This window comes from Desulfovibrio legallii, from assembly GCF_004309735.1.
Taxonomy (GTDB): domain Bacteria; phylum Desulfobacterota; class Desulfovibrionia; order Desulfovibrionales; family Desulfovibrionaceae; genus Desulfovibrio; species Desulfovibrio legallii.
Genome location: NZ_SIXC01000001.1, coordinates 230,494 through 286,621 on the forward strand (window position 1 = coordinate 230,494; position 56,128 = coordinate 286,621).

The 56,128-nt window shown below is 62.6% G+C and carries 56 protein-coding genes and 1 pseudogene (2 of these 57 running past the window's edge); 43 read left to right on the forward strand and 14 right to left on the reverse strand.

Annotated elements, in window-relative coordinates; translation table 11 throughout:
- The 3 genes in view from EB812_RS00940 to hmcF are tightly spaced (at most 51 nt apart) and all read left to right on the forward strand, a layout consistent with a single transcriptional unit that may run on beyond the window.
- Positions 1–249, forward strand: the 3' portion of a protein-coding gene (locus tag EB812_RS00940; protein ID WP_118228915.1) for a cytochrome c3 family protein. It extends 156 nt beyond the left edge of the window; only the last 249 of its 405 coding nucleotides appear in the window; its start codon lies off the left edge, out of view; its stop codon occupies positions 247–249.
- A 51-nt stretch (positions 250–300) separates the two neighbouring features.
- Positions 301–981 carry a sulfate respiration complex protein HmcE gene (hmcE, locus tag EB812_RS00945; RefSeq protein WP_118228914.1) on the forward strand — a complete coding sequence of 227 codons (681 nt, stop codon included), beginning with the start codon at positions 301–303 and terminating at the stop codon, positions 979–981.
- Between the two features lie 42 nt (positions 982–1,023).
- The gene (gene hmcF / locus EB812_RS00950) at positions 1,024–2,418 is read left to right on the forward strand and encodes a sulfate respiration complex iron-sulfur protein HmcF (RefSeq protein ID WP_118228913.1); all 1,395 of its coding nucleotides are present in this window, start codon (positions 1,024–1,026) and stop codon (positions 2,416–2,418) included.
- Positions 2,419–2,618: 200 nt separating this feature from the next.
- Here hmcF and EB812_RS00955 read toward each other — a convergent pair whose 3' ends face one another.
- The gene (locus EB812_RS00955) at positions 2,619–2,966 is read right to left on the reverse strand and encodes a response regulator (RefSeq protein ID WP_130957711.1); all 348 of its coding nucleotides are present in this window, start codon (positions 2,964–2,966) and stop codon (positions 2,619–2,621) included.
- The gene (locus EB812_RS00960; RefSeq protein ID WP_130957712.1) at positions 2,890–3,432 is read right to left on the reverse strand and encodes an RrF2 family transcriptional regulator; all 543 of its coding nucleotides are present in this window, start codon (positions 3,430–3,432) and stop codon (positions 2,890–2,892) included. Before EB812_RS00960 ends, EB812_RS00955 begins: the two co-directional genes overlap by 77 nt.
- Positions 3,433–3,755: 323 nt before the next feature.
- On the opposite strand from EB812_RS00960, the gene EB812_RS00965 reads away from it, so the two are divergent.
- A complete protein-coding gene (locus EB812_RS00965; protein ID WP_130957713.1) occupies positions 3,756–4,202 on the forward strand; it encodes an RrF2 family transcriptional regulator in 447 nt (148 codons plus the stop codon).
- Between the two features lie 594 nt (positions 4,203–4,796).
- Here EB812_RS00965 and EB812_RS00970 read toward each other — a convergent pair.
- Genes EB812_RS00970 through EB812_RS00980 form a run of 3 tightly spaced genes read right to left on the reverse strand, consistent with a single transcriptional unit; the run spans position 4,797 to position 7,076 of the window.
- Positions 4,797–5,300, reverse strand: a complete 504-nt coding sequence (locus EB812_RS00970; RefSeq protein WP_118228909.1) for a threonine/serine exporter family protein — start codon at positions 5,298–5,300, stop codon at positions 4,797–4,799.
- Positions 5,297–6,193: a threonine/serine exporter family protein gene (locus EB812_RS00975; RefSeq protein ID WP_236031293.1), complete on the reverse strand. Its 897-nt coding sequence runs from the start codon at positions 6,191–6,193 to the stop codon at positions 5,297–5,299. Before EB812_RS00975 ends, EB812_RS00970 begins: the two co-directional genes overlap by 4 nt.
- Positions 6,183–7,076 carry a Rossmann-fold NAD(P)-binding domain-containing protein gene (locus EB812_RS00980; protein ID WP_118228907.1) on the reverse strand — a complete coding sequence of 298 codons (894 nt, stop codon included), beginning with the start codon at positions 7,074–7,076 and terminating at the stop codon, positions 6,183–6,185. Before EB812_RS00980 ends, EB812_RS00975 begins: the two co-directional genes overlap by 11 nt.
- 182 nt (positions 7,077–7,258) lie before the next feature.
- On the opposite strand from EB812_RS00980, the gene EB812_RS00985 reads away from it, so the two are divergent.
- The 7 genes from EB812_RS00985 to EB812_RS01015 all read left to right on the forward strand — a co-directional run bounded on the left by EB812_RS00985 (position 7,259) and on the right by EB812_RS01015 (position 13,880).
- Complete coding sequence (locus EB812_RS00985) at positions 7,259–7,912, forward strand: HAD family hydrolase (RefSeq protein ID WP_130957714.1); 654 nt, start codon at positions 7,259–7,261, stop codon at positions 7,910–7,912.
- A 12-nt stretch (positions 7,913–7,924) separates the two neighbouring features.
- Positions 7,925–8,620, forward strand: coding sequence for an ATP-binding protein (locus tag EB812_RS00990; protein WP_130957715.1), 696 nt, complete (start codon positions 7,925–7,927; stop codon positions 8,618–8,620).
- A gap of 170 nt (positions 8,621–8,790) precedes the next feature.
- Positions 8,791–9,732, forward strand: coding sequence for a homoserine O-acetyltransferase MetA (metA, locus tag EB812_RS00995; RefSeq protein ID WP_118228904.1), 942 nt, complete (start codon positions 8,791–8,793; stop codon positions 9,730–9,732).
- 22 nt (positions 9,733–9,754) lie between these two features.
- A complete protein-coding gene (locus EB812_RS01000) occupies positions 9,755–10,198 on the forward strand; it encodes an RrF2 family transcriptional regulator (protein WP_118228903.1) in 444 nt (147 codons plus the stop codon).
- Positions 10,182–11,018, forward strand: coding sequence for a Fe-S cluster assembly protein NifU (gene nifU / locus EB812_RS01005; RefSeq protein ID WP_118228902.1), 837 nt, complete (start codon positions 10,182–10,184; stop codon positions 11,016–11,018). The genes EB812_RS01000 and nifU overlap by 17 nt, the downstream gene beginning before the upstream one ends.
- Before the next feature lies 1 nt (position 11,019).
- Positions 11,020–12,174: a cysteine desulfurase NifS gene (gene nifS / locus EB812_RS01010; protein WP_118228901.1), complete on the forward strand. Its 1,155-nt coding sequence runs from the start codon at positions 11,020–11,022 to the stop codon at positions 12,172–12,174.
- Between the two features lie 689 nt (positions 12,175–12,863).
- Positions 12,864–13,880, forward strand: coding sequence for a bacteriohemerythrin (locus EB812_RS01015; RefSeq protein WP_118228900.1), 1,017 nt, complete (start codon positions 12,864–12,866; stop codon positions 13,878–13,880).
- A gap of 180 nt (positions 13,881–14,060) precedes the next feature.
- Here the strand turns inward: EB812_RS01015 and ilvA are convergent, their stop codons facing one another.
- Positions 14,061–15,599, reverse strand: coding sequence for a threonine ammonia-lyase, biosynthetic (gene ilvA, locus EB812_RS01020; protein ID WP_118228899.1), 1,539 nt, complete (start codon positions 15,597–15,599; stop codon positions 14,061–14,063).
- 199 nt (positions 15,600–15,798) lie between these two features.
- Between ilvA and EB812_RS01025 the strand changes: the two genes are divergently transcribed.
- The 14 genes from EB812_RS01025 (at position 15,799) to EB812_RS01090 (ending at position 32,179) form a co-directional block, all read left to right on the forward strand.
- The gene (locus EB812_RS01025; protein ID WP_118228898.1) at positions 15,799–17,004 is read left to right on the forward strand and encodes an argininosuccinate synthase; all 1,206 of its coding nucleotides are present in this window, start codon (positions 15,799–15,801) and stop codon (positions 17,002–17,004) included.
- Positions 17,005–17,016: 12 nt separating this feature from the next.
- The gene (argH, locus tag EB812_RS01030) at positions 17,017–18,417 is read left to right on the forward strand and encodes an argininosuccinate lyase (protein ID WP_130957716.1); all 1,401 of its coding nucleotides are present in this window, start codon (positions 17,017–17,019) and stop codon (positions 18,415–18,417) included.
- A 226-nt stretch (positions 18,418–18,643) separates the two neighbouring features.
- On the forward strand, positions 18,644–19,522 hold the full coding sequence (locus tag EB812_RS01035) for a hypothetical protein (protein ID WP_118228896.1): 879 nt from the start codon (positions 18,644–18,646) through the stop codon (positions 19,520–19,522).
- A gap of 27 nt (positions 19,523–19,549) precedes the next feature.
- Positions 19,550–21,604, forward strand: a complete 2,055-nt coding sequence (gene fusA, locus EB812_RS01040; RefSeq protein ID WP_242621146.1) for an elongation factor G — start codon at positions 19,550–19,552, stop codon at positions 21,602–21,604.
- A 7-nt stretch (positions 21,605–21,611) separates the two neighbouring features.
- Entirely contained in the window at positions 21,612–22,430 is an 819-nt protein-coding gene (gene rsmA, locus EB812_RS01045) for a 16S rRNA (adenine(1518)-N(6)/adenine(1519)-N(6))-dimethyltransferase RsmA (RefSeq protein WP_130957717.1), read from the forward strand.
- Between the two features lie 112 nt (positions 22,431–22,542).
- On the forward strand, positions 22,543–22,815 hold the full coding sequence (locus EB812_RS01050) for an HU family DNA-binding protein (RefSeq protein ID WP_130957738.1): 273 nt from the start codon (positions 22,543–22,545) through the stop codon (positions 22,813–22,815).
- A gap of 252 nt (positions 22,816–23,067) precedes the next feature.
- On the forward strand, positions 23,068–23,271 hold the full coding sequence (rpsU, locus tag EB812_RS01055; protein WP_092152961.1) for a 30S ribosomal protein S21: 204 nt from the start codon (positions 23,068–23,070) through the stop codon (positions 23,269–23,271).
- Positions 23,272–23,364: 93 nt separating this feature from the next.
- Positions 23,365–23,823 carry a GatB/YqeY domain-containing protein gene (locus EB812_RS01060; RefSeq protein ID WP_130957718.1) on the forward strand — a complete coding sequence of 153 codons (459 nt, stop codon included), beginning with the start codon at positions 23,365–23,367 and terminating at the stop codon, positions 23,821–23,823.
- A 231-nt stretch (positions 23,824–24,054) separates the two neighbouring features.
- Entirely contained in the window at positions 24,055–26,439 is a 2,385-nt protein-coding gene (locus EB812_RS01065) for an endonuclease MutS2 (protein ID WP_130957719.1), read from the forward strand.
- Positions 26,440–26,572: 133 nt separating this feature from the next.
- The gene (dnaG, locus tag EB812_RS01070; protein ID WP_130957720.1) at positions 26,573–28,300 is read left to right on the forward strand and encodes a DNA primase; all 1,728 of its coding nucleotides are present in this window, start codon (positions 26,573–26,575) and stop codon (positions 28,298–28,300) included.
- Positions 28,287–30,053, forward strand: a complete 1,767-nt coding sequence (rpoD, locus tag EB812_RS01075) for an RNA polymerase sigma factor RpoD (protein ID WP_118228891.1) — start codon at positions 28,287–28,289, stop codon at positions 30,051–30,053. Before dnaG ends, rpoD begins: the two co-directional genes overlap by 14 nt.
- 19 nt (positions 30,054–30,072) lie before the next feature.
- Complete coding sequence (locus EB812_RS01080; RefSeq protein ID WP_242621147.1) at positions 30,073–30,798, forward strand: thermonuclease family protein; 726 nt, start codon at positions 30,073–30,075, stop codon at positions 30,796–30,798.
- A gap of 113 nt (positions 30,799–30,911) precedes the next feature.
- Positions 30,912–31,676, forward strand: coding sequence for a 7-cyano-7-deazaguanine synthase QueC (gene queC, locus EB812_RS01085; protein ID WP_130957739.1), 765 nt, complete (start codon positions 30,912–30,914; stop codon positions 31,674–31,676).
- The gene (locus tag EB812_RS01090; protein ID WP_130957722.1) at positions 31,658–32,179 is read left to right on the forward strand and encodes a serine/threonine protein kinase; all 522 of its coding nucleotides are present in this window, start codon (positions 31,658–31,660) and stop codon (positions 32,177–32,179) included. The genes queC and EB812_RS01090 overlap by 19 nt, the downstream gene beginning before the upstream one ends.
- Before the next feature lie 51 nt (positions 32,180–32,230).
- Here the strand turns inward: EB812_RS01090 and EB812_RS01095 are convergent, their stop codons facing one another.
- The 6 genes from EB812_RS01095 to EB812_RS11770 form a co-directional block, all read right to left on the reverse strand.
- On the reverse strand, positions 32,231–33,670 hold the full coding sequence (locus tag EB812_RS01095; RefSeq protein ID WP_165450853.1) for a DUF4125 family protein: 1,440 nt from the start codon (positions 33,668–33,670) through the stop codon (positions 32,231–32,233).
- Between the two features lie 22 nt (positions 33,671–33,692).
- Positions 33,693–34,670 carry a DUF4037 domain-containing protein gene (locus EB812_RS01100; RefSeq protein ID WP_130957723.1) on the reverse strand — a complete coding sequence of 326 codons (978 nt, stop codon included), beginning with the start codon at positions 34,668–34,670 and terminating at the stop codon, positions 33,693–33,695.
- A gap of 2 nt (positions 34,671–34,672) precedes the next feature.
- The gene (locus EB812_RS01105) at positions 34,673–35,575 is read right to left on the reverse strand and encodes a MerR family transcriptional regulator (RefSeq protein WP_130957724.1); all 903 of its coding nucleotides are present in this window, start codon (positions 35,573–35,575) and stop codon (positions 34,673–34,675) included.
- Between the two features lie 152 nt (positions 35,576–35,727).
- The gene (locus EB812_RS01110) at positions 35,728–35,997 is read right to left on the reverse strand and encodes a hypothetical protein (RefSeq protein WP_118228885.1); all 270 of its coding nucleotides are present in this window, start codon (positions 35,995–35,997) and stop codon (positions 35,728–35,730) included.
- A gap of 3 nt (positions 35,998–36,000) precedes the next feature.
- Entirely contained in the window at positions 36,001–36,483 is a 483-nt protein-coding gene (locus tag EB812_RS11765) for a hypothetical protein (RefSeq protein ID WP_242621148.1), read from the reverse strand.
- On the reverse strand, positions 36,446–37,096 hold the full coding sequence (locus EB812_RS11770) for a hypothetical protein (protein ID WP_242621149.1): 651 nt from the start codon (positions 37,094–37,096) through the stop codon (positions 36,446–36,448). Before EB812_RS11770 ends, EB812_RS11765 begins: the two co-directional genes overlap by 38 nt.
- Before the next feature lie 385 nt (positions 37,097–37,481).
- On the opposite strand from EB812_RS11770, the gene EB812_RS11995 reads away from it, so the two are divergent.
- The 18 genes and pseudogenes from EB812_RS11995 (at position 37,482) to EB812_RS01205 (ending at position 53,402) form a co-directional block, all read left to right on the forward strand.
- Entirely contained in the window at positions 37,482–38,078 is a 597-nt protein-coding gene (locus tag EB812_RS11995; RefSeq protein ID WP_118228884.1) for a BMC domain-containing protein, read from the forward strand.
- A 15-nt stretch (positions 38,079–38,093) separates the two neighbouring features.
- A pseudogene (locus EB812_RS01125) lies at positions 38,094–39,590 on the forward strand (aldehyde dehydrogenase family protein); the annotation flags it as partial.
- Between the two features lie 22 nt (positions 39,591–39,612).
- Complete coding sequence (cutC, locus tag EB812_RS01130) at positions 39,613–42,162, forward strand: choline trimethylamine-lyase (RefSeq protein ID WP_118228882.1); 2,550 nt, start codon at positions 39,613–39,615, stop codon at positions 42,160–42,162.
- A gap of 92 nt (positions 42,163–42,254) precedes the next feature.
- Entirely contained in the window at positions 42,255–43,187 is a 933-nt protein-coding gene (gene cutD, locus EB812_RS01135) for a choline TMA-lyase-activating enzyme (protein WP_130957725.1), read from the forward strand.
- A gap of 23 nt (positions 43,188–43,210) precedes the next feature.
- Positions 43,211–43,798 (forward strand): BMC domain-containing protein, encoded by a 588-nt coding sequence (locus tag EB812_RS11945; RefSeq protein WP_130957726.1) that lies wholly within the window; start codon positions 43,211–43,213, stop codon positions 43,796–43,798.
- Positions 43,799–43,804: 6 nt separating this feature from the next.
- Positions 43,805–45,385, forward strand: a complete 1,581-nt coding sequence (locus EB812_RS01145; RefSeq protein ID WP_118228879.1) for an acetaldehyde dehydrogenase (acetylating) — start codon at positions 43,805–43,807, stop codon at positions 45,383–45,385.
- Positions 45,386–45,448: 63 nt separating this feature from the next.
- The gene (locus EB812_RS01150; RefSeq protein ID WP_118228878.1) at positions 45,449–45,736 is read left to right on the forward strand and encodes a BMC domain-containing protein; all 288 of its coding nucleotides are present in this window, start codon (positions 45,449–45,451) and stop codon (positions 45,734–45,736) included.
- A 66-nt stretch (positions 45,737–45,802) separates the two neighbouring features.
- The gene (locus EB812_RS01155; RefSeq protein WP_130957727.1) at positions 45,803–46,504 is read left to right on the forward strand and encodes a phosphate propanoyltransferase; all 702 of its coding nucleotides are present in this window, start codon (positions 45,803–45,805) and stop codon (positions 46,502–46,504) included.
- 2 nt (positions 46,505–46,506) lie between these two features.
- Complete coding sequence (eutJ, locus tag EB812_RS01160; protein ID WP_118228876.1) at positions 46,507–47,334, forward strand: ethanolamine utilization protein EutJ; 828 nt, start codon at positions 46,507–46,509, stop codon at positions 47,332–47,334.
- Between the two features lie 25 nt (positions 47,335–47,359).
- Positions 47,360–47,965 (forward strand): hypothetical protein, encoded by a 606-nt coding sequence (locus EB812_RS11615; RefSeq protein ID WP_165450854.1) that lies wholly within the window; start codon positions 47,360–47,362, stop codon positions 47,963–47,965.
- 8 nt (positions 47,966–47,973) lie between these two features.
- Positions 47,974–48,264 carry a EutN/CcmL family microcompartment protein gene (locus EB812_RS01170; protein WP_118228875.1) on the forward strand — a complete coding sequence of 97 codons (291 nt, stop codon included), beginning with the start codon at positions 47,974–47,976 and terminating at the stop codon, positions 48,262–48,264.
- 3 nt (positions 48,265–48,267) lie between these two features.
- Complete coding sequence (locus tag EB812_RS01175; RefSeq protein ID WP_118228874.1) at positions 48,268–48,840, forward strand: BMC domain-containing protein; 573 nt, start codon at positions 48,268–48,270, stop codon at positions 48,838–48,840.
- Between the two features lie 7 nt (positions 48,841–48,847).
- A complete protein-coding gene (locus tag EB812_RS01180; RefSeq protein WP_118228873.1) occupies positions 48,848–49,156 on the forward strand; it encodes a hypothetical protein in 309 nt (102 codons plus the stop codon).
- A 363-nt stretch (positions 49,157–49,519) separates the two neighbouring features.
- On the forward strand, positions 49,520–49,804 hold the full coding sequence (locus tag EB812_RS01185) for a BMC domain-containing protein (protein WP_092152868.1): 285 nt from the start codon (positions 49,520–49,522) through the stop codon (positions 49,802–49,804).
- Between the two features lie 178 nt (positions 49,805–49,982).
- On the forward strand, positions 49,983–51,089 hold the full coding sequence (locus EB812_RS01190; RefSeq protein ID WP_118228871.1) for a 1-propanol dehydrogenase PduQ: 1,107 nt from the start codon (positions 49,983–49,985) through the stop codon (positions 51,087–51,089).
- Positions 51,090–51,154: 65 nt separating this feature from the next.
- On the forward strand, positions 51,155–52,477 hold the full coding sequence (locus EB812_RS01195; RefSeq protein ID WP_130957728.1) for a 4Fe-4S dicluster domain-containing protein: 1,323 nt from the start codon (positions 51,155–51,157) through the stop codon (positions 52,475–52,477).
- 12 nt (positions 52,478–52,489) lie between these two features.
- Complete coding sequence (locus EB812_RS01200) at positions 52,490–53,041, forward strand: BMC domain-containing protein (protein ID WP_118228869.1); 552 nt, start codon at positions 52,490–52,492, stop codon at positions 53,039–53,041.
- Positions 53,042–53,054: 13 nt separating this feature from the next.
- The gene (locus EB812_RS01205; protein WP_118228868.1) at positions 53,055–53,402 is read left to right on the forward strand and encodes a BMC domain-containing protein; all 348 of its coding nucleotides are present in this window, start codon (positions 53,055–53,057) and stop codon (positions 53,400–53,402) included.
- Positions 53,403–53,553: 151 nt separating this feature from the next.
- On the opposite strand, the gene clpA is transcribed toward EB812_RS01205, so the two are convergent.
- On the reverse strand, positions 53,554–55,863 hold the full coding sequence (clpA, locus tag EB812_RS01210; protein WP_130957729.1) for an ATP-dependent Clp protease ATP-binding subunit ClpA: 2,310 nt from the start codon (positions 55,861–55,863) through the stop codon (positions 53,554–53,556).
- A 9-nt stretch (positions 55,864–55,872) separates the two neighbouring features.
- Positions 55,873–56,128: the 3' portion of an ATP-dependent Clp protease adapter ClpS gene (gene clpS / locus EB812_RS01215; RefSeq protein WP_118228866.1), read on the reverse strand. It continues 65 nt past the right edge of the window; the window shows 256 of its 321 coding nt (coding positions 66–321); its start codon lies off the right edge, out of view; its stop codon occupies positions 55,873–55,875.

Here is a 56,128-nt window from a genome sequence, read left to right on the forward strand (position 1 = left end):
AACCATGACGCTCACATGGCCTATGTGGAAGGCGTGGACGGCGACTGTTCCACCTGCCACAACATGACGGACGCCGGTCTTTCGGAATCCCTCAAGGACGTGACCGCCGTTCCTGCCGCCAAGCAGGTGGAGTACATGCACGCCACCTGTACCGCGTGCCATGTCAAGGCCGGCAAAGGCCCGCGCCTTGTGTCCTGTCGGACCTGCCATAGTGAAACCATCGCATCTGAACATGCCGGTAAACAATGATCGGCCGGTGGTGCGCCATTATTTGCAGTCTATGTGAGGAGGCAGAATCAGATGCTTGATTTCATTACCGGACCCCTTTTTGTTATTTCTCTTGCCGTGTTCTTTGTTGGTCTTCTGCTCCGCGCTATTTTTTATGTGCGCGGTCTGGACGCCAAGCTGGAACGGGTGGCCTACACTTACCATGCGGACCGCTCCATCCCTGGCGCGCTCACGTCCATCTTCAAATGGCTCATCCCCGGTGGCACCTGCGGTTGGCGCGCCCAGCCCGTGGCCACGTTGCTCTTTTTCCTCCTGCACTGCGGCGCGGTGCTTATTCCTTTGTTTTTGCTGGGCCATACGGTGCTGCTGGAATACTATACGGGCATCAGCCTGCCTGCCCTGCCCGGCGCCCTGGCGGACATTCTCTCCATCGCCGCAGTGGTCGGCCTGGTGCTGCTGGCCCTGCGTCGGCTGGCTGTTCCGGCCCTGCGCCAGCTCAACAGCGGCCAGGATTGGTTCATCCTGCTCCTGACCTTTCTGCCCTTCGCCACCGGGCTTATGGCCCGGCTCAACACTGCCTCCTATGAAAGCTGGATGATCGCGCACGTGCTTTGCGGCGAACTGTTCCTCATTCTGGCGCCCTTCACCAAGCTCTCGCACATCGTGCTCTTCTTCATGTCCCGCGCCCAGATCGGCATGGATTTCGCCATCAAGCGCGGCGGCGCCACCCGTGGCGGCGCGTTTCCCTGGTAGCCGGGCTCACCGGAATATTTTTTTGCCGGAAAGGAGCAAACAATGTCCCAGACCCTGTGCAACAACATCCCTGTCACCACCAAGGAAGGCATCCTTGATCTGCTGAAGGACAAGGGCGGCGCACAATATTACAGTCAGATGAAAGAAATGAAAGTGGACCAGGAAGCTCTGGCCCGCGATCTGGAAAAAACCTGTAAATCCCGCACGCGCACTTGGCTCAAAATCTGTGCCCACTGCGCTATGTGTGCGGACAGTTGCTTTTTTTACAAAACCAACAATAACGACCCCAAGCAGATTCCTTCGTATAAAATCCAATCCACCCTGGGCGAGATGCTGCGCCGCAAGGGCAAGGTGGATACGGAATTTATGATGCAGTGCATGGACACGGCCTGGGGCAAGTGCACTTGCTGCAACCGCTGCGCCCTGTACTGCCCCCACGGCATCGATACGGGCGTCATGTTCAGCTATCTGCGCGGCATTTTGTTCAAGCACGGCTTTGTACCGTGGGAAATGAAGATTGGTTCGGGCATGCACCGTGTCTACGGTGCGCAGATGGACGTGACCGAAGAAGACTGGCTGGAAACCTGCGAATGGATGGTGGAAGAAAACCAGGACGAATGGCCCGACCTGGAAATCCCCGTGGAAAAAGAAAGCCCGGACGTCATGTACATCCTCAACGCCCGTGAGGTGAAGCATTACCCGGAAGACATCGCCCAGGCGGCCATTCTTTTTCACGTTACCGGCACAGACTGGACCGTGCCCCGCGAAGGTTGGGAAAACACCTCGCTGACCATGTTCGCTGGCGACTGGGACGGCTGTGCCCAGAACGTCAAGCGCATCTAYGCCGCCATTGACCGCATTAAGCCCAAGATGGTGGTAGGCACCGAATGCGGGCACGCCCACCGCGGCACCGTGGTGGAAGGTCCCTACTGGGCCGGACAGGAAAGCGGCGATCCGCCGGTGCCCTTCCTGCACTATGTGGAGTGGGTGGCGCTGATGCTGCGCACAGGCAAGCTGAAAATCGATCCGGCCAAAAAAATTAAGGTTCCCTGCACGTTGCAGGATTCCTGCAACTATGTGCGCAACCACGGGCTCGGCAAAGCCACCCGTGAAATCATGGGCTATATTGCCGAAGATTTTCGCGAAATGTCGCCCCACGCCGACCACAACTTCTGCTGCGGCGGCGGCGGCGGCCTCAACGGCATCGGCCTCTACCGCAAGGAGCGCAACATCGGTCTGAAAAACAAGCTGGACCAGATCAGGGCCACTGGCGCGGAGCTGGTCATCACCCCTTGCCACAACTGTTGGGACGCCATCCGCGATATGATGGAAGTATATGAGGAGCACAACATCAAGTGGTCGTTCCTTAAGCCCCTACTGGTGGACATGATGGTGGTGCCGCCCCACATCAGGCACAATCCGCCCGAAGACGAATAGACGAAGTCCAGTCCCGCGGCGTCCGCCCCACAAAGGCCGAGAGCGGTTTTAGCCGGGGCGGAAGCGGACACAGGGCAAAAAAGGAAGACGCGGCCGGGTTTCCCGTCCTTTTGCGGGCCGTGCTTTTCCCAATGCCGCAATATCGCCGGGCCGGGCGACGACGATCCCCGTGCCCGGCCCGGCGACGAAAGCGGATCAGTTCAGGAGGCCAGCACAGCCTCCACGCTGCAGAGCAGATCCTCGCATGAACAGGATTTGCGCAGTACCGGAGCCTTGGTGCCGAGGCGCGGGCCCACATTGGTACAGACGATGGCGGGGATATGTCTGGTGCGGCTGTTTCGGCGCAAACGGCTGTACATAATGGTGCCGGACGTGCCCTCCAGATCCACATCAAAAATGATGCAGTCCGGGAGGTCTTGTTCCAAAAGGGCCAAGCACTGGTCGCAACTGCAGGCGGCGCTTACCCGATATTCATGCTGCAGGAGCGCCTGTGACAGCCTGCTTCGACTTGCGGCATCGCTGTCGACCAAGAGAATATGTTTTTGCATGCGGGCCTCCCGCCGGCGATTCCGGCGGCTTTCGGTTAGCTGTTTTTGCAGGGGGGCGCGAGGCGGAGTGCTGGGCCGCCCTGCCCTGCCGCACGGAACCAAGGGTCACCAGGGTAAGAGAATGCTGCAAAGAACGCGCGGCCTTGTCCCAGACGTCCAGAGCGGCTTTGCCCCGCGGTGCTTCGGGGGCAACGCCGGGCAGGGTTATGCCGCCTTCTACGGCGGCAATGATATCCGCCAGGGTAATGGCGTCGGGGCTGCGCGCCAGAATATGGCCGCCAGCTATGCCCCGAAGACTCTTCACTATTCCCTCGGCCTGCAACAAGCGCATAATTTTTTGCACAAATTTTTCCGAAATGCCGGTACAGGCCGCCAGCTCCGAAGCGGAAGCCGGGATGGCGTCACTTTGTTCAGAAAGGCACAACAGCAAGTGCAGGGCATGACAGGCCATAGTGGAAATGCGCATGATAATTCCTTGAATTTACTACTGTAATGTTATTGTTATCAATACTTGAGGTGTCTAATTTAGACTGTTTTACTCATCTTTACTTTATGGGCTGTGGGCCGTCAAGCCTTAAGGGCAACTTGCCGCCTTTTTCGGGACGGGCAAAAACCACAGAGTTGTGAATATTTTCTTAATTTCCGAAAATAAAAACTGGAGGGGATGCAAACCCGCCGTGTTTAAGCGTATACTGAGACGTCATGACCGTTTGCCCGGCACAGCCGACCCCGTGGTTACGGCAGAGCCGACCACCAGCTTTCAAAAAGCCCAATGGGGGGACAGATAGAATGAAACTCTCCGCAAAAACCCGCTATGCCGCCAGGATACTGCTGTACCTGGCCAAATACGGTATTGAGAGGCCCATTTCTTCCAGCAAGCTCGCCACACAAACGGGCATCAGCTCTCAATTTATCGAGCAGATTTTACGTCAGCTGCGCCTTGCGGGCATTACGGGCAGTATTCGAGGCGCGCGCGGGGGGCATGTGCTGTTGCGCAAGCCCGAAGACCTGACCTTCGGCTGCATAGTCAAGCTCATGGAGGGGGGTATTGAACTTTCCGGTTGTCTGGAAAAACCCGGCAACTGCGTGCGTTTTGACGGCTGCGAAGTACGCCGCGCCTGGGAAAATCTGCAGGCCACCCTGGACGGCGTTTTTGAATCCATCACCCTGCGTGACCTCATGCAGGACGACAGGATACTTTCCTCTGCCCCGCCGTCGGGAGGCCCGCTTAACTAGAGGGCGTTGCTCCGTTACAATGCCCTGGCGGTTGCGTAAGCAGACGCCCGCCACCGCCGTCTGCCTGCGGTGAAGGCGCAAGCGGATCTGACGCAGGAGCTTGGCCCGTCACGACGAAGGAAATACGGGCCAAGGCAGCAGCGCTAGCTGCGGATGAAGATAACGCCGGTATGTAGTTGCGTGGGTAAGCGCGGGAACAAGCGTATTTAAACTTTGAGAATACATCTTCCCAAAGGTATCTGCCCTGAAGAATGGCATTGTTAGTTGCCTGTTGGCAAATGCAGGAAAGGAATCCGCGGTGGCGCGTGATTGCGTAAATGAGCCGTGAGGAGAGCTGTGGCGAGGTCATCTGCGCCGCCAGAGCGCTTCAAGGGGAAAAAATCCAGGGTGGGTTGTCGTTGCCCCGCAGGCGGGTAAAGGTCTTTAGCGTTTTCTGAGCCCGATCTGGCGCTGCTGCGGCTGTTGCCGCCCGTAACGTTTTTTTGCCGCAACGGGCTAACTTCCTTCGCGCAATGGGCTAATCCACTTTTGCCTTTTCTACGGCGGGCGTCCGTTTCACAGCACCCCGCACAAGGCTTGCCGGATAAACCCGCGTCAGCCGCGTCGCAAAAGCCGCCGCCAGGCGCGCGGCAAGGGCGCGTCCCTGTGCAGCAACAGCAGGGGCAGCAACGCGCCGATGGCCAGGCCGCTCATGATAAAAAAGGCCGTGAGCCCGTTAAAGACTATGCTCACCAGCAGATCCTGCCGTTGGACGCCGCTGGCGCCAAGAAACTGCAGAATGGCCAAAATGGCCTTGTAGGCGAACATGCCCGGCACCATGGGCAGCAAGGCAGGGAAAACGAACATCTCCGCCGGGGTGTGCCAACGGTTGGCGCAGGGAATGCTGATCAGACCAATGCAGGCGGCGGCGCACAAAGAGGCGCTGCTGATGCCCATGACCGTGGCGTGCAGCAGCAGCGTGCGACAGATGTGCCCCAGAGCGGCCAGCAGCCCCGCCACCAGGGCAATGCGCAGCGTGGGCCGAGAGATGGCGGCAAAGCCCACGGCGGCCACTGCGGCGAAAAAGCCGTCGCCCAAATAGTAGAGCAAGGAGCTCACAGTGAATCCACCCCCAGCAGCAGCATGGTCAGGGCAAGGCCCAGAGCGATGCAGACAATAAGCGTGCTGGCCTGAACCAGGCGGGACACAGCCATAAGTACATGTCCGTCCAGGATATCCATCATGGCGTTGATCAGGGGGATGCCGGGGATGAGAAAGAGCACGCTGGCGGCCATGGCCGTCTGCGGCGTTGCGCCCCAGCCGAAGATGAGCCCCGGCGAGGCCAGCAGCGAGGCAGCAAAGGCGCAGCAAAAAAAGGTAATCTTGACGTCCATGCCCCAGTGCAGCAGCTTCTGGCGCAGATAAAAGCCCGCCAGAGTGGCGCCGAAGACCAAGCCCATGGCCACGGCGTCACCATCGAAAAGCCGGCAGAAAGCGGCATTGGCGCAGGCCACCAGAAAACGCAGCAATACGGGGTTGAGGGCCGGCAGGGCCAGAATGGCGTCAAACCGCCGCCGGGCTTCGTCCAGGCTCAGATTTTCATCGCCGATATTCCAGCTCAAAGCGTTCAGTGCCGCTACTCGCTGAAAATTGGGAGCGCCGGACACAATGGCGCACACGGCGGTGTGGCGTTCCTGAGGAATGCCGTCCGCCGCCGGTTTGACCACAGAAATCATGAAATGCCGGGAGAGCATGGCCAGCTCCACGGCAAAGCCGTAAGCCTTGGCAATGCGTGTCGCATTGCGATCCACCCGGCTGGTCTGCGCGCCGGCAGCCAGCTGCGTGGAGCAAAAGCCCTGTAAAAATTCAATAAGCTCGCGGGCTGTGGGCAAGACGCAGGCCGACTGCGCCCCGGCCTGTCTGTCGCAGGGCCCGCGGGAAAGGCCGTCTTCTCCGACGGCCTCCCGGCGGGCAGCGTTGCCGTTAAACGCGAGGCCCATCCTACAGCTCACGTTCGTTATCCAGAAAAACCCAATGCAGCATGCGCTTGTGCACCCGCAAGCGATATTCTGCCTGCTGCACCAACAAAGAGGCCTTGCCGGCAAGGATTTCGTCCGCCACGCCGATGGCCGACACGGGCGAGGCGCTCAACAGCAGCCGCACGTTGGGTTCGGCCAGGGACAAAAGCCCGGCGTCCACCCTCCAGCAGGCGCGTTCCTCGGCCGTGAGTCCGCTGCGGCAACCGGCAAACACATAGTTGGCGCCCTTGACGGCTTCTTTCGGGCTGTCCACAAAAGTGACGGATGAGCCCAGGCGCTCGACGGCCTCCTGCAGGGGGCGACGGTCCGCCTGGGTCGGCAGGGCCACACGCAGCCGGAACGGAAACCAGGCCGTGGCCTCCATCAGAGAATGCAACGTACCGTTGACGCAGCCGATCCAGGCGCAGTTTATGGTGTCCAGATAACGAGAACAGCGCAACATGCAGGAAATGTCCGCCAGGGTGTGGGCGGGGTGCGCGTCCGGGCTGCCGGCATTGATGACGGGAAAACGCGGTTCAGTGGATTTTGCGTCCCAGCCCCGCACGGGCAGGCCGTAGACGTACATGCAGTCCAGATAATAGCCGAAAATGGGCAAAAGCTGCTCGCGGTAGTCGTCCATTTCGGCCCGCCAGATGCCGCGGTTGCCCTCGTAGACCACGGAGCCGCCCATCTGCCGCACGGCGGCGGAGACGCAAAGACGTTCAGGCAGGGAATGCTGGGCAAAAACCAGCAGAGCCACGCGCTGGGTCATGAAATCCGTCTGCAGTTTGGGATCCGGCATGCCCAGGGCCTGCTGCACCAGAAGCCAGCAGGCCGTTTCGCCCAAATCTTTGATGGTCAGGATGTGTCGCGCCATACGGCCTCCATAAGAGTGGACTCCACAGAACCGTCGGGCCAGCGCGCCTTGTGCGCCCGATCAACCCCAATCCCGCAGAGGATTTCAGATTATCAAGGCCCTTTCCCCCTGTCCAGTATTGCCGGGCTTGTGGTATAGGGGGCTTTTCCGCTACACTTGAAGCATCTGCACAGGGAGCGAACATGAAAGTTTTTCTTTTTGACCTGGATGGCACCCTCCTCAACAGCCTGGAAGACATTGCCCTGGCCTGCAATACCGTGCTGCGCCGGCACGGCCTGCCGGAGCACCCCTTGCCGGCCTATCGACAAATGGTGGGGCGGGGTTTTGACTACCTGGTGCGTAGCGCCCTGCCCGCCGCCACTTTGGACCGGACCTCGCCGGAGGCCTTGCGGGCCCTGGTGGACGAGGCCCGCGCCTGGTACGGCGGCCATATGTGCGAACACACCCGACCTTACGACGGCCTTGACGCGGCATTGCAAAGCCTTTGCGATCAAGGCCGCGTGCTGGCCGTACTTTCCAACAAACCCGACGAACTTACCAAGGATCTGGTACGCCGCTATTTCCCCGCCGTTCCCTTTGCCCTTGTGCGCGGCGCGCGGGATGACGCGCCCCTCAAGCCGGACCCCGCCGTTCCGCGCGCAATGCTCGCCGCTCTCAACGTCCCGGCTGCGGACGCCTGCTATGTGGGCGACAGCGATGTGGACGTTTTTACCGCCCACAACGCCGGCATGACGGCCGTGGGCGCGGGCTGGGGCTTTCGCGGCGCGGCCGAGCTTGAAGCCGCCGGCGCGGAACATGTGCTGGCGGCCCCCTGCCGTCTGCCGGATCTGCCCTGATACGGAGCCCTCATGAAACGCCTGATCATTGAAGTTGATGAAGACAAGTGCAACGGCTGCGGCCAGTGCGTGCTGGACTGCGCAGAAGGCGCTCTGGCCATTGTGGACGGCAAGGCCAAACTGGTGAGCGACGTGTTTTGCGACGGTCTTGGGGCCTGTCTGAACTGTCCCCAGGGCGCGCTCAAACTCACTGAGCGCGAGGCCGCCCCTTTTGACGAAGTCGCAGCCCTGGCGGCCAAGGACGGATCTGCCGCCACTGCTCCACAGCGGCCCCCTGCCGTTGCCCCGCACAGAGGCTGTCCCGGCGCGGCCGCGCGTACCTTGCGCCCTCTGGCCGCCCCCGTCGCCGATGCCCCCGCAGAGCTGACCGCCCGGCTGCCTTCCTGGCCCATCCAGTTGCGGCTGGTGCAGCCCAGCGCCCCCTTTTTGCGCGGCGCCCATGTGCTGCTGGCGGCCCACTGTGCAGGCTTTGCCCTGCCCGGCCTGCACCAGGACTGGCTTACCGGACGCATACCCATCATTGCCTGCCCCAAGCTGGAAGACAACGCTCTGCTGCAGGAGCGCCTCACGGCCCTGCTGGCCGCCGGGGTTCAGAGCCTTACGGTGCTGCGCATGAGCGTGCCCTGCTGCGGCGGACTGGAGCGGCTGGCCCGCAACGCTGCGGCAGGCCTGAACCTGCCCGTAAGCTGCGCCGTGGTGCGCCTGTGAGCAGCGCGGCCAATGCGCCAGAGGCCCCACAACAGGATTCCTGTAAAAGAATCCGTGTACACATGCCTTGACAAAACATAGTAAAGAGCTATGTTTTTGACGCGGGGCATTGGGGGACAAAGCCGCTGCCCCCCTACTGCCCAAAACATTGAGGAAAGAACGAGGAGACCATGCCCATCAAGATCCCGGCGGACCTGCCGGCCTGCGCAGCCCTGGAGGGCGAGAATATCTTTGTGATGACGGAAGACCGCGCCGTGCAGCAGGACATCCGCCCTCTGGAGATCGTCATCGTCAACCTCATGCCCACCAAAATCGCCACAGAAACGCAGCTGCTGCGGCTTTTGGGCAACAGCCCCCTGCAGGTCAACATCACCTTGCTGCGTACTGAGGCGCACCAGTCCAAAAACACGCCGGTCCGGCATCTGGAGCGGTTTTACAAGACCTTTTCTGAGATCCGCCACGGCACCTTTGACGGCATGATCGTCACTGGCGCGCCTGTGGAGCACTTGCCTTTTGAGGATGTGGACTACTGGCATGAGCTGCTTGAAATAATGCACTACGCCCAGCACCACGTCTACTCCACCCTGTACATCTGCTGGGCAGCCCAGGCGGCGCTCTACCATTTTTATAATATTCCCAAGCACGTGCTGCCTGCCAAGATTTCCGGCATTTTTGAACATCAGGTGCTGCAGCCGGCCTGCCGGCTGTTCCGGGGCTTTGACGACACCTTTCTGGCGCCCCACTCCCGTCATACCGAAGTGCGTGAAGAAGACACACGCAAGGAACCGTGTCTGCGCGTTCTGGCCCGTTCGGACGAAGCCGGGCTCGCCCTGCTGGAAAATGTGGACCACTCCCAGGTATTCATGACCGGGCATCTGGAATACGACCGGGGCACCCTGGACCAGGAATACCAGCGCGATCTGGAGCGTGGACTGAACCCCGCGACGCCGCAGCACTACTACCCCGGCGACAACCCGCAGGCCATGCCGACCATGCACTGGCGGGCCCACGCCCACCTTTTTTACAGCAACTGGCTCAACTATTATGTGTATCAGGAAACGCCCTTCAGCCTTACGGCCATTGCCAAAAAACGCCAGACCCAGGGCGCCTGACCGCAAAAGTGCGAGGAAAGCTATGCGATTTTCCACCAGAACCCGCTATGGATTACGCTTTTTGCTGCGTCTGGCCGCCCAGCCCCAAGGCAGTCTGCTGCAACTGGGGCAGGTAGCCAAAGAAGAAAACATTTCGTCCGGCTATCTGGAGCAGATCGTCCGCGCGCTCAGGCCCATGGGCATTTTACGGGCCGTGCGGGGGTCCGGCGGCGGTTACGCTCTGGCCAAGCCCCCACAGGACATCAATATGGAAGAGGTTTTTCAGCACCTGGAGGGCGAAATTTCTCCGGTCCGCTGCCTGACCAAAGGACGCCACTGCCTGCGTGAAACCCGTTGCTCCACCAGGGGCTTCTGGAGTGAACTGGACGAGCACATCCGGGGCTTTTTGCGGCAGCGCAGCCTGCAGAACATCATCGATTCTGAGAAGCCTGTCGCTTCAGGAGGCAATTATGTGGAATTACACTGAGACCGTACACGACCACTTTCTCCATCCCCACAATGTGGGGCCCCTTAAAGACGCCAACGCCATCGGCGAGGTGGGCAGTCTGGCCTGCGGCGACGCCCTAAAACTCTATCTCAAGATCGACAAGGAAGGCGTCATCCGCGATGCCAGCTTTGAGACCTTTGGCTGCGCCAGTGCCATTGCCTCCAGCTCCGTGCTCACGGATATGGTCAAGGGCATGAGCGTGGAAGACGCCCTCAAGCTGACCAACAAGGATATCGTCAACGCCCTGGGCGGCCTGCCCCGGCAGAAGATGCACTGTTCCGTTATGGGCCAGGAAGCCCTGGAAGCCGCCATCCGCCAGTGGAAGGGCGAGCCCCCCATGCCCCACGCTCAGGAGGAAGGTAAGCTGGTCTGCAAATGCTTCGGCGTCACAGACGCCCAGATCATCCGCACCATCCGTGAAAACGGCCTCAAGACTGTGGAGGAAATCACCAACTACACCAAAGCCGGCGGCGCGTGTGGAGAGTGCCTGGACGAGATCGCCGAGATTCTCGCCACGGAACTCAAGCAAAAGCCCCTGGTGGAGCTTAAGCCCCGGCCACGCCTTACCAACGTGCAGCGCATGCAGAAGGTGCTGCAGACCATTGATGAAGAAATCCGGCCCCGCCTGAGCGTGGACGGCGGCGACATAGAGCTGGTGGACGTGGACGGCCCGCGGGTGGTGGTTTCCCTGCGTGGGCGCTGCTCCCAGTGCCGCGCCAGCGACGTCACCATCCGCGACCTGGTGCAAAAGGCCCTGCGCGAACACGTGGAGCCGGAAATCGTGGTGGAGGAGGCCTAACATGAAAACCATCTATCTGGACAACAACGCCACCACGGCCATCGCCCCGGAAGTGCGCGAGGCCATGTTGCCCTATCTGGGCGAGCTTTATGGCAACCCTTCCAGCATGCACACCTTCGGCGGCCAGGTGGCCGGCGCCGTGGATACGGCCCGCGCGCGTATGGCCGATCTGCTTGGCGCCAAGCCCGATGAAATCATCTTCACCTCCTGCGGGTCGGAAAGCGACAACGCCGCTATCTGGGCGGCCATCCAGACCCAGCCGGAAAAGCGCCATCTGGTTACCACCCGAGTGGAACACCCCGCCGTGCTCAACGTCATGCAGTACTGGGAACGTCAGGGCTACCACGTTACATACCTGAGCGTGGACGCCAAAGGCCGCCTGGACCTGGACGAATACGCAGCGGCCCTTACCCCGGATACGGCCCTCGTTTCCGTCATGTTCGCCAATAATGAGGTGGGCAATATCTACCCCGTGCAGCGGCTGGCGGAAATGGCCAAGGAACGCGGTCTGCTCTTCCACACCGACGCCGTGCAGGCTGTGGGCAAAACTCCCATAGACATGGCCCACCTGCCTGTGGATATGCTCTCCCTTTCCGGCCACAAGCTGCACGCGCCCAAAGGTATAGGCGTGCTCTACGTGCGCAAAGGCGTGCGCTTCCGTCCATTCCTGCGGGGCGGACATCAGGAAAACGGTCGCCGCGCCGGTACGGAAAACGTGCCCTACATAGTAGGTCTGGGCGTGGCCGCCCAACTGGCCGCTACGCACATGGAAGAAGAACGCGTAAGCGTGGCCCTTTTACGCGACAGGCTGGAGCAGGGTCTCCTTGCCGTCATCCCCGAATGCATGGTCAACGGCGATATAGCAAACCGCCTGCCCAATACCACCAACATCGCCTTCAAGAATGTGGAGGGCGAAGCCATCCTGCTTATGCTGGACAGGCTGGGCATCTGTGCAAGCTCTGGTTCTGCCTGCACTTCGGGCAGTCTGGAGCCTTCGCACGTGCTCCGGGCCATGGGCGTGCCCTTCAACTATGCCCACGGTTCGGTGCGGCTTTCCCTTTCGCGCTACACCACGCAGGACGAGGTGGACTTTGTGATCGCCCACTTCCCCGACGTCATCAAAACCCTGCGGGACATTTCTCCTTATAAGGACTGATTTCACCGCACCCCGGCAACAGCGGCGTTTGCATAAAGGCCCCTTCGGAGTAAAACCGGAGGGGCCTTTATGCAAACTGCCCGATGCAAGCAACTTGGTGGAAAGATTGCCGACATACGGGGCATAGGCCTTTTTAGAGCATTTAACACTTGAAATGCTCGCTTATGGCAGGCAAAAGCCTGCCTTCTCGCATTTTGTGGCAAGGATTTTCAAGAAAATCCTTGCAGAGCAATTAGCTCATTTCATTCGCTAACTGCTCTAGCTTCTGTGGAAGCGCACGCGCAGCTTCAGCCGTTGCGACGTCGGCGCCTGGCCCGTTATGACGCAGGAAATTACGGGCAAAGACAGCAAGCGCTAGTTATGGATGAGGACAACACCACTATTTATTTGCGCGATTAGGCGCCAGAACGAGCCTGCGGTGAACTTTAATAGATATTCTCTAAGGTAATCTGCTCCAGACGCCATGCTTGCTTCAGATACCAATTTGACGTATAAGAAATGCTGTTGATAAAGTCTCAACTCCGTGTCATAGAACATAACTATATTTTTATTTTCACAAAATTTGTGTATGCTATAGTTGCAAGTGTAACCTTGCGTTGCGCTACTGCTCCGCCACCGGGTTTGCGACCACAGGTCATCTCCGCGCAGACCCCGGCCTTTGCCGCGCCTCCGGCGCACAAGGATATGCCATGCCCGTTGCCGTGTTTTTGCTTTTTGCCGCGCCGTTTGTAGGGCTGAGCGCCCTGCTCCTTCCCCGTTCCTTTATTTTCGTGCCTCTTGTTCTGGCTGCCGTGCTCACCTGGGGTGGCCTGCTGCTCGTCTACCGCAGTTTGCTCACCCCCCTGCGGCGGTTGACGACCAGCGCGCGCGCTGCGGGCGACGCCCCTCTGAATGTTCAGGGGGCCTGCCCTCTTCTGCGGGAAGCCCTCACGGCCCTGCAGGAGCGCGAACACCACCGGCAAGAAGACTTTGCCCGGATGCTGCATGAGAAAGAAGAAAACTTTCAGGAAGCCGTGGAGTGGCACGAAAAATATTCGGTAGCCATCACGGGGCAGCGGATGGTCCGCGCCACCCTGGACAAAGTGGCGGACAAGCTGAAGAGCCTTGCCGCCCGCCTGCCGCAGGAGGCCGTACCGGAGGAGGACGCGCACACCCGCGCCTGTCGCGTCTTTGTGACGGAAGCCTTGGAGAACGCGCGGGGAGAGCTGGAATACTGCGCCAACTATCTGGATCAGATGAACGTTTTTTTGGGTGAAACGCCGACGGCGGGGGAAAAGGCCGAAACCGACGAACAGGATTTTTTTCAGTGGTCCGAAAGCTACACCACGGGCGTGCCCGTTATCGACGGCCAGCACAAGCTGTTGCTCTCCTACATCAATAAACTGGCCCGCAACGTCAGCCAGGGCAGCGACCCTGCCCTACTGCTGGAAATTTTGGACGCGCTGGCGGGCTATGCCTTCACCCATTTCAATACTGAGGAAATTTTCTTTGCCGCATCCGGCTACACTGAGGCCGGCAAGCATATCCGCAAGCACCGTGAATTTCGCCAGACTGTGGCTGAATTCCGTGAGGCTTTGGACGAAGGTAGGGCCCATATTGATATTAATCTATTGGAATTTTTGAAAGTTTGGCTCATAGAGCACATTCAGGGCATGGACACGGGCTATGCCCCATATGTGCGCAAACGCATGGATGAACATGCCTGACCGCCCAGCGATGCTTTCATGGCGGCAGCCCACCGCACGCACAAAAACCGGACGCGCTCCCCCTGCGCTACAGACCATCGGCGCAATTTCAAAATATCATTGCCCCGACCAGAGGATTGACCAGGACATCTTACGCGCGGCCCCAATTACAATTTTGAGGCCGCGCGTAAAAGAAAGCGGTTAATTTTCGTGCCAGCCCAAAAACATCCTGTAGGCCGGGTTGGCGGTTTCTTCCACATGGGGGTAGCCCATGCGCTCCACGCGGGCAAGAAAGTCCTCAAAGTCCGCCCGTTTTTCTTCAGGGGCCTCAAAGCCCACCAGCACGCGGCCAAAATCCGCGCCGTGGTAGCGGTACTGGAACAGGGTAATGCTGAAATCCACCCGCATGGCGTCCATAAAGTCCAGCAGCGCGCCGGGCCGTTCAGGGAAGGTAAAGCGCAGCAGGCGTTCGTGCAGCACCTGCGGGGCATTGCCGCCCACCAGGTGCCGCAGGTGCACCTTGGCCAGCTCATTGTCCGTAAGGTCCACGGCCTCAAAGCCCTGACCACGCAGTTCGCCAAGCACCTCGGCCACGTCTTCCCGCCCGTTGATCTTAATGCCCACCAGCACCCTGGCCCGCTCCGGGTCGGAATAGCGCGTGCAGAGTTCCGTGATGTTGCGGCTGCCGAAAGCGGCGCAAAGCTGTCGAAAGCTGCCCACGGCTTCGGGAATGTTGATGGCCAGCAAAGCCTCACGTTGCGCGCCGATTTCGGAGCGGTCCACCACATGGCTCAGGCGGTCGAAATTCATGTTGGCCCCGCTTACCACGGCCACCAGGGTGGCGTCGCGCAGGCCGCCGGCCTTGGCGTAGGCCCGCAGCCCAGCCAGAGAAAGCGCCCCGGCCGGTTCGGCCACCACGCGCGTATCTTCAAAAATATCCTTGATGGCGCCGCAAATGGCGTCCGTCTCCACGGTGATGATGTCGTCCAGCAGGTCGCGGCAGATGGCAAAGGTCTCTTCCCCCACCAGCTTCACGGCCACGCCGTCGGCAAACAGCCCCACTTCGGGCAGCTCCACTCTCTTGCCGGCCATGACCGAACGCCGCATGGCGTCAGAATCCACGGGCTCCACGCCGATGACGCGGATATCCGGCCGCAGGTTCTTGATGTAGGCCGCAATGCCTGCGGCCATGCCGCCGCCGCCAATGGGCACAAAGACCGCATGGATGGGCCCCGTGTGCTGGCGCAGAATCTCCATGGCAATGGTGCCCTGGCCCGCAATGACGTCCGGATCGTCAAAGGGCGGAATGTAAACGCAGCCCGTTTCCTGGATCAAGTCCAGCGTGTGCTGCCAGGCGTCGCTGAAGGATTCGCCCGAAAGCACCACCTGCCCGCCCAGACGCCGCACGGCCTCCACCTTGATGGCGGGCGTGGTCACGGGCATGACAATAGTGGCCTCGCAGCCCAGCCGCCGGGCCGCCAGGGCCACACCCTGGGCGTGGTTGCCGGCGGAGGCCGTAATCACCCCGCGCCGCAGCTCGTCCCGCGAAAGGTGGGCCATTTTGTTGTAGGCCCCCCGCAGCTTGAAAGAAAATACCGGCTGCAGGTCTTCGCGCTTGAGCAGCACTGTATTGCCCAAACGGCGCGAAAGGGTCACGGCCTCTTCCAGAGGCGTTTCCACCGCCACGTCATAAACGCGGCTCAATAAAATTTTGTGCAGATATTCGCTGTGCTTGTCCATGAAACGGTCCTTGCGGCTGTACGGCGCCGGTCAACAATCCGGAAGGCGGCTGCCCGGCAGCCGCCTCTGGCGCGCGTGAGTGTGACCTCAAGCTATATACCCCCCCGGCGCGGGGCTCAAGTGCCCAGAGTCCCGACACTTGCGCCGAGAGCTGTTTTGGGCAATACTTCCTTCCCGAATCTGTAAGGGGAGCCTGACCATGCAAAAAGTAAAAAAAGTCGTTCTTGCCTATTCCGGAGGTCTGGATACCTCCGTCATCCTCAAGTGGCTCATTGAAACCCACCACTGCGAAGTCATCGCTGTCACGGCCGACCTGGGCCAGCCCGAAGACCTCTCCGGCGTGGAGGCCAAGGCCCTCAAAACCGGCGCGTCCAAAGCCTATGTGCTGGACCTGCGCGAAGAAATGGCCAAAGATTTTGTCTTCCCCATGATGCGCGGCGCGGCCCGCTACGAAGGGCGCTACCTGCTCGGCACCTCCATTGCTCGTCCGCTCATCGCCAAGGCCCTGGTGGATGTGGCCCGCAAGGAAGGCGCGGACGCCGTGGCCCACGGCGCCACGGGCAAGGGCAACGACCAGGTCCGTTTTGAGCTGGCCGTCAGCGCCCTGGCCCCGGATATTCAGGTCATTGCTCCCTGGCGCGAATGGGAGCTCATGTCCCGCACGGCGCTCACCGCCTTTGCCGAAAAGCACGGCATCCCCATTTCCAGCGGGGCCAAACGCTACAGTATGGACGCCAACATGCTGCACACCAGCTTTGAAGGCAGTGAGCTGGAAAATCCCGGCAACGAACCGGACGCCTCCTGCCACGAACGCTGCGTGCCCGTAGAGCAGGCTCCGGATACGCCCGAAATTGTCAGTGTGGATTTTGAACGCGGCAACCCTGTGGCCGTTAACGGCGAACGACTCTCCCCGGCTGCGGTCATCCGCGTGCTGAGTGAAATGGCCGGTCGCAACGGCATCGGCCGCGACGACATGGTGGAAAACCGCTTTGTGGGCATGAAGTGCCGCGGCGTGTACGAAAACCCGGCGGGCACTCTGCTCTACAAGCTGCACCGCGACCTGGAAGGCATCTGCATGGACAGGGAGCTGCTGGGCATCCGCGATATGCTGGCCGTGCGCTACTCCCAGTGCGTGTACAACGGCTTTTGGTATTCGCCGGAGCGCGAAGCCATGCAGGTCTTTATGGACAAGGCGCAGGAAACGGTCACGGGCAGCGTGCGCGCCAAGCTCTACAAGGGCGGCGTCTGGCCCTTGGCCCGCACCTCCCCCCTTTCGCTCTTTTCCGAAGATCTGGCCACCTTTGAAGGCGGCGACTATGACCATAAGGACGCGGCGGGCTTCATCCGCCTCAACAGCCTGCGCCTGCGGCAGTTTGCCGCCGTGCAGCGCAAGCTGGGCGCATAGGCCGGGGGCGGCATGAGCACTAACCAGAGCTGGGGCGGACGCTTCTCCGAGGGACCGGCGGAAGCTGTGGCCCGCTATACAGATTCGCAGACCTTTGACCGCGCCCTCTACGCCCAGGATATCCGCGCCTCCCAAGCCCACGCCCGCATGCTGGGCCGCCAGGGCGTCATCACGCCCCAGGAGGCCCGCACCCTGGTGGAGGGCCTGGATAACGTACGCCGGGAGATTGAGGACGGCAGCTTTGTCTGGCGGCCGGAACTCGAAGACGTGCACATGAACATTGAGGCGCGGCTGACGGAACTTACCGGCGAGGTGGGCAAAAAACTGCACACCGGGCGCAGTCGTAACGATCAGGTGGGGCTGACGTTCCGCCTGTTTGTGGCGGAAAAGCTGCGCGGCTGGCAAGAGAGTGCCATGGCCCTCTGCAGTGTGCTGCTGGAAAGGGCCGCCGAGCAGCGCGCCGCCATTCTGCCCGGCTGCACCCATCTGCAGCCCGCGCAGCCCGTAAGCCTGGCCCACCACCTGCTGGCCTACGCCTGGATGTTCCGCCGCGATGTGGAACGCCTTGCCGATACCCTGGTCAGGGTGCGCGTGTCGCCCCTGGGCGCGGCTGCCCTGGCGGGCACCACCTATCCTCTGGACCCGGCCGGCGTGGCCGAGGAAGTGGGTTTTGCGGGCATCTACGGCAATTCCATGGACGCAGTTTCAGACCGGGACTTTGCCCTGGAGGCCCTCTTTGAYGGCTCCCTGATCATGATGCACCTCTCACGCCTGTGTGAGGAAATCATCCTTTGGGCCAACCCGGCTTTCGGCTTTGTGCGCCTGCCCGACGCCTACGCCACGGGTTCGTCCATCATGCCGCAAAAAAAGAATCCCGACGTAGCCGAGCTTATGCGCGGCAAGACCGGGCGCGTCTACGGGGCGCTGCTAGGTCTGCTTACGGTCATGAAGGGCCTGCCCCTGGCCTACAACCGTGACATGCAGGAAGACAAAGAGGGCTTTCTGGATGCCGACCGCACGGTGAAGACCTCCCTGCGCATCATGACCGGTCTGCTGGAAGAGCTGGTCTTCCGGCCGGAGCGCATGCGCGAAGCCTGCAAGCTGGGCTTCCTCAACGCCACGGAGCTGGCCGACTATCTGGTGGGCAAAGGCCTGCCCTTCCGCGAAGCCCACCACGTTACGGGGCAGGCTGTGGCCGCCGCTGAAAAGGCGGGCAAAGGCCTGGAAGACTTGACCCTGCCGGAACTGCAGGCTCTGGAACCGCGCATTGAAAACAGCGTCTACAACGTTCTGGCCTATACGGCGGCCGTGCGGCGGCGGGAAACCCCCGGCGGCACCGGCCCCCATTCGGTCAGCCGTCAGCTGGAGCAATTGAAAGACTGGCTGCACCACTTTCCCCTGGAAACACGCTGACAGGCCATTATTGTGAAGCGTCGCGCGCTGCCCGAAAAACCGTCGCCAGGCAACCGCCGACGGCTAGCACGCAGACAGAGCATTCCGGCCCGGCCCGCGTTTCCTGTGACGGGCCGGGCCGGGCTTTCTGCTACAGAATGGCGGTCCGTACGGCGCAAGGCCGCGGCTCCGCAGTCGTCCGCCATGCAACACCCTGTAACCCTTGGGGCCGCCCCGACTAAACGCCATGCCGCACACCACGCAAAGCCGCAATTTTCCTGAACAGGACGCCGTTGCCCGCTGGCCCCGGTGGGTCGCTGCGGCGCGGCTGGACGACGCGCTGAGCGCGGCGGCCTACGAAGCTGTTCCTGCTCCTTGCCGGGCCGCCGTCAAAACCGGCCTGGCCCTGGCCTGCGCCCATTTCGGCGAAGGCACGGAAAGCAGGGTCGAATCCGTACGCAACGCCCGGCTGGGCTTCTGGCGGCGGCGCATCAGCCACGCTGCGCCCTGGGCGGTTCTGGCTTTTACCCCGGACTACGCGGCGGCGGCCCGTCTGGCGGCGGCCTGCGTGCCCGCCCAGCTGGCTGGCGTGCCTTTGGTGGGAGCCGTCTGCGTGACGGACGCGCCGGAACAGTGCGCCCCACACCCAGCGGCCTTGGTCAGCCTGGAACTTTCCGGCGTGGAAGACGTCTTTGCTCTGGACCAGGCCGGGATCTGCCGTTTGCTGGAGGAATGCCAGCCCGGACCTGGCCGCCTTGTGCTCCTGCACCGTGGAGAGCTGGACGCCGTGGCCCGCGCGGCCGCCGCCTTGGGCCTGCCCTGCTGGCAGGAACGGCGCGACCCTCTGTTGGGCCTGCCGCAGCCCGACGCCTTTGATCTGGAACTGCTGGCCTTTGCCCAGGGATCGGCCCTGGAAGCCGCGCTGGAACCTGTGGACCGTCGGCCCCCCGACGCCCTGTACCTTTCTCCCGGCGCGGCCCGCAGCCACTGCCGGGAGCGGCGCGGCGGCCCCTTCCCCTGCAGCGGGGCCCCGGCCCTGACGCCCGGCTGTGAGGGCTTTTGGCTGCATCCTGGCCTTGATCCGGACTTTTTTCGCGTGCGCCGACAAGCCTTCGGCCTCCTGTAACCGCGCGGCGGCGCGCCCGGAGCTGTCATGTCCACCGCATCCTCTGCCATGACCCGAATCCGCAACATCGGCATTATTGCCCATATTGACGCGGGCAAAACCACACTCAGTGAGCGCATGCTGTTCTACAGCAGCAAAATTCACCGCATGGGCGAGGTGCACGACGGCGCGGCCACCATGGACTACCTGCCCGAAGAGCAGGAACGCGGCATTACCATCATGTCAGCCTGCACCACCTGCCATTGGCGGGAGGCCACCATCAATCTGGTGGATACCCCCGGCCATGTGGACTTTACCATTGAGGTGGAACGCGCCCTGCGCGTACTGGACGGTGCCGTGGGCGTGTTCTGCGCGGTTGGCGGCGTAGAGCCGCAGTCCGAAACGGTCTGGCGGCAGTCCGAGGCCTTTGGCGTGCCCAAGATCGCTTTTGTCAACAAGATGGATCGGCCCGGCGCGGATTTTGCGGCCGTGCTGGCGGCCATGCGCACGCGCCTGGGGGCCAATGCCGTGGCCGTTGCCGCGCCCCTGGGTCAGGGCGAAGACTTCCGCGCCGTGCTGGACCTGGTGCGGCAGGAGACCCTGACCTTCGCTCCGCAGGACCAGGGCCGCAGCGTGCAACGCCTGCCCTTTACACCCGAAGAGGCGGCCCTGGCCGCGCCCTGGCGCGACGCCCTGCTGGAAAAGCTGGCCGAAGCGGACGAGGCGTTTTTGGAGCCCTATCTGGAAGGCGTTTACAGCCAGGGGGACATTTTGACGGCTCTGCGCCGCGCCACCTTGGCCAGGACGCTCACGCCGGTGCTCTGCGGTTCGGCCCTGCGCAATATGGGCGTGCAGCCCGTGCTGGACGCCGTGTGCGACTTTTTGCCCTCTCCTCTGGACGTGCCCGCCCCCGTGGGCCGCGACGCAGCCGGACATGAAAGGCCCGTGCCGCCGGATCCGGATGCTCCGGCCGTGGCCCTGGTCTTTAAAGTGCTGCTGGAAAACGGCCGCAAACTGGCCTTTCTGCGCCTCTATGCCGGGCAGATCAAGGAAGGCGAAAGCCTGCGCAACGTCAACCGGGGCAAAGAAGACCGCCTGGGCCGCATTTATCGGCCCCACGCCGAACGGCGCGAACAGATCGCCGCGGCCTTTGCCGGCGAAATCGTGGCCGTGGTGGGGCTGCGTTCGGCCCATACGGGCGAAACGTACACAGGGCGCGGGCTGTGCCTTTCTCTGGAAAGCATCGAAGCCTACGCCCCGGTGCTTACCCGCGCTCTGGAGCCCCGCAACGCCGACGAAGGCAAAATTCTGGATGAGGCCCTGGCCCGCTACAGCGAAGAAGACCCCACCCTGCTGGTGCAGGCTGATGAAGAAAGCGGTGCACGCATGGTTTCCGGCATGGGCGAACTGCACCTGGATGTGCTGCTGGAGCGCATGCGGCGCGAATACGGCATCGGCCCCCGCGCGGGCAACCCGCAGGTAGTGCTGCGCGAAAGCGTGCGGGCCGCAGCCGATGCCGACGTGACCTTTGACCGCGAACTGGGCAAGGAGCGCCATCAAGGCCGGGTGGCCCTGCACGTGGCCCCCCGCCCGCGCGGCGCGGGCAACAGTGTGACGGTGGGCGACTTTCTGCCCGCCAAGGCCGAAGATGCCCGCAAAATTTTGCCCCCGGCCTTGCTGGATGCTGCTCTCGAAGGCGTGCGTGACGCCCTGCAAAGCGGAGAGTTGACCGGCTGCCCTGTGACGGACGTGGCTGTGACCGTGACCGGCGTTACCCGGCAGGAGGGCCTGACCACCGCCCCCGGCTGCCACATGGCTGCGGCGCAGGCCCTGCGCGAGGCCCTCGCGGCGGCCTCGCCTGTAGCGCTGGAACCCCTCATGCGCGTGGAGATCACCACGCCGGAAGATTTTCTGGGCGCTGCCATCAATCTGTTCACGAGTTGCGGCGGTAAGGTGGAGGAACTGGAAGACCACGGCGGGCGCAAACTTCTGCGCGGCACGGCCCCTTTGCGACGGCTTTTCGGCTTTTCCACTGCCCTGCGTTCCGCCACCCAGGGCCGGGCCGGGTTGGTGCTCAGCTTTGCCCGCTTTGACCTGCCCTGAGGCCCCCATGCGCCAACCACATCCTGCAGCGGCCCCCCGCGCCAAAAAAAGTCTTGGGCAACACTTCCTTAAAAATCCAGATATATGCGACCGTATCACCGCCCTGCTGGAGGCGACGGCCCAGGACAACATTCTGGAAATAGGGCCGGGGCCCGGCGCTCTGACCCGATCCCTGGAGGCCCTGCCCCACGCCCGTTTGTTGCTGCTGGAAAAAGACCGTTACTGGGCCGGGGAGCGCCAGCGTGCAGCCCAACTGGGCACCCAGGCCGTGCTTACGGACGCGCTGCGCTTTGCCTGGGCGCGCATCACCCCGGCCTTTCCCTGGAAACTGGCGGGCAACCTGCCTTATAATGTGGCCTCTCCACTGATCTGGGATTGTCTTTCGCAGGCCACGGGCTGCACGCGCGCCGTGTTCATGGTACAGAAAGAAGTAGGGCTGCGCCTGGCCGCCGCCCCCGGCAACGGTCAGTACGGGGCGCTTTCGGTCTGGGTGCAGAGCTACGCTGCCCCGCGCCTGGAATTTACGCTGGGGCCAGGGGCCTTTAATCCACCGCCCAAGGTGGATTCGGCCGTGCTTTCCTTTACGCCGCTGTCCCTGGCCTCACGGCCGGAGCACCCGCAGCTGCTGGCCCGCCTGTTGCGGATATGCTTCCAGCAGCGGCGCAAACAGCTGGGCGGGATTATCCGGCGCAGCGGAGAGCAGTCCCTGGCCCAAGCCCTGCACGAGGCAGAAATCGACCCTGGCTTGCGCCCCGAAGCCCTTGGCGTGGGCCAATGGCAGCGTCTGAGTGCTTTATGGGCCGCACAGCTTGACAAGCAGGCTTAAAAAGTTTTGAGTATGGACATAAATACCCGCGGTGCGCGCCGGGGAGCCGTTGCGGGCCCCGCCCAAGGCGGCATGAATGCGCAATGTGGGAAGTTTTCAGGAGGATATGCTGATGACAAAGGCTGATCTGGTTGAAAAAATCGCCGCTAAGGCCAACCTTACCAAGGCTGCCGCCGAACGCACCCTCAACGCTTTTCTGGCCTCGGTTGAAGACGCTCTTGTCAAAGACGCCAAGCTGACCCTCACGGGTTTCGGCACCTTTGCGGTGGAAACCCGCAAAGCCCGGCAGGGGCGCAATCCCCGTACCGGTGACACCCTGACTATCCCCGCCTGCAAGATTCTGAAGTTCCGTCCCGGGAAAATGCTCAAGGATTCCTTGAACTGATCCCGCGCCGTCGGTTCCTCGGCGGTCGTGTTCCATAGCGGCCAGCCAGGCCTGTGCCGTGTGTCCTGCGCCTCCCACGGGGCTGCAGCCCGGTTGCGGCGTTGCCATCAATCCAGAGTGCTGCCCCCCGCTCCTGCGGCTGACGATTTTTTGTGAAATACGCCTTGCCTTTTGCTTCCGGGCAGGCTATAAGCACCTTTCATATTTTGTGGGCGCTCCATGCGAGGCCCGCCGCCGAAGGGGGTGATTTCTTTGCCCGGAGTTTTTCTTAACGACGACGACTACAACTTCGATATTGCGCTGCGCCGCTTTAAGAAGCAGGTGGAAAAGGCCGGCATTCTTTCTGAAATGAAGAAGCGCCAGCACTACGAAAAGCCCAGCGTCATGCGCAAGAAGAAGAAGGCCGCCGCCCGGAAGCGGCTGATGAAAAAAATGCGCAAGATGAACATGGCCTAGCCTTCTGCGCGGGCCTTTGTGAGTTTGGCCGTGCGGGAGGCTTTCGAGCCTTCCGCACTTTCCGCGTTTTCACACTTTTACCCACCGCCTGCCATGACCACCCTCTTTGCTCAAATCGATCAAGACTATATCCGGGCGTATAAAGCCAAGGACAGCGTTCGCCTGAGCGTGTTGCGCCTGCTGAAAACCGCCGCCAAGAACCGGCTGGTAGAGCTGAAGCGCCCCGGCGGCGCTCTTACGGACGCCGAGATGCTGCAAGTCATCATCAAAGAGGGCAAACAGCGGCAGGATTCCATCGAACAGTACACCAAGGCCCAGCGTCCCGATCTGGCGGAAAAAGAAGCCGCCGAATGGGATATTCTTAAGGAATATCTGCCCCAGCCCTTGAGCGAGGACGAACTGCACGCCTTGGTGGACGTCACCATCGCCAAGGTTGGGGCCGCCTCTCCACGGGACATGGGGCGCGTCATGACGGCCATCATGGCCGAGTACGCGGGCCGTGTGGACGGCAAGATCCTTTCCGCAGCGGTCAAAGCGCGCCTGCAGGGCTGATCCTTGCGTCTTTTGCCGGTCTGACCCTGCGGATCAGCATTGCGGCGCACGTCGGCCGGGCACAGCGGCCTCGTTTGCGCTACGGCCAGGGCTCCCGCCAAAGAGCTCTCAGCGCCATTTTTTTGCGGCGGCCCTCCCTCAAGCGCGTTCCGCCGTTTTTCGCACAGTCGGATACGCGCTTTCACGGGCTTGCGCCCGTGCACCCCGGTCATTCTTTTTCGAGGCAGTCGCATGATCCATGCCCGCACGCTGCAGTCCCTTGAATTTTTTCGTATAACCGAACAACTGGCCACCCACTGCGTTTCCGATGTGGGCCGACAGCGGGCCCTGCAGGTAGCTCCCCTGCCCACGGCAGAAGAGGTTACCTTGGCCGCGCGCCTGTATGAGGAAGCTGCGGTCTGGGCGGCTACGCCTTTGCCGGGCGGCGCCGTTTTCAGCTTTGGCGCGTTTCCCGACGTAAGCGGTCTGCTGCACGGCGTGGCTGCAGCTCACGCCCATCAGCCCGATGTGGACGCCTTCTGGGCCCTGCGCCAGATGCTGCGCCTGGCGCGTGACGCCCACGCCGCCATTGTCACGCCTGAAGCCCAGGAGCGCTGGCCCCATTTGCTGGCCCTGGCCCAAACCGCGCCCCTGCCCGTGCAGCTTACTGCCGCCTTGCTGCGCTGCGTTTCAGACGATGGCCTGCTGCGCGACGAAAGTTCGCCGGAGCTCTACCGTCTGCGCACGGAGTTGCGCCGCCTGCACCAGAACTGCATGCGCAGGGTCAAGGATTACGCCCTGCAGTACAACATGCTGGCCTATCTGCAGGACGAGTTCATGACCCTTTCTTCAGACCGCTATGTGCTGCCCCTCAAGGCCAACTTCAAGGGCCGCATGCAGGGCATCATCCACGACTGGTCCCAGACGGGGGAAACCTGCTATTTCGAGCCCATGTTCCTGGTGGAAATCAACAACCGTCTGCAGGAACTCAAGCGCGAAGAACGCGAAGAAGAACGCAAGGTGCTGACCTATCTGCGCGACCTGCTGACGGCCGAGCTGCCGGGCGCGCGCGCCGCCCAGGATCTGCTGGCCCAGCTGGATCTGCTGCAGGCCAAGCGTTTGCTGGCGCAGCGCCTTGAGGCCCGCAGCCTGCCCCTGGTTCCGGTGGAGGAAGGCATTCAGCTGCTGGAAGCCCGCCATCCTCTGCTGGCCCTGCGCCAGGCCGAAGTGAGGCAAAGCGGAGGAAAGGGGGGCGGCGGCAAGATCGGCGAGGCCGTACGGCCGTTGGATATTGTGCTGCGCCCGGGCGAGCGCGCCTTGGTCATCACTGGCGGCAACGCGGGCGGCAAGACCGTATGCCTCAAGACCCTGGGGCTTATTGCGGCCATGGCCCTGAGCGGTCTGCCCGTGCCTGTGGGCAAAGGCTCGCAACTGCCCTGGTTCAGCCGGGTAGACGCCTTTATCGGCGACGAACAAAGCCTTGCGGACAATGTTTCCACCTTCACGGCGCAGATTGAGCATCTGGCCAAAGCCTGGAAGCATCTGGACGCCAGTGGTCTGGTGCTGCTGGACGAATTCGGCGCGGGCACGGACCCGGCCCAGGGCGCGGCTCTGGCCCAGGCGGTACTTGACGAATTGCTGGACAAACATACCTTTGTTCTGGCAGCTACGCATTTTCCCGCGCTCAAAAGCTACGCCCTGACCCGCGAAGGGGCTAGGGCCGCGTCCATGCTGTTTGACCCGCAGAGCAAAAAGCCTTTGTTCAAGCTGGCCTACGACCAGGTGGGGGCCAGTCAGGCCTTGGATGTGGCGCGCGAACACGGCCTGGCGGACAGCATCATTCGCCGGGCTGAGCATTATTTGCTGCAGGACGGCCAGGACGCTACGGCCCTGCTGACCCGGCTCAACGCTCTGGCGGCAGAGCGCGAAGGCGAAATCGTTGCCCTGCGCGCCGAGCAGGAAAAAATCCGTGCGCGGGCCCGGCAGGACCACGAACGTCAGGAGCGGGAACGTGCCGTCCTGCACGACGCGGTGCGGGCCAAGGCCGGTGAGCTCATGCGCGCCTGGAAGGAAGGCCGTGCTACCCACAAGCAGGCTCTGAAGGAAATGTCCCGCCTGCGCGCCGAACTGGCCCGTCCCGCCGTGGAGGAACCCTCGGTGCTGCCCGTGCCACAGGCGTTCACGCCGGGGCAGCAGGTGCTGCACGCCGTGTTCAACAAGCGTGGTGTGGTTACCGATGTGGACACGCGCCGCCAGCGGGTACGCCTGGACCTCAACGGGGTGAGCCTGTGGGCCGCCATGAAGGATGTGCGTCTGCCCGGCACGGCCCCGGCCCCCGCCCTGGACAGGCCCGCCGCAAACGTCAGCCGCACGCCGGTTTCCGGCGGTGAGCCCGCCTCCCTGAGCCTGGACGTGCGCGGGCAGCGGGCCGATGCGGCCCTGGCCGAGCTGGAGCGTTTTCTGGACAAGGCCCTGCTGGCGGGCTTTGCCGAGGTGGAAGTGGTGCACGGACGCGGCACGGGAGCATTGCGCCGTCAGGTGCACGAATTTTTGCGTGCGTTCCCGGCTGTGGCCGGGTTTGCCGTTGCGCCCGAAGACCGCGGAGGCGACGGCATGACCATTGTCCAACTGCGGTAATTCGCTGGTGAAGGCGGTGTGCCCGCCCTCGCAGTCGTCAGCGCGGGTTCAGGGCGCAACCGCGCCCGAACCCGCCGTCCCCAGGCCTCTCGATCACAGGCTGTTCAAACAACCCAGGTGGAACGTCGCCGTCATGCAAAGCAAAGACGCCATCCGCGTCATCAAAGAGCGCCTTAATATCGTGGACGTGGTGCGCCGCTATGTGGAGCTGAAGCGCAACGGTCCGCGCTGGATGGCCCCCTGCCCTTTTCATCAGGAAACCAAGCCTTCGTTTTCCGTCAACGAGGACCAGGGCCTGTTCTACTGTTTTGGCTGCCACGCTTCGGGCGACGTTTTCGATTTTTACGGCCGTATTAACGGACTGGACTTTAAAGAAACCCTTGAACAATTGGCGGCCGAGGTGGGCATTGCCCTGGAGCGCGGCCCGGCCGACCTGAAACGCCAGGGCGAAGAACGCCGCCGCCGTTCGGTGCGGCAGCAGATGCTGCGCATGTACGAGCTGGCGGCGGCGCATTTTGCCGCCGGGCTGCGCGCGCCTACGGCTGCGGACTGCCAGGCCTACGTGGCCCGGCGCGGCCTGAGCGCCGAGATTATGGAGCGTTTTGGCCTGGGCTGGGCCGCGCGCCAGTGGCAATCTCTGGCCGAGGTCCTGCGCCGCGCCGGTTTTGACGACCGCATGGCCGTGGAGGCCGGTCTGCTGGGCAGCTCGGACAGAGGGCGGGCCTACGACCGCTTCCGGGGCAGGCTCATCTTTCCCATCAAAAACCTCTCCAACCAAATCATCGCTTTCGGCGGGCGGATTATTGATGATGCGGACGAGGCCAAATACATCAACAGCGCCGACACGCCCCTGTACAAGAAAGGCGAGCACCTCTACGGCCTAGCTCAGGCCCGGCGGGGCATCGTCACCAAGGGCGAAGCCCTGCTCACCGAAGGCTACATGGACGTGCTGACCCTGCACCAGTTCGGCTACGACAATGCCGTGGGCGTCCTGGGCACGGCCCTCACGCCGGAGCAGATCAAGCGTCTTTCGGGTTTTACCTCGCGCATCACCTTGCTGTTTGACGGCGACCGCGCCGGGCGTAAGGCGGCCCTGCGCTCCTGCGAAATGCTCCTTACCAGGGGGCTTTCCTGCCAGGTGGTGCTGTTGCCCGAAAGCGAGGACATCGACAGCCTGCTGCGCGGCTCCGGCCCAGAGGCTTTTGAGCAACTGCGTGCCGCAGCCCCGGACGGGCTGCGCTTTTGCGTGGACGTGCTCAAAGCCCTGGCCCCGCGCGAAACCGTGGAGTGGGCCCGCAACTTCCTGCGCCAGGTGACCCTGCCGGAACTGCTCAGCCCCTACGTTTCGCGCCTGGCAGCCCAGCTGCAGCTTTCGGAAGCGGACCTGCGAGAAGGCCTCGCCCCTCCCCGACGCGACGGCGCAGCGCGGGAAGCCGCCGCCTCCGGGCCCAGCCGGCGCAGCATGCGCGACAGAGAAATTCTCATGTACGCCCTGCGCTATCCTCATCGCCTGACGGACCTGGCCGCTCTGGGCGCGGACCTGGCCCTGCAAAGTGCCCTGGGGCGGCAGTTGTGGGATAAAATCGAACGCCACGGGCCGGAGGACTTTGTCTACCAGCTGGACCAGAAGGAAAAACAATTCCTGTACCACTGTTGCGGGCCGGAGGCGGCCCCGCGCGACCAAGGCGACAGGGAGCTTGAAGCCCTGCGCCACTACATGAACGACTACTATGCCAAAGCCCAGCGCTCTTCCCTGACGGCGGCCCTGCAGGCCAATACCGGCACAGGTGACTTTGCGGCCGATTTGGCTTACCTTCGCGCACTTAAGGAAACTTTGGAGAAAGGCCATGAGCAATCTTAAAGATATCCAGCAAATACAGTCTCTTATTACCAAAGGCAAAGGTGCCGGCTTTCTGACTTTTGAAGAGGTCAACAAGGCCTTGCCCGTGGAAATGAACACACCGGAATATTTTGAAGAAATAATCGGCATTTTTGAGCAGCTGGAAATCGCCATCGTGGATACGGAAAAAGACGGCAAAAAAATTTCCGCCGCCGCTGAAAACGACGAAGAAATAGCCGAAGGCTCTCTGGACCTTTCCGAAGATGAGGAATCCGCCGACTATTCCTCGCGCAGCACAGACCCCGTGCGCATGTACCTGCGTGAGATGGGGGCCGTACCCCTGCTGGACCGCGATGGCGAGGTGGTTATCGCCAAAAAAATCGAAATGGGCGAACAGGACGTGCTTTACGCCCTGGTAGAAGTGCCCGTGGCCGTTGAGGAACTCATCAACGTGGGCGAAGACCTGCGCCAAAATCGCATCAAACTCAAGGATGTGGTTAAAACTATTGAAGAAGATGACCCCAGTGAAGACGAGATGAACCAGCGCTCACGGGTCATCCTGCTGTTGGACGAAATCAAACAGACCTACAAAAAAAAGCGCAAGATCTACAAAAAACTGGACAGCTGCGCTTGTATGGACCGCCGCGTGACGGCCATCCAGAAGGAAATCATCGGCTACAAGGAAGAAATTGTCACCCGTCTGCGCGACATCAAGCTGGAAAAAACCCTCATTGACCGCATTATCGAGACGGTGGAAGACTACGTGCGCCAGATGCACAACTGCCAGCGCGACCTTTCAGCCTACATCCTTGCCACAGGCCGCACCCAGGCGGAAATCCAGGCCCTGTTTGACGGCCTGGACAACCGCGAGGTCAACCCCGTGGACGCCGCCCGCGAACTCAAGCTCAGCGTGGACGAGCTCTTTTCCTTCAAGGAAATGATCATTGGCAAAATTGAAATCCTCAAGCGCCTGCAGGAAAAATGCTGCCACAACGTGACAGACCTGGAGGAAGTGCTCTGGCGCATCAAACGCGGCAACAACGCCGCCATGCGCGCCAAGCAGGAGCTTATCCGCTCCAACCTGCGCCTGGTGGTTTCCATCGCCAAAAAATACACTAACCGGGGCCTGCAGTTTCTGGACCTTATCCAGGAGGGCAACATCGGCCTCATGAAGGCCGTGGACAAGTTTGAATACCAGCGCGGGTACAAATTCTCCACCTACGCCACCTGGTGGATCCGCCAGGCCATCACCCGTGCCATAGCGGACCAGGCCCGCACCATCCGCATTCCCGTGCACATGATCGAAACCATCAACAAGCTCATCCGTACCTCCCGCTACTTGGTGCAGGAGCTGGGCCGTGACCCCACGCCGGAAGAAATCGCCGAGCGCATGGAATATCCGGTGGAAAAGGTCAAAAAAGTGCTCAAAATCGCCAAGGAGCCCATTTCGCTGGAAACGCCCATCGGCGACGAAGAAGATTCCAGCCTAGGCGACTTCATTGAGGATAAAAAGGCCGTGGCCCCGGCCGAGGAAGTCATCAATACCAAACTGTCCGAACAGCTGGCCGCCGTGCTGGCCGACCTGACCCCCCGCGAGGAACAGGTGCTGCGCAAACGCTTCGGCATCGCTGAAAAGAGCGACCATACCCTGGAAGAAGTGGGCAAGCTCTTCAACGTGACCCGCGAACGCATTCGCCAGATTGAGGCCAAGGCCCTGCGCAAGCTGCGCCACCCGGTGCGCAGCCAGCCCCTGCGCTCCTATTATGAGAACTGAGGCCAAAGGAGCGCCCGCCGTGCCGTGCCTTTGCCCGCGCCGCGCCATCCTCTGCGACACAAATCCGCGTCGCCTTGCGGCCTGGACTGCGCTTCTGCTCTGGGCCTGCGCCCTGGTTCTGGCGGCCCCCTGCATTGCTGCGGACAAGCCCCTGCCAAAGCCGCAGGCCACGGTGGCCCGTTGCTTTGACGGCGATACCCTCAAGCTCACAGACCGGCGCGTGCTGCGCCTGGCGGGCCTGGACGCCCCAGAGCTGTACGCCTCAAAAGGCGGCAAGCCTCAGTACTACGCCAGGGAGGCCCGTGACAGGCTCACGGATCTGGTCCGGGGGCAAACAGTGACCCTGCTGGCGGCCGGCGTGAAGCACAAGGACCCCCACGGCCGCTGGCTGGCCGAAGTGCTGCTGGCCAACGGTCAGTCCCTTAACGAGATCCTGGTGCGCGAAGGGGCGGCCTTTTTTTATCCCCACCGCGACCTGAGCCCACAGCTGCAGGAACGCCTGCACGCTGCGCAGCGGGAGGCCATTGCGCAAAAACGCGGCCTGTGGGCGCGGCTGTTGAGTCTGCCCGTGGCCCAGGCCACCTATCTGGGCAACAAGGAATCCCTGCGCTTCTTCCCCACGGACTGCGCCGCCGTGCAACATATCAAACCGCGTAACCGGGTCTATTTCGGCAACTTGATGGACGCGTTTATGGCGGGGTACGCCCCGGCGCGGGTCTGCCCTTTCTGGCCGCTTGTTCCATGAATGACATTATGAAAAATTCTATTGCTTTCACAACAACGGCCCCCGATCCCGCAGCGCTCCCGCAGCCTGCGACGCTGCCCGCGCCCGATGTGCTGCCCGATATGCTGCCCGATATGCTGGCTGACCAGCAGGCCCTGGTGGTCTTTTCCGGCGGACAGGATTCGGCCACCTGTCTGGCCTGGGCGCTCAGCCGCTTCGGCAGGGTGCAGACCCTGGGCTTTGACTACGGCCAGCGTCATGTCGTGGAGCTTTCCTGTCGACAGGCCTTGCGCGAGGGCCTGTCCGCCCTCAATCCGCAGTGGGCCGCGCGTCTGGGGCCGGACACGCTGCTCCGCCTGGATATCTTTCGCGACCTGGCCAATACGGCCCTCACGTCTGACGCCCCCATTGAGGAGCACGGCCCCGATGGCCTGCCCAACACCTTTGTGCCGGGGCGCAACCTCATCTTTATCCTGCACGCAGCGGCCTGGGCTTACTCCAGAGATATCCGCCACCTGGTGCTGGGCGTCTGCCAGAGCGACTACTCCGGCTATCCCGACTGCAGGGACGACAGCATCAAAGCCATGCAGGTAGCCGTCAATACGGGCATGGACACAGCCTATGTGCTGCACACGCCCCTCATGTGGCGCAGCAAAAAAGACGCCTGGACCCTAGCCGAACAGTTGGGCGGCGAACGGCTGGTGGATCTCATCGTGGAGCGCAGCCACACCTGCTATCTGGGCACGCGCGGCGAGCGTCACCCCTGGGGTTACGGCTGCGGCAGCTGCCCGGCCTGCCGGTTGCGCGCTGCGGGGTATACGAACTATGTGCGCGCCAAGGCCGGCACAGGGCCAGGGGCACAGGAAGGAACACCCGCAGCATGCGCAAAAAACGTCTGAGCGCCGCCCAGGGCACGCAAGCGGCCTGCATTCTTTTTGAACTCAACAGCCGCGCCCCGGCCATTCTGGGCATGGCCCGACAGGCCCTGCTGCCGGAAGAGTATCTGCGGGAACCGGGGGCTGCCCTGCTCTGTGACGAATGGCGGGCTTTTATCCACGCCGTGGTCACGGCCGGGCTCATGCAGCACGCCCCTAACAGTGTGCTGCTGGCCTACCTGCGCGAAACCGGCAATCTGCTGGCCCTGGACGTGCCCCAGGGCGACGTGCGGTTGGAAGATTTTGTGGACGGACCCTTTGCCCGCTACATGCCCCTGCTGGCGCAAGGCCGGCAGGCCCAGTGCCCGGAGCTGTTCTGCACCAGTCTGGCCGCGGCGCTGACTGCCGCACGGGGTACGGCCCCGGCCCTGGACGACAGGGTGCAGGCCCGGCTGGCCGCCGTCATGGCCCTGGTCATCAGCGCCGTGTGGGACAAGCTGGAGCAGTATGAAATCCTGGCGGAGTAGCCGCAGGAACCGCAGCGACGTCAGAGAAGGGGAGCAGCCCGCTCCCCGCAATCAGTGCGGAACGCTTGCGGCTTTTGCCCCGGCGGCGGCAGCCTCCAGGCTTTCAAGATCGGGCTTGCCCAAAAGCCGAGCCAATACGCGGCAGCGCTCCACAGCCAAGTTGCGGCCCTGCTCCTGGGCCCGGGTCACGTCCTCCAGATAGCAGGCCAGGGTGACCGGCGAAAGCGTTTCCAGCTCGCAGCGCAAATAGCGCGCAAAACCGCCCCCGGCGTCCCGTTGGACCACATGGGGGCAGGCCGTGGCGGCCGCGTCCATAAAGGCGCTCTCGGCTGCGGTAATAACGTCGATGCGCGGATCCGCCTGCAGGGGCGGCAGACGCTCGTCCATCCGGGCATATTTTTCCACCATGAGGTTGCGTCCCGCGTCCGCCGCACGACGTAAATCTGCGGCATAGGCGGCCAGCGTGGCCGTACTCAGCACCGCCAGGGTCGTGCGCCGCATAAGCCGGAAGCCTTCGGGCCGCTGCTGGCAGACGGCCGGYCCGCCTTCGTTGGGCGTACTCAAAAACATGGCCAGCTCCCGTTCCACAATCTCATCCAGCAAGGCCGCATGCGCGGTATCGGGCTCGTGGCCCTCCGGGCCTGCCGCAGCGGGCGCAGCTTCCGTCACGCCCAAGGCTTGGCGGCATACCTCCAGATTATGCCGGTAGCCTTGCGCTTCTGGCCCATCCGCCCGACCCAGACGGCCATAGCAGTCCAGCGCCCGCGCCAGGGTATCGGCAGCTTCGGCCCACTGGCCGTCGCTGGCCAGGGCCACGCCCAGGTTGCCCAGGGAAAAAGCCGTGTCCTCATGGCATTCACCCAGCAGGCGCTGCCGCAGGGCCAGGGCTTGCCGGTGCAGGTCAATGCCTTCCCGTGCGTCGCCATGCTCCTCGCGCAGCCGGGCCAGATTGTTCAGGCAGGTCCCCAGTTCCGGATTGGGAGGGGACTGGACGCTGAAAATATCCCGTGCCCGCGTGAGGCAAGCCTCGGCCCCGGCAAAATCCCGTTGCCGGTAACAGGCTGCGGAAAGGTGCAGCAAGGCCGAAGCCAGCCGGGGCGAACGGGGTCCCTCGGCCGCTTCGCACAGCCGCACGGCCTCTTGTCCCAAAGCTGCGCTTTGCCGCAGGTCGCCTTGCTCCAGCAGCAGATGGGCCAGATTCTGGAGCGCGCCCAGGGCCTCGGGCGAAGCCGCGCCCCGGCTGCGACGCAGCAGGTCCACACTCTCCCGCAGGGCGGCTTCCGCCGCCTGTCCTGCGCCGCCGGCAAACAAGGCGCGCCCCAAGGCCTCCAGCACCCGACCGCGCACGGCTTCGTCGGGTGTAAGGCGCACCAGCAGGGCACGCAGGCGCTCAACGCTTTCTGCCGGGCGTCCTGCGCGCAAGGGGGCAAGGGCCGCGCTCAGAGCTGTAGACCACTCCTTACGCACTGCCGTCTCTTCTGCCATGTTCATGGTTTTTCTCCCCAACCTGCCGTCAGGCCTGTAAAAGATCCATGCGCCGCAGCTCTGCATCCGCCACATGGCGCAGAATGCGCGGCCCGTGCGCCCAGAGCCAGTCGCCCTGTGCGTCGCTGAGCCCTTGCCCCCGCAGCCAGGAGGCCGTCTGGGCGCAAAAATCCTCTACCGGGTTCAGGATGGCCGCCGGGTCCGGACCCCCCAACAGGGGCGTGGCGCTCACCCGCCGCAACAGGTCGGCCGCGGACGCACCCAGCACGGGCAGTGGGGCCGCCAGCCGAGCCGCCCATTTATAAAAGGGCATGTAGCGCCGGTTGCAGAGGTAGACCAGGGAAAGTGCCGCCTCGGCAAATCGGGCCAGGGCCAGCAGGGCCGCCGCGCCGTCGCCCCGCCGCAGGCAACGCGGCAGATTGTACTGCCCGGCCTGGGCCATAACCATACACCGGGCCGTGAGCTTTTTCAGCCGTACGTCTTCGGGATAATAGGCCAGCAGGGCCGCACGCCAAAAGCTGAACAGCCCGGCCTGGTCCTCGAAGACCGCGCCGTTGGTGCAGGCCGCCAATTGATATTCCGGAATGGTCAGCCATTGTAAATTGCCGGTGGGGGGCTGCTCCAGACCGGTAAAAAAAGCATAAAACCGTTCCAACGCCAGGGGCCCCACCCTGCCCTGGCGCGCGTGCGGGGCAAGCCGACTGGCGTAGCCGCCGAACTCTTGGGGCAGCCGGGCCAGGGCCTTTTCCAGCTTCGGCAGGGCCGCCGCCAGTTCGGCCTGCGGCAGCCAGAGGCAGAATCCGGGGCCAAAGTCGTGGTCGCGGGAGAGGGCGTCGTCGCAGCCGAAGCATTCCGAGCCCTCCCCTGCCAATCCCACAGCGGCGCGGGCCATAATTTCGGGAATGTCCGCCATCAGAGATGGACGGCAGGCCGTATAGAAGTCGCGGGCCAGGTCCTGGCCAGATTTCGCAGCGCCGGGCACGACCGCTTCTGATGGAAGCCGCATGTTCATGCGTCCTGCCCCAGCCAGGTCCTCTGCGGCCCCGTGCTGTCGGCATGGGCCAGCGGCGCGCCGCGCCGCGCCGCCCGCACCAACACCTCCGTCACGAACAGGGCGTCGTTGTTGGTGGTCCAGTAGTCCGTAACGTAGCGCTCGCAGCAGCCAGAATCGAGCACATAGTTGTTGGCCTTGGCCCAGCGGGCGATTTTTCCGTAGGTTTCGCTTATGCTGTCGTGCGCGCCGATGTGGTAACAACTGAGCACGAGAAAGCCGCCCCAGGTGGTGGTCAGCGCGTCTTCGCAGGGAAAAACCGTCCGCTGCAAAATTTTTACCGGCTGCTCCTGGTGCTGCCTGCGGCGCTCCATGGAGGAAAACAGAATCATGACCGGGCCGGTGATATTGTTCTTTATAGATTCAACATAATTGGTGAAATCAATGTTGATGATGGAAGACTTGATGTCCTCACGGTAGTTCTGGTCGTGAAAGAGCACACTTTCGGGCTGCAGATATTTGACGGACACGGTCTGGATGTCGTTTTCCAGCACCATTTCCGCTTCGTGCAGCAGTTCCAGCCAGTCGTGCACCGAAGTGAGCCGCAGGTGCAGGATGCGCTCCTCATGGTGCAAGGCCTGTATTTTTTTCAGAAAAAGTTTGCGTAGGGCGCTCAGGCTGGTATTGCCGCCCACTTCAAAAGCGGTGCGTATTTCCGCCAGATGAAAACCCATCTGCTTGTAGTATTTGAGCGGCGGCACGGCCAGCAGGTCGTCGTGGGTATAGTAGCGGTAGTTGTTGCCCCCGTGGCGTTTGGAGGTGATAAGTCCAAGATCGTCATAAAACCGCAGGGCTTTTTTAGAAATCTTGGAAATGGAACTCATCTGGCTGATGGTATAGCCTTGCGTGTTGGTGGTCATAGCGACACCCCAATACTTTTCTTCGGGATTGGAAGGGGTTGCCCCGCGCGGAAAAGAAGGGAGGAGTGCGCAGAGCGGCAAGCGCCCGTGCCCCTGGGGCTCACGGGGGTGGGACGCTCCGGAGCGCTGCGCTCCGGAGCGTCCTGATCCTATCAGTTGGGAATATAGGCGTTGATGGTGGCGGCCCCGGCCTCGTGCGCCCGGAAGTACAGACGCAGCTCGCCGGCTTCATCCAGATCGAAGCGGGATTCCTCCAGCAGGCCGTTAGCGGCGGCCGTCAGCAGAGCGGTCAGCATATCGGCCTTGTTGTATGCCCGAAAGGAGCCGTACTCAGCGGCCAGAGCGGCCAATACATCCTCTGGGCAGGCCTCTTCCACGGTTGTCATGTATTTAAGGATGGCAAAGTTCAGCGGCCTTTTCATACCCTATCCCTTCCTTTTGAAAAAATCTACCGGGTTTACCGCGATGGTAAAGATGCCCACCACCATGACCACCGCCGCCAGCCAGGCGATGGGGGCCAGGGCATAGCCGTCGATGCCGAACCAGAGCCCCAGCACCAGCCAGCAGAAAAAGGGGCCCCAGAAGGAAAAGGCTCCGTTGCAGGACATGCCCAAAGCCGTGCCGCACATGGCGTTGCCCTTGTACCAGAGCATAAAGGCGAAATACGCGCCAAAACCGGCTACCGCAAACCAGGGCATGGCCTGGGTGTCGGTAAAGGCCGTGCGCACCATGGTAAAGGCGTCGGCCCCGCCGAACATGGCAAAAAGCGGCACCAGCACCAACAGATTGGTCAGTCCAGACGTAACCTGACGGATGGTGATACCGATTTCCGGGTCCACCATGGAGGTGGCGTAACCGCCCACGCAGCCCTCAAGCCCCCAGCCAAAGGCGGCCAAAAAGCCAAACATCAGCCCAAGAAAAAGATTGGGGGGCGCGTTGTCGGCAAGCCCTGTGCTGCCGATCATGGCGCTGGCCGCAAAACAGATGAAAATGCCCAGCACCATGCGGGGGGTCAGGGGCTGCTTGTACAGAAAACGGCTCAAAATGGCCCCGATGGCCGGACACAGCGCGGCTGATGGGCACGATGATGGAACCGGCGCTCTGCAGCCCCAGCACGTAGCAGGTGCTGGCCAGGGGCCCCCCGATGACGGCGGCGCCAATAAGCACCGCGCCGGGCTTAGTGGTGATGCTGCGGGCAAAATCCCCCAGCTTTCCCTTAAATCCGGCAATGAGCAACGCCCAGATGGCACTGCAGGTATCTGTAGTGGCCGCCCCCAACGCGCCCAGCAAAAACATTTTGGCAAAATCGGAAAGCCCGGAATTTTCCCCATACCATACCGCCCATACGCCCATAGTCATGGCCAGGGTCATAAAGGCCGTATACACGCCGTAGGCCACGCCGGACATGGTGGCTACCGCCATACCCCGACGCCGGAACTGCCCGGCGAGTTTTCTTTTAGCCTCAAAAACCGTGGCGTTTGCACCAGCCGTGGCCGTGCTGCAGTGTACCGCTTGATCCATGGCACTCTCCTTGATGCAGGGATGATATCGCTACTTGTAGATAGTCTAAGGTTCCCCCGCGGAGGAAGGTCAATGCGGTGCGCAGTAAAAATATGGCCTTGCGGGAAAAAAATCGATCCTCCCCCTACATTCCCCGATCCCTGACATGACTTTCTATACAGCAACACAAAAGGCGATTGCGGCAAAATTGCAAAGAATTCAGTATACATTTTCTGATTGGTTGTTCAATCATAAATTTCCCTCCAGGGGTCCGACAACTTTTTTTTGAAAAAAAGATTCCAAACCCCTTGACCTTCCCCCACAGGGGAAAGGTTACAACGTAATCATGCTCTTCTCTCGTCCTTACGAAAGGAGTGCGCAACACAATAACAGCAGCGGAGCCGTTATGCAGTATAGAGGTGAAGAAGCTCTGGGCCTTATTGAAACATTGGGCATGGTTCCCGCTATCTATGGTGCGGACAGCATGCTCAAGGCCGCCGATGTGGAACTGGTCGGCTACGAAAACGTGGGCTCCACCCTGGTGACCATCATGGTCAAGGGCGACGTGGCGGCCGTGCGCGCCTCCGTGGCCGCCGGAGCCGCAGCAGCTGCCTCTGTGGGCAAGCTCACAGCGCAGAACGTCATGCCCCGCCCCGTGCGCGGCGTGGGCGGCATTGTCAGAGTCCACGCGCTGGACGCCGTGCCGGAAGACGACCCCGGCCTGCGCGCCCTGGGCATGATAGAAACCTTTGGCATTGTCTTTCTGATGGAAGGGGCCGATGCCATGATCAAGGCTGCGGACGTGGAGCTCATCGGCTACGAAAACGTGGCTTCAGGCTACTGCTCCGCCTTGACGCAAGGGGATGTGGCCGCCTGTGAAGCCGCAGTGGCGGCCGGCGTCAGCGCCGTGCACGCCATGGGCGCAGAGGTATACAGCCGCTGCGTCATCCCTACTCCCCACCCGCATCTTGTCAAGCTGGTCAGAAGGTACGTGCTGCCGTAAGGCCCGGCCGGAGGACTCATGATAGGCGACAAAGACCTCATTTCCATGCAGCAGGCCCGCATTTTGGCCGAAAATGCCGCCGCAGCGCAAAAAAAGCTGGCCGCCATGCCCCAGGAAGCCCTGGACGCCATGGTAGAAACCATGGCCGACGCAGTGGAAGCCCAGGCGCAGTCCCTGGCCGTCATGAGTCAGGAAGAGAGCGACTGCGGCGTATGGCAGGACAAGCTGGTTAAAATTTTGTTTGTCTGCCGCCGGGTGCGCCAAAGCCTGCGCGGCCTGCGCTGTGTGGGACCCCTGCGGGAGGATCCCGCCTCCGGCATTCAGGAAGTGGGGGTGCCGCTGGGCGTCATCGCGGCCCTCTGCCCGGTGACAAGCCCCATCTCCACCGCCATCTGCAACGCCCTTCTGGCCATAAAATCCGGCAATGCCATTGTTTTTTCTTTGCATCCGCGCGCGCTGGAAAGCATGCGCACGGCTCTGGACGTGCTCTGCGCCGCCGGGCGCGCGCAAGGCATGCCCGAAGGGGCCGTATCCTATATGGATATAGTGGCCAAAAGCGGCACGCAAGAGCTTATGCGCCACCCTGATGTGGCCCTGGTCTTGGTTACCGGCGTGCTGGGCATGTTCCCAACCGCGCGCGCCAGCGGCAAGCCCCTTATTTATGGCGGCACGGGCAACGGCCCGGCCTTTATCGAGCGTAGCGCCAGGCTGGAAACCGCCGTGGCGGACATCCTGGCCAGCAAGGCTTTTGACAACGGCCTGGCCCCTTCGGCCGAGCAGTGCGTCATTGTGGACGGCTGCGTGGAACCGCGGGTGCGCCGGGCCTTTCAGGACCGTGGCGGCTATTTCATGAGCCCTGAAGAAGCCGATGCCGTGATTGCCGTGCTCTTTCACGCCGACGGCCGTCGGCGGCGGCACATGGTGGGCCAGTCCGCCCAGGCTTTGGCGCAAAAAGCCGGCTTCGTTCCGCCTCAGGATACGCGCGTACTGCTGGCCCCGCGCCTTTACGTCGCCGGAGCCGACCCCTATACCCGCGAACTGCTTACGCCCGTGCTGGGCTACTATGTGGAGCCGGACTGGCGCCACGCCTGTGAAAAATGCCTGGAGCTGCTCTTGCAGGAGCGCCACGCCCAAACCCTGACCATCCACAGTCAGGACGCCGAAGTCATCCGCCAGTTCGCCCTCAAAAAGCCTGTGGCCCGGCTGCTGGTCAATACCGGGGCCGCCTTCGGCGGCATGGGCCTCACCACCAACCTCACCCCCGCCATGACGCAGGGCAGCGGCATCGCGGGTTACGGCATCACGTCGGACAATATTTCGCCCTACAACCTTATCTACCGCCGCACGGTGGGGTACGGCGTGCGCGGCCTGGACTGTCTGGCGGACTTTGCCGCGCCGCAAAGCGCAAATCCTGCGCCCCCCACGCAGGAAGACCCTCTGGAACTTTTGCGCGCCGTGTTGCGCCGCGCGCTGGAAACAGCGCCCGCGCCCCGCGGCCGTACACGCCCCTGACCCGCACCCATGGAGGATACAAGTGGACCTGCACGAATTTTCCCAAAAAATAGCGGAAGTCGCCAATAGCCTTTCCCCGGACGAACGCCGGCAACTGCGTGAGCTTTTTGCCCACACCGCCCCAACGGGCGCCATGGCCGCCGCGCACGCATCCGCTGCTGCGCTTGCCCCCGCAGCGGCGGGCACGGGTGTGCCCGAAGGGCCCACCCGCCGCCATGTGCTGCTGAAGGAAAACTACCTCAAACAACAGCCCAGCATCACCATCCACCGCGCCCGGGCCATTACCAAAATCGACAGAGAAAACCCCGGCATGCCGCGTATTCTGCTGCGCGCCAAGGCCTTCCGCTACTGCTGCGAAACAGCCCCTCTGGTCATTCAGGACCACGAGCTCATCGTGGGCGCGCCCAATGGCGCGCCGCGCGCCGGAGCTTTTTCGCCGGACATTTCCTGGCGCTGGCTCAGGGACGAGCTGGAAACCATTGCCAACCGCCCGCAAGACCCTTTTCACCTTGCGGAGGAAGATAAAAAAGTTCTGCTGGAAGAGATCTTCCCCTACTGGGAAGGAAAATCTGTGGACGAATACTGCGAGGCGCAGTACCGCGAAGCCGGTTTGTGGGAACTTTCGGGCGAATCCTTTGTTTCCGACTGCTCCTACCACGCCCTTAACGGCGGCGGCGACTCCAACCCCGGCTACGATGTCATCCTCATGAAAAAAGGCATGCTGGACATCCAGCGCGAGGCCCGCGAGCATCTGGCCCAGCTGGACTACGACAAGCCCAAAGACATCGACAAAATCTACTTCTACAAATCGGTCATCGAAACCACCGAAGGCGTCATGTGCTATGCCAAGCGCCTTTCGGAATACGCGGCCCAGCGCGCCGCCACTGAAAGCGACCCCGTACGCCGGGCCGAACTGGAAAAAATCGCCGCGGTCAACGCCCGCGTGCCCGCTCACGCCCCCACCACTTTCTGGGAGGCCATCCAGGCCGTGTGGACCGTGGAATCCCTGCTGGTGGTGGAAGAAAACCAGACCGGCATGTCCATCGGCCGCGTAGACCAGTACATGTACCCCTTCTTCAAGGCCGATCTGGAAGCAGGCCGCCTTACGCCCTACGAGGCCTTTGATCTGGCGGGCTGCATGCTCATCAAGATGTCGGAAATGATGTGGCTCACCAGCGAGGGCAGCTCCAAGTTCTTTGCCGGCTACCAGCCTTTTGTGAACATGTGCGTGGGCGGCGTTACCCGCGAAGGGCGCGACGCCACCAACGCACTGACCTACCTGCTCATGGACGCCGTGCGCCATGTGCGCATTTACCAACCTTCCCTGGCCACCCGCGTGCACAATACCTCGCCGCAGGAATACCTGAAAAAAATCGTTTCCGTCATCCGCTCCGGCATGGGCTTTCCCGCCGTGCACTTTGACGACACCCACATCAAAATGATGCTCGCCAAGGGCGTGGATATGGAAGACGCCCGCGACTACTGCCTTATGGGCTGCGTGGAGCCGCAAAAATCCGGTCGTCTTTATCAGTGGACCTCCACCGCCTACACCCAGTGGCCCATCTGCATTGAGCTGGTGCTCAACCGCGGCGTGCCCCTGTGGTACGGCAAGCAGGTCTGCCCGGACCTGGGCGATCCGAGTCAGTTTGACACCTTTGAAAAGTTTGACGCCGCCGTCAAGGAGCAGATCCGCTACATCACCAAATGGTCCAGCGTGGCCACGGTCATTTCCCAGCGCGTGCACCGCGACCTGGCCCCCAAGCCCCTTATGTCCATCATGTACGAGGGCTGCATGGAGCACGGACGCGACGTGGCCGCCGGCGGCGCCATGTACAACTTCGGCCCCGGCGTGGTCTGGAGCGGCCTTGCTACCTATACGGACTCCATGGCCGCCATCAAAAAGCTGGTCTACGACGACAAAAAATACACCCTGCAGCAGCTCAATGAGGCCCTCAAGGCCGACTTTGAAGGCTACGAAAGCCTGCGCGCCGACTGCCTGGCCGCCCCCAAATACGGCAATGACGACGACTATGCCGACAGCATAGCCGCCGACCTCATTGCCTTTACTGAAAGGGAGCACCGCCAGTACCACACGCTCTACTCCGTCCTCAGCCACGGCACCCTTTCCATCTCCAACAACACGCCCTTCGGGCAGATGCTGGGGGCCTCGGCCAACGGGCGCAAAGCCTGGCTGCCCCTCTCCGACGGCATCAGCCCCACTCAGGGCGCGGACTGCAAAGGGCCCACAGCCATCATCAAGAGCGTGTCCAAAATGTCCAACGACAACATGAACATCGGCATGGTGCACAACTTTAAGCTCCTGCCCGGCCTGCTGGACACGCCCGAAGGCGAACAGGGGCTCATCACCCTGCTCCGCTCCGCCAGCATCCTGGGTAACGGCGAAATGCAGTTCAACTACCTTGATAACAAAACCATGCTGGAGGCCCAGCAGCATCCCGGCGACTACCGTGACCTGGTAGTCCGCGTGGCGGGCTACAGCGCCTTCTTTGTGGAACTGTGCAAGGACGTGCAGGACGAAATCATCAGCAGAACCGTGCTCAAAAACCTCTAGCGGCAACCGGGGGCCGTCCCTTACGGCGGCCCCCGCCGCCCCAGAGCAGCAAGTACACACAGCACACACCCCCTTACGGCAGAGGAAACACAGTGATCGAGCGCAAGGCCAACGTATTCAACATCCAGAAGTACAATATGTACGACGGACCGGGCATCCGTACCCTGGTGTTTTTCAAGGGCTGCCCCCTGCGCTGCCTCTGGTGTTCCAATCCGGAGAGCCAGCACTGCCGCCATGAGGTTTTGTTCAAAAAAGACCTCTGCGTCCACTGCGGGGCCTGTGTGCCCGTCTGCCCCGTGGGCATTCACAGTATGGTCAATGCTCAAAGTACCCATATGGTGGACAGGAGCAAGGACTGCATCCGCTGCGAAGCCTGCGTGCGCGCCTGTCCGCAGGCGGCCCTGGCCATTGCCGGAGAGCGGAAGAGCATCTCCGGCCTGCTGGAAGTGGTGGAGCAGGACTGGCTGTTCTATGAAAATTCCGGCGGCGGCCTCACCGTGGGCGGCGGCGAACCTATGCTGCAGCACGAAGCCCTGGCCAATCTGCTGCTGGCCTGCAAGCAGAAGGGTATCCACACAGCCATGGAAACCTCCGGCTACGCCAAACCGGAGGTAGTACGCCAACTGGCGGAAATCTGCGATCTGTTTCTCTTTGATGTCAAGCATATGGACGCCGACAAACACTACGCCCTCACGGGTGTGCGCAACGAACACATTTTGGCCAACCTGCAATGGCTGCTGGAAAACGGCTGCGCCGTCAACATCCGCATGCCCCTGCTCAAAGGCTATAATGACGAAAATGAAGAAATACACGCTGTTGGGCGTTTTCTGGCCTGCCATGCGGAACGAAAAAACCTCAAGGGCATTGATCTTTTGCCCTACCACCGCCTGGGTGTGAGCAAATACGCCCAGCTGGACCGGGACTACGCCATTGAAGGCAACCCGGCCCTGGACGATACGGATCTGGAACGCATCCAGAAAATTTTACTAAGCTACGGCCTCGCGGCCAGGGTTATCAAACACTGATGCCCGCCCACTGGAGGAAAATCATGCTGGCACTGGGACTTGTGGAAACAAAAGGGCTGGTGGGCGCCATAGAGGCGGCGGACGTCATGCTCAAGGCCGCCGACGTGCGCCTGCTGGAAAAATCACTGGCCTCAGGCGGGCTCGTCACCATCACCATCGCGGGCGAGGTAAGCGCCGTACAATCCTCCGTGGAGGCGGCGCGGGCCGCCGTGGACCGTCTGGACGGGGCCGTCCGCATTTCCTGCCACGTCATTCCCCGCCCGGACGGCGAACTGGAGCGCATCCTGCAGTTGCAGCCCCCCTGCGCCCAGGCCGCAACGGAAGAAGAACCGCCGGTTACGGCTGCCCCCGACGCTGCGGCAACCCCCGACGCTCCTGCCACAACTGACGTCGTTGCTGAAGCCGCCATACCCATGCCGGAAAACGCGGCAGCAACGTCGCCCCCCCCTAGCCTCTTTGACCGGGAAAAGGCCAAAGCCATGAGCATGGGAGCCCTGCGCCGTCTGGCCACGGATTTGAAAACGGACCTGAGCAGCGCCCAGATAGCCGCCGCCAACAGGCAAACCCTGCTGAACGCCATTGAGCGCGCGACACGAAAGGAAAAGGAGTAATGAAAAATGGTTGATAAGGATCTGCTTTCCATTCAGGAGGCCCGCGCCCTGGTGCGCGCCGCGCGCAAAGCGCAGCCGGAGTTTGCGCGGCTCTCGCAGGAGCGCGTGGACCGCGTGGTCTGCGCCGTGGCCGAGGCCGCCGCATCCCAGGCCGAATCCCTGGCCCGCATGGCTGTGGATGAAACCGGCTTCGGCAAACCCGAAGACAAAAAAATCAAAAACCTGCTGGCCAGCGAAAAGGTCTGCGCCCGCATCAAGGATATGAAGACAGTGGGCGTGCTGCACGCCGACGCGGCCTCCAAGATAGTGGAAATTGCCGTGCCCGTGGGCGTTATCGCCGGTATCGTGCCTTCCACCAACCCTACCTCCACGGTCATTTACAAGTCGCTCATCGCGCTTAAGTCGGGCAACGCCATTGTCTTCACCCCGCACCCCAGCGCCAAAAAGTGCATTGCCCGTACCGTGGAGATCATCCAGGGCGCACTGCGCGCCTGCGATGTCGCGCCCGACCTGGTCAGCAGCATCAGCCTGCCTACCATTGAGGGCACCAATGAACTCATGAAGATTGCGGACCTTATTCTGGCCACCGGCGGCCCCGGCATGGTCAAGGCGGCCTACAGCTCCGGCACGCCGGCCCTGGGCGTGGGCGCTGGCAACGTGCCCGCCTACATTGAGCGCAGCGCCGACGTCAAAGACGCCGTTGCCAAGATCATGAGCAGCAAAACCTTTGACAACGGCACCATCTGCGCCTCGGAGCAGTCCATCGTCACTGATGCCTGCATTGCCGACCAGGTGCGCGCGGCCCTGCAGGAACAGGGCGGCTACTTCCTCACCGGAGAAGCGCTGACCAAGGTCAAAACCGTCATGGAACGCGGCAACGGCAGCATGAACCCGGCCATCGTGGGCCGCGACGCCGTGACCATCGCCGGCGTTGCCGGCATTGAGGTGCCGCCCGGCACCCGCCTGCTCATCTCGGATGAAAAGGGTATCGGCCCCAAGTACCCCTTCAGCAAGGAAAAGCTCACCGCACTGCTGGGCTTCTATGTGGTGGAGGACTGGCGCGAAGCCTGCGAAGTGTGCACCGCCCTGCTGCACAACGGCGGCGTGGGGCATTCCTTGTCCATCCACTCCCGCGATGAGGACGTGATCCGCGAATTCGGCCTGCGCAAGCCCGTTTCCCGCATGCTGGTCAATACGCCTTCCACCCAGGGGGCTGTGGGCATTTCCACCGGGCTCTTCCCCAGCTTTACTCTGGGCTGCGGGGCCGTGGGCGGCAGCGCCACGTCTGACAACGTAACGCCCCTGAACCTCATCAACGTGCGGCGGGTGGCCTACGACCTGCACACCCCCTGCGACTTCCGCGGCCAGCCCGCCTGCACCGCATCAAGCGCCTGCGGCGTTTCCTCCGTACCAGGCGCGGCAGCACGGCCATGCCCGCCCTCGGCCGCTTTGAGCAACTGTTGCGGCCATGCCGCCAACCACGATGCGGTCGTGGCCCCGCAAACCCCGGCCCCCGCCCCTGGCGGCAATCTGGACATCAACGCCATTACCGAACTGATTGTGGCCGAACTGAAAAAAGCCCTCTGATTCCGGCGCAATCCCCTACGCCGTTAACCACATATCTATCGCAACTGTAAAGGAGAAACCGCTATGACCACTTCTTCCAACGCCCTGGGCATGATCGAAACCCGTGGCCTGGTGGGCGCTGTTGAAGCCGCCGACGCCATGGTCAAGGCCGCCAACGTTACCCTTATCGGCCGCAGCCAGGTGGGCGCGGGCCTGGTCACCGTCATGGTCCGCGGCGACGTGGGCGCAGTCAAGGCCGCTACGGACGCCGGGGCCGCTGCCGCCAAAAAGGTGGGCGAACTGGTGAGCGTGCACGTCATCCCCCGTCCGCACAGCGAAGTGGAGATGATCCTGCCCCAGCGCGAAGCCTAACCCAATTATCAACCCGGTACCGGCGGCGGGGCGCCCCCGCCCCGCCAGCCGTAAACGGAAGCAACCATGACCGCACAGACCTGCACAGAACAGAATATCAAAGACCTTCTGGAACGCCTGGTGCGCGGCGTGCTCGCTGAAACGCGCGCAACCCCCGCCGCCGGCACGGCCCCCGGCCTCGCGCCCATGAACGCCGGGCCCATACCCGTGGAAATATCCGCCCGCCACGTGCATTTGAGCACTGCCGACGCCATCAACCTGTTTGGCGAGGCTCTGCGCCCCCACAAGCCTCTCTCTCAGCCGGGCCAGTTTCTGAGCACCCAACGCGTGCGTCTCATCGGCCCCAAGGGCGTCATGGACAACGTGGCCGTGCTGGGCCCGGTCAGGGACGCTTCACAGGTGGAAATCTCCAAAACCGACGCCCGCGCCCTGGGCATTAATCCGCCCGTACGCCAAAGCGGCGACACTGCGGGCTCCCCCGGCATCATCCTGGCCTCGGCCACGGGCATTGTGGGGCTGGAATCTGGCGTCATCGTGGCTTCGCGCCATATCCACATGCACACGGACGACGCCGCCCGCTTCGGCCTCAAAGATAAAGACATGGTGGACGTTCGCCTGGATACGGAACGCCCGGTTATCCTGGAAAACGTCCTGGTCCGGGTAAGCCCGGACTTCAAACTGGCCATGCATATTGATGCTGACGAAGGCAACAGCGCCGGTTGGAAGCCTGGCGCTACGGGCGTGGTTATCGCCCTGCACAGGAGCTGAGCATGGACTTTACCGCCGTCGACAAGCGCATTGCCGCCCTGGAGGCCACCCGTGCCAAACCGTGCAAGGTCAGTCCCACAGAGCCCCTTGCCGTGGGGTTGGACCTGGGCACGGCCTATATTGTGCTGGCCGTGGTGGACAGCCGACAACGGCCCGTGGCCTGCGCCGTGCAGAGCGCCCAGGTGGTGCGCGACGGCCTGGTGGTGGACTACGCCGGCGGTCTGCGCATGGTGCGCGCCCTCAGGGAACAGCTGGAAGACAGCCTGGGCCGCAAGCTGGAAAAAACGGCCATAGCCGTGCCCCCCGGCACCGGCGAACGTGACTGCGCTACCCACCGGCATGTGGCCGAGGGGGCCGGACTGGAGGTCACCGCCCTGCTGGATGAACCCACGGCCGCCAACAATGTGCTGGGCGTGCGCGACGGGGCCATTGTGGACATCGGCGGCGGCACTACCGGCATTGCCGTGCTGCGCGGCGGCCAAGTGACCTATGTGGCGGACGAACCCACGGGCGGCACGCACCTTTCCCTGGTGCTGGCCGGCAACTACGATGTGGACTTTGAGGCGGCCGAGGCCCTGAAAAAAGACCCTGCCCGCCAAAAGGAAATCCTGCCCGTGGTGCGGCCCGTCATTGAAAAGATGGGGGCCATTATCCAACGCCATGTGGCCGGACGCGGCGTACAGACCCTCTACCTGGTGGGCGGCACCTGCTGCCTGCCAGGCATGGAAACGATCATCGCCAGATACACGGGCCTTACGGCCCGCAAGCCCGCCAATCCCTTTTTGGTTACGCCCCTGGGCATTGCCTTGGGTTGCGGCGCGTCCGCCTGAGCGGACAAAGCAAGGACTCTGAACCATGAACGCCCCAATGCAGGACATTGTCGCCGCCGTGGTAGGCCAGGTGCTGGAAGCTCTGGGCCGCCCTTCCCCCGCGGGCGAAGCCGGGCCTTTAGCGGCGCTGCTGCCCCCGGAAGACCTTCGTCTGGCAGCAGCCGTGCGTGAAAGGCTGCCCCAGGCGCGGGTGCGCTGCGACCCGGCCGGGCACGGCCCCCGACCAGACTTCTACGTCATCCCGGAACTGAGCTGTTCAGAAATGGTCGACCTGGCCCAGGGGCGGGCCTCCTGTCTGGCCCTGGCCCGGGTGCTGGACCTTCTTCTGGCGGGCAACGCCGTGCGCACCCTGGGCTTTGCTTACCGTGCGCACGAGGCCACGGCCCCTGAGGCCCTGTGGCGTCTGTATCAAGGCTATGAAGCTGCACTGGCCTCCTACGGGCTTACGGAGCTGCCCCCGGCGGCCCCGGAGGCCCTGCTCTCCCGCCGGGAGTTGGTGGCGGCCGCCCACGTGACCGAGGCCGTCCGTCAGGGCGCGCGCGTGCTGCGCGTTCCCCGCCGGGCCGTTGTTACGCCGCTGGCCCGTGAGGCGGCAGCGGAACAACATCTGACCATCTTGCAAAACCTGTAGGGGGCGCCATGCTGGTAGGCATTGTCGTCGGAAACGTCTGGGCCACGCGCAAGGAAGACGCCCTCAATGGGCTGAAGCTCATGGTGGTGCAGCGGCTGGACCTCGCCCACAACAAACTGGCCGAAAGTTTTGTGGCCGTAGACTGCGTGGGCGCGGGCACAGGCGAAAAAGTGCTCATCACCACGGGCAGCTCCGCCCGCAAGGCGCTGTTTAATGAAGAGGCTCCCGTGGACGCCGCCATTGTGGGCATTCTGGACCAGGAAGACATGATGGGCTGCAAAGCCCCGCGCAAGGAGTAGGCCGTGGACACGCTGGGCATAGTGGACAGCCGCAGCATAGCCGCGGGCACGGCCTTGGCCGACAGCATGCTCAAGGCCGCGGCCGTGACCCTGGTGCGAGCGTCAGTGGTCTGCGCCGGAAGGCTGCTCATTGTGGTGGAAGGCGATCGCGAAGCTGTGGAAACGGCCGTACGGACCGCGCGTGAAGCTGAAGCCTCCCTGGCGGGCAGCTACATTATCTCTCCCGTGGACCCGCAGGTGCAGGCGGCCCTGCGCCGTCGGCCCCAGCCCGCGGCCGGGCAGGCCCTGGGCGTGGTGGAATGCCGCAACGCGGCAGACGGCGTCATGGCGGCGGACGCTGCGGTCAAAAAGGCCCAGGTGGCCCTCATGCGGCTGGTGCTGGGCCAGGGCATAGGCGGCAAATCCTTTTTTGTGCTCACGGGCGACGTGGCCGCCGTGCGCGAGGCTGTGGACACGGCCACGGCAGAACTGGGCAAAAGCCTGCTGCGGGCAGTGGTCCTGCCGCGCCCGGAGCCGGAAGTAACCCAGGCCCTTGCGGGCGTGGCCAAACCTAACCCCGCCCCGGCGGGAGAATGAGGTGTGTATGAGCAAGACGCTGATAACCGTGGATAACCTTCAGGACTTTATTCACGACAACCGCCTGAATATGGATGCAGACAAAATCCTCACCGCCGGCGCACGGGACGAACTCACCCGACGCGGCGTCGACGTGGTCTACGACGCGGCTCCGGCTGGGGCCTGCGCCGCTCACGCGGCCACTACTCCGGCGGATACAGATCTGCTGGTGGGTGTGGCCGCCATCATCAAACAGCACTACGGCATCACCGATCCGGAGGATCTTAAAAAGGTTACCCTGGAAACCGTGGCTGCCATCGGCAAGGGCCTGCACTAGAGCAGTTAGCGAATGAAATGAGCTAACTGCTCTGCAAGGATTTTCTTGAAAATCCTTGCCACGAAATGCGAGAAGGCAGGCTTTTGCCTGCCGTAAGCGAGCATTTCAAGTGTTAAATGCTCTAGAGCAGAGAACCGTTGAGAATATGTCTTCTCAAAGATTATGGCACGGTTGTTCCGGCGCCTACCTGCGCAAAAACATAGCGATGCTGTCTTCATCCGTAGTTTCCTGCGTCGCAACGGCTGCGGCTGCGCTTGCGCCTCCATTATGGGCGTCTGCTTACGCAACCGCCAGGACATTGCGACGTTGCAATGCTTGGCGCGCCCCTGACAACAACACTTTTGCAGCAATAAGGAGAATACAATGAGTACAATGACGGATGCCCTGGGCATGATTGAAACCAGAGGTCTGGTGGGCGCGGTGGAAGCCGCCGACGCCATGGTCAAGGCCGCCAACGTGACCCTCATCGGCAAGGAGCAGGTGGGCTCCGGTCTGGTAACGGTCATGGTGCGCGGCGATGTGGGGGCCGTGAAGGCCGCTACGGACGCGGGCGCGGCCGCCGCCTCCCGCGTGGGCGAGCTGGTGAGCGTGCACGTCATCCCCCGCCCGCACGAAGAAGTGGAAATGATCCTGCCCAAACGCCGCTAAAGCCTTTGCCATGAGCGGCAGGTCGTGGCCGGAGCCGGTTTGACCGGTTCCGGCGCGACGGCAAAACCCCGTCCGCGGCGACGCAACGCGTTTCTGAACACAAAAAAACCAATCCGGCTCCATCCCGGCCCGAATCCGCCCGGTTCGCGGCGGCCCCCAAGGCCTTCCGGAGGAAAGAGTGACCCAGTTTTACGGAAAGACAAAAATCTGCTACGGCCCCTATGCCCTGGAAATGCTGGAAACCTTCCCGGCCACGCAAGCCTTTGTAGTGACAGACCCCTTTATGGTCAAAAGCGGCTTTGCGGACCAGGCCATCAGCCACCTCAAGCGCAAGGGCGTAGGCCACACCCTTTTTTCCGGCGTGGAGCCAGACCCCACCCTGCAGGCCGTGGTGGCGGCCACCAAGCTCTTTCTGCAAAGCCGGGCCGACCTTATCCTGGCCCTGGGCGGCGGTTCGGCCATAGACATGGCCAAGGCCATTTCCTACTTCGGCCGCAAGGCGGACCAGAGCCGACAGACCTTGCTGGTGGCCATACCCACCACCAGCGGCACGGGTTCGGAAGTGACCTCCATAGCCGTCATCACGGACAAGGAGCAGGCGGTCAAAATCCCCCTCAACGACGAGTTGCTTATCCCCGATGTGGCCATTCTGGACGCGCGCTTCACCCGCACCGTGCCCCCGGCCGTCACGGCCTCCACCGGCATGGACGTGCTGACCCACGCTATAGAAGCCTACACCTCCCGTTACAGCAACGTCTTTACGGCCATCTATGCAGAACGGGCCATCCGCCACGTCTTCACCTACCTGCGCCGGGCTTACGTCCACGGCGACGACATGGTGGCGCGCGACAACATGCTCATTGCCTCCTGCATGGCCGGACTGGCCTTTACCAACAGCGGTCTGGGCATCACGCACAGTCTGGCCCACAGTCTGGGCGGGCTTTTTCACATTCCCCACGGCCTGGCCAATGCCGTGCTGCTGCCGCACGCTATTCTGTTTAACCGGTTCGACGCCGGCGTGAAGTACAAAGAAATTGCCGAAATGGCGGGCATTGCCGCCCCCACGGTGGAAGAAGGCACGCATAACCTCGTGGCCGCCGTGCGCGAACTCAACACCGCCCTGGGCATCCCGGCCCAGGTGCGCCAGCTCAAGGTGGATGCCGTCCAGTACCGTGCTCATCTGCCCTCCATGGCCGCCAACGCTCTGGAAGACATCTGCACCCAAAGCAACCCCCGCATGCCCTCGCTGGACGATCTGGCGGAACTGCTGCTGCGGGCCTGGTAAACGCCGCCGGGCCACAGGCGCGGCCCGCCGCCATAGGAAAACGGTTCGATAAAAGAGAGTGTATCATGGGAAATCAGATTGTGGAGGCCATCCGCCAGGCGGGTGTGGTGGGCGCCGGCGGCGCCGGGCTGCCCACGCACGTAAAGGCCGACGCCAGCGTCGGCACGGTTCTGGTCAATGGCGCCAGCTGCGAGCCCCTGCTCATGAGCGACCCTTACCTGCTGGAATGCCGCACCGAGGAACTGTTGCGCGGGCTGCGGGCCATGATGGATTGCACGGGCGCGCAACGGGGCGTGGTCTGCCTTAAAGGCAAGCACGCGGCGGCTTTGCGGCAAGTGCGTCAGGCCGTGGCCGACCGTCCGGACATGGACGTTTTTGAACTGGGCGATTTTTACCCCGCCGGCGACGAACAGGTCATGGTCTACGAAGTGCTGGGCGCTGTGGTGCCGGAGCGGGGCCTGCCCCTGCAGGTGGGCGCTGTGGTCAGCAATGTGGAAAGCCTCTGCAATGTGGCGCGCGCCCTGGAGGGCAAACCCGTGACCCACCGCTACCTTACCGTGGGCTGTGCAGTGGCCCGGCCCATGGTGCTGCGCGTGCCTGTGGGCACTTGCGTGGACGAGGTGCTGCGCTTTGCGGGCGGCCCCACCCTTACGGAGTATAAAGTAGTAGACGGCGGCCCCATGATGGGCCGGGTGCTGCCCCATACACAGCAGCCCGTGACCAAGACCACCAGCGGCCTGCTGGTGCYGCCTCCGGACCATACGGTGGTGGCCCGCAAAATCATGGACGAACGCACTGTGCGGCGGCTGACCAACACAGTCTGCTGTCAGTGCTCCCTGTGCACAGACCTCTGCCCGCGCAACCTGCTGGGGCACAGCCTGCATCCGCACAAGCTCATGCGCGTGTCCGCCGGGACGGCGGCGACGGAAGTTCCTGTGGCCAAAGAGGCCCTGCTCTGTTCCGAGTGCGGCATCTGCGAAAAATTCGCCTGTCCGCTGGGCCTTTCCCCACGCGAGGTCAACGCTCAGCTCAAAAGAGAACTGGGCAAGGCCCGCATTGCCTGGCAATACGACGGACGCCCCCTGCACCCGTCACGCTTTCGGGAGGAGCGGCGCATCCCCACCAGCCGCCTGGTGCAGCGTCTGGGCCTGAGCGACTATGCGGCCCACCCGCCCTTTGTGGGCGATTATGTGCCCACGGAGGTGCGCATTCCCTTGCGCCAGCATATCGGCGCGCCCGCCGTGCCTGTAGTAACAGTGGGCCGGCAGGTGCACGTGGGCGATCTGCTGGGGGAAATCCCCGAAGGCGCCATGGGCGCACGCGTACACGCCAGCATCAGCGGCACAATACGTGCGGTGGAAAACGGCTTTATCACCATCAGGGCTTAAAGGGACAGCATCATGAGAGTACGCACTATCGGCTGTGTAGAACTGAACAGCATCGGGCTGGGCATGGAAACGGCAGACGCCATGGTCAAGGCGGCCCAGGTGGAACTGGTGCTGGCGCGCACCACCTGCCCCGGCAGGTACCTGATCATCATCACGGGCGACACCGGCGCGGTTACCGACTCCGTGGAAACCGGCCTGCGCCTGGGCGGCGACATGGTGGTGGACAGCTTCGTCATCCCCAATGTGCATGCGGACGTGGTCCCGGCCATGAACGGCACGGCCCTGCCCGGCCCCATCAACGCCCTGGGCGTTATTGAAACCTACACGGCGGCCTCCTGCGTGCTGGCTGCTGACGCCGCGGCCAAAGCCGGCGACGTGAGCCTGCTGGAGCTACGGCTTTCCGCCGGGCTGGGCGGCAAGGCCTTTGTGGTCATGACCGGCGAGGTCAGCGCCGTGCGCTCTTCCGTAGAGGCCGGGGCGGCCAACGCAGCTGCGGCAAATCCCGTAGTCAGCAAAATCGTCATCCCCTCCCCCAGCGAAGAACTGAAGCGGCAACTGCTCTAGCCCGGATGCCCCTATGGAAGACCACAAGCAGCGCATAATTCAGGAACATGTGCCGGGCCGTCAGGTTACCCTGGCCCACCTCATCGCCAGCCCCCAGCGGACGCTTTTCCACAATCTGGGGCTGGGCGACCGGCAGGCCTCGGCCATCGGCATTCTGACCATCACCCCCAGCGAAGGCGTAATTATCGCGGCGGACATCGCCACCAAGGCCGCCGCCGTGGAGGTGGGCTTTCTGGACCGCGTGGGCGGCTCCCTGCTTTTTACGGGCGACGTGGCCAGCGTAGAAGCCGCTCTGCGCGCCGTGCTGGACTACTTTGACGCCACCCTGCACTACGCCCTTACGGCCCTGACCCACTCCTGAGGCGGCTGCGCGCCGCAGGCCAGCGCACAAGGCTATACAGGAAGACCGCACTGTGCAGACGCACCATCAGGCGTAAGCAATCAACATTATAAAAGCATACAAAAAGGGAAAGCCCGTGGGCTTTCCCTTTTTGTATGCTACCGCACCGGCCTCAGGCTATCGCATTCCTGGTGTTTTTTTGGGCCTTGCCCGCCGCCTTGGGGGCGGGTCCGCTTTCCAGTTCCAGCCCGTCGTTGGAGCACGTCAGCCGGGCTTTGCCGCCCTTCTTCAGGTTGCCGAACAGCAGGGCGGAGGCCAGCCGGTCTTCCAGCTCCGTACGCAGCAGCCGCCGCAGGGGCCGCGCGCCCATGGCCGGGTCAAAACCCTTGCGGGCCAGCCAGCGCCGGGCCGCGTCGGTTACGGTCAATTCTACCCTGTGTTGCTCCAGGCTCTGGCGGATGTCACTCAAAAACTTGTCCACAATGCGCAGCATCATGGGTTCCGTCAGGCTGCCAAAGGGCACCAGAGCGTCCAGCCGGTTGCGGAACTCCGGGCTGAAGGTGTTTTCCACGGCCTTGAGCGCCTTGTGGGCCGCGTCCTGCGGCACGGAACCCGCAAAGCCCATACTGGGCCGGGACATTTCGAAGGCTCCGGCATTGGAGGTCATGATCAGCACCACGTGCGAAAAATCCGTCTTGCGTCCGGTGTTGTCCGTGAGCGTGGCGTAGTCCATAACTTGAAGCAATACATTAAAGATATCCGGATGAGCCTTTTCCATTTCATCCAGAAGCACCACAGAGTAAGGCGCCTTGCGCACGGCCTCGGTGAGCAGACCGCCCTGGTCAAAGCCCACATAGCCGGGAGGCGCGCCGATAAGCCGCGACACGGCGTGTTTTTCCATATACTCGCTCATGTCATAGCGCAGAAATTCCACGCCCATGAGCTTGGCCAGACTGCGGGCCACTTCGGTCTTGCCCACGCCTGTGGGCCCGTAGAATAAAAAGGCCCCGGCCGGACGCTGCTCCTGCCCCAGGCCGGCGCGCGCCCGCAAAATGGCCCGCACGGTGACTTCAATGGCGGTTTCCTGGCCGAACACCAGCTGCTTGAGGTCCTTTTCCAGGTGGGCCAGGCGCGTGCGTTCCTTGCCGGAAACCGTGCGCACGGGCACGCCCGCCATGCGGGCCACCACGCGCTCCACATCGCCTACGCCCACCTGCGGGGTTTCTTCTCCGCGCGCCGGCCGCACGCCACGCCCCAGGCGCACGGCCGCGCCGCACTCGTCCAGCACGTCAATGGCCTTGTCCGGCAGCAGGCGGTCGCGCACGTGCCGGGCGGTCAGGTCCACCATAGCCTTAAGGGCCGCCGGGACATAACGCACCTTGTGGTAGTCCGCGTAGCGCTTTTCCAGCCCCTGCAGAATGCGCAGGCACTCTTCCGCACTGGGTTCGGTGAGGTCGATGCGCTGAAAACGCCGGGCCAGGGCGCGGTCTTTTTCAAAATGGTTGCGGAATTCCTCATAGGTGGTGGAGCCGATGCAGCGCAGTTCGCCTCCGGCCAGCACGGGCTTGAGCAGGTTGGAGGCGTCCAGGGAGCCGCCGGAGGTGGAACCCGCCCCCACAATAGTGTGAATTTCATCAATAAACAGGATGGAATCGGGCTGTTCCTTAAGCCGCTGCACCACGGCCTTGAGGCGGCCTTCAAAATCGCCGCGGTAGCGGGTGCCCGCCAGCAAGAGCCCCATGTCCAGGGCGTAAAGGTGGGTTTGGGCAAACATTTCGGGCACACGGCCCTCCACGATGCGCAAGGCCAGGCCCTCGGCCAGTGCGGTTTTGCCTACGCCGGGGTCGCCCACAAACAGCGGGTTGTTCTTGCGGCGACGGCAGAGCACCTCCACGGCGCGGTCCAGCTCCGCCTCCCGGCCCACCAGGGGGTCGATCTTGCCCTCCCGCGCCCGCTCGGTGAGGTCTACCGTATATTGGGCAAGCGGATCGGCGGCCTTGGCCTCCTTGCCGCCCTCGGCGCCGGCCTGCTCCACGCCGCGCGAACCGCCGCCCTCTTCCAGGCCGTGCGACACAAAGGTCAGCACGTCCAGGCGTTCCACCCCTTGCTTGCGCAGATAGAATAGGGCGTAGCTCTCGTCTTCGTCCATGATGGAAATGAGCAGATCGCCCAGTTCTACCGTGTCGCGTCCTGAGGAGCGGATATGCGCCAGCGCCCTGTCCAGTACGCGCTGTACGCCCTCGGTCTGGGAGACTTCATGGTTGCGCGTGAGGGGCACGGACTCCAGCTCCCGGCTGAAAAACTCCTCCAGCTGTTCGCGCAGCACCGGCACGCTGGCGCCGCTGCCCTCCAGGATGATGCGTCCCCGCATGTTGTTGGTAAGGGCAAAGAGCACGTGCTCCACGGTCAGCAGGTCGTGCCGACGGCGGTGGGCTTCCATGAGCGCGTCACGGATGACGCTTTGAACACTTTTACTCAGCATAGGCGTATCTCAATGGACTTTTTCCATAGTGCATTTGAGGGGATACCCCGCGGCTCTGGCCGTAGTGCGCACCCTGTGGACCTTGGTTTCCGCCACTTCCTGGGTGAACACACCGCACTGGCCCACACCCTGATGGTGCACAAGCAGCATGATGGCCGTAGCCTCTTCGGGGGTTTTATGAAAGATGTTGCGCAGTACGCTGACCACAAAATCCATGCTGGTATAGTCGTCGTTGTGCAGCAGCACCCGGTAGCGTTCCGGTTCC

What these genes read in the sequence shown, in the direction of transcription:
- EB812_RS00960 (WP_130957712.1), bottom strand. Translation starts at nt 3,432, where the DNA reads ATGCGCATTTCCACTATGGCCTGTCATGCCCTGCACTTGCTGTTGTGC.
- EB812_RS00990 (WP_130957715.1), top strand. Translation starts at nt 7,925, where the DNA reads ATGAAACGCCTGATCATTGAAGTTGATGAAGACAAGTGCAACGGCTGC.
- EB812_RS11770 (WP_242621149.1), bottom strand. Translation starts at nt 37,096, where the DNA reads ATGGATCAAGCGGTACACTGCAGCACGGCCACGGCTGGTGCAAACGCC.
- EB812_RS01060 (WP_130957718.1), top strand. Translation starts at nt 23,365, where the DNA reads ATGACCACCCTCTTTGCTCAAATCGATCAAGACTATATCCGGGCGTAT.
- EB812_RS01065 (WP_130957719.1), top strand. Translation starts at nt 24,055, where the DNA reads ATGATCCATGCCCGCACGCTGCAGTCCCTTGAATTTTTTCGTATAACC.
- EB812_RS01170 (WP_118228875.1), top strand. Translation starts at nt 47,974, where the DNA reads ATGCTGGTAGGCATTGTCGTCGGAAACGTCTGGGCCACGCGCAAGGAA.
- EB812_RS01110 (WP_118228885.1), bottom strand. Translation starts at nt 35,997, where the DNA reads ATGAAAAGGCCGCTGAACTTTGCCATCCTTAAATACATGACAACCGTG.
- EB812_RS01145 (WP_118228879.1), top strand. Translation starts at nt 43,805, where the DNA reads ATGGTTGATAAGGATCTGCTTTCCATTCAGGAGGCCCGCGCCCTGGTG.
- nifU (WP_118228902.1), top strand. Translation starts at nt 10,182, where the DNA reads ATGTGGAATTACACTGAGACCGTACACGACCACTTTCTCCATCCCCAC.
- EB812_RS01185 (WP_092152868.1), top strand. Translation starts at nt 49,520, where the DNA reads ATGAGTACAATGACGGATGCCCTGGGCATGATTGAAACCAGAGGTCTG.
- EB812_RS11615 (WP_165450854.1), top strand. Translation starts at nt 47,360, where the DNA reads ATGAACGCCCCAATGCAGGACATTGTCGCCGCCGTGGTAGGCCAGGTG.
- fusA (WP_242621146.1), top strand. Translation starts at nt 19,550, where the DNA reads ATGTCCACCGCATCCTCTGCCATGACCCGAATCCGCAACATCGGCATT.
- EB812_RS01025 (WP_118228898.1), top strand. Translation starts at nt 15,799, where the DNA reads ATGCAAAAAGTAAAAAAAGTCGTTCTTGCCTATTCCGGAGGTCTGGAT.
- ilvA (WP_118228899.1), bottom strand. Translation starts at nt 15,599, where the DNA reads ATGGACAAGCACAGCGAATATCTGCACAAAATTTTATTGAGCCGCGTT.
- EB812_RS01200 (WP_118228869.1), top strand. Translation starts at nt 52,490, where the DNA reads ATGAGAGTACGCACTATCGGCTGTGTAGAACTGAACAGCATCGGGCTG.
- EB812_RS01150 (WP_118228878.1), top strand. Translation starts at nt 45,449, where the DNA reads ATGACCACTTCTTCCAACGCCCTGGGCATGATCGAAACCCGTGGCCTG.
- queC (WP_130957739.1), top strand. Translation starts at nt 30,912, where the DNA reads ATGCTGGCTGACCAGCAGGCCCTGGTGGTCTTTTCCGGCGGACAGGAT.
- EB812_RS11995 (WP_118228884.1), top strand. Translation starts at nt 37,482, where the DNA reads ATGCAGTATAGAGGTGAAGAAGCTCTGGGCCTTATTGAAACATTGGGC.
- EB812_RS01205 (WP_118228868.1), top strand. Translation starts at nt 53,055, where the DNA reads ATGGAAGACCACAAGCAGCGCATAATTCAGGAACATGTGCCGGGCCGT.
- EB812_RS01015 (WP_118228900.1), top strand. Translation starts at nt 12,864, where the DNA reads ATGCCCGTTGCCGTGTTTTTGCTTTTTGCCGCGCCGTTTGTAGGGCTG.
- dnaG (WP_130957720.1), top strand. Translation starts at nt 26,573, where the DNA reads ATGCAAAGCAAAGACGCCATCCGCGTCATCAAAGAGCGCCTTAATATC.
- EB812_RS01035 (WP_118228896.1), top strand. Translation starts at nt 18,644, where the DNA reads ATGCCGCACACCACGCAAAGCCGCAATTTTCCTGAACAGGACGCCGTT.
- EB812_RS00985 (WP_130957714.1), top strand. Translation starts at nt 7,259, where the DNA reads ATGAAAGTTTTTCTTTTTGACCTGGATGGCACCCTCCTCAACAGCCTG.
- EB812_RS00980 (WP_118228907.1), bottom strand. Translation starts at nt 7,076, where the DNA reads ATGGCGCGACACATCCTGACCATCAAAGATTTGGGCGAAACGGCCTGC.
- EB812_RS01000 (WP_118228903.1), top strand. Translation starts at nt 9,755, where the DNA reads ATGCGATTTTCCACCAGAACCCGCTATGGATTACGCTTTTTGCTGCGT.
- EB812_RS01155 (WP_130957727.1), top strand. Translation starts at nt 45,803, where the DNA reads ATGACCGCACAGACCTGCACAGAACAGAATATCAAAGACCTTCTGGAA.
- EB812_RS11945 (WP_130957726.1), top strand. Translation starts at nt 43,211, where the DNA reads ATGCTGGCACTGGGACTTGTGGAAACAAAAGGGCTGGTGGGCGCCATA.
- rsmA (WP_130957717.1), top strand. Translation starts at nt 21,612, where the DNA reads ATGCGCCAACCACATCCTGCAGCGGCCCCCCGCGCCAAAAAAAGTCTT.
- EB812_RS01050 (WP_130957738.1), top strand. Translation starts at nt 22,543, where the DNA reads ATGACAAAGGCTGATCTGGTTGAAAAAATCGCCGCTAAGGCCAACCTT.
- clpA (WP_130957729.1), bottom strand. Translation starts at nt 55,863, where the DNA reads ATGCTGAGTAAAAGTGTTCAAAGCGTCATCCGTGACGCGCTCATGGAA.
- EB812_RS00965 (WP_130957713.1), top strand. Translation starts at nt 3,756, where the DNA reads ATGAAACTCTCCGCAAAAACCCGCTATGCCGCCAGGATACTGCTGTAC.
- EB812_RS01100 (WP_130957723.1), bottom strand. Translation starts at nt 34,670, where the DNA reads ATGCGGCTTCCATCAGAAGCGGTCGTGCCCGGCGCTGCGAAATCTGGC.
- EB812_RS01090 (WP_130957722.1), top strand. Translation starts at nt 31,658, where the DNA reads ATGCGCAAAAAACGTCTGAGCGCCGCCCAGGGCACGCAAGCGGCCTGC.
- EB812_RS00955 (WP_130957711.1), bottom strand. Translation starts at nt 2,966, where the DNA reads ATGCAAAAACATATTCTCTTGGTCGACAGCGATGCCGCAAGTCGAAGC.
- metA (WP_118228904.1), top strand. Translation starts at nt 8,791, where the DNA reads ATGCCCATCAAGATCCCGGCGGACCTGCCGGCCTGCGCAGCCCTGGAG.
- EB812_RS11765 (WP_242621148.1), bottom strand. Translation starts at nt 36,483, where the DNA reads ATGTTTGGCTTTTTGGCCGCCTTTGGCTGGGGGCTTGAGGGCTGCGTG.
- eutJ (WP_118228876.1), top strand. Translation starts at nt 46,507, where the DNA reads ATGGACTTTACCGCCGTCGACAAGCGCATTGCCGCCCTGGAGGCCACC.
- EB812_RS01105 (WP_130957724.1), bottom strand. Translation starts at nt 35,575, where the DNA reads ATGACCACCAACACGCAAGGCTATACCATCAGCCAGATGAGTTCCATT.
- rpoD (WP_118228891.1), top strand. Translation starts at nt 28,287, where the DNA reads ATGAGCAATCTTAAAGATATCCAGCAAATACAGTCTCTTATTACCAAA.
- nifS (WP_118228901.1), top strand. Translation starts at nt 11,020, where the DNA reads ATGAAAACCATCTATCTGGACAACAACGCCACCACGGCCATCGCCCCG.
- hmcE (WP_118228914.1), top strand. Translation starts at nt 301, where the DNA reads ATGCTTGATTTCATTACCGGACCCCTTTTTGTTATTTCTCTTGCCGTG.
- EB812_RS01180 (WP_118228873.1), top strand. Translation starts at nt 48,848, where the DNA reads ATGAGCAAGACGCTGATAACCGTGGATAACCTTCAGGACTTTATTCAC.